This window comes from Wolbachia endosymbiont (group A) of Acrocera orbiculus (genome assembly GCF_947250015.1).
Lineage (GTDB): Bacteria > Pseudomonadota > Alphaproteobacteria > Rickettsiales > Anaplasmataceae > Wolbachia > Wolbachia pipientis.
The window spans coordinates 692058-749728 of record NZ_OX366272.1; the positions used below are offsets into that span (position 1 = coordinate 692058).

The following is a 57671-nucleotide window of genomic DNA, read 5'->3' on the forward strand; positions in this document are numbered from 1 at the left end:
AATTTAAATTCTGCCGTATATTCTCTTGCCATTTCTAATCCTCCAAAATTTTATTTTACCCGAAAAAACTCCTTTCTTTCTCTCCACTTTTTCTGGGTAAGGTCAAAAAGCCTATTGTCTAATTATGTACCTAAATTTTATTACGGCACTTTCACTACTACTTTAACGAGTGAGCTACCTTTCTATAAAAGACCTATCGACTGTTGCAATTATAGGCGTAAACAAGAATGATAAAAGAGTACGAGATTGAGTAACTATGTACACTTCTGCTGGCATACCAGGGTATAGGTATACGTTTTTAAACTGAGCAAGCTCTGGTTTTGGTATCACTACACGTACTGAATAATAACGCCCTAGCCTTGGATCATCAAGGGCATCGGGAGAAATATTGCTTACTATACCATTAATTAAACTTAAACGACGTGCACTGTAAGCACTTAAACGAACTTTAACCTTTAGCCCTTCTAGCCCATCAATAGAGACTATATTGCTATCTTTCTTTTGTGCTGACAGTATCTCTTCTATGTTTCTGGTCTGAATTTTAGCATCTATTATTAGGTCATCATCCGATGGCACTACGCTCATGATCGGAACTCCAGATTGTATAACACCACCTTCAGTATGGTATCTTATATCTGTCACTATCCCATCTTGAGGCGATTTTATTATTGTACGTGCTAATGAATCTTCAGCAACCATCAGCCTCTCTTTCAAGTCTGCAATAGACGTACTAACTTCCTTAAGTTCAGCGTTTGCTCTTTCTTGAGAATCATTTTTTACGTTTATAATTTCTAATTCATTCTCTCCAATTTTTTGCTGCACTTGAGATATTGCAGAACGGTAATGTCCAACTCTGCCTTCAATTTCAGCAAACTGTTTTTCTAAAGCTAAAATGTGTAGTTTGCTTATATGGCCACTATCAAGTAATTGTCTTTTTGTTTCCAACTCCTCAGTTATCAAGTCATATTGCTTATGAGCTGCATTTAGTTGAAAGTTTAGCCCCGCTAATTCATCATTTAACTGCTTTATACGTTGTTGCAGTATGTCTGTTTTTCCCAATATGCTCTTTCTCTGAGAGTTGAACAACTTTACTTGATTCTTTATCGCTTTATTTACAAGTTCATCGTGAGATAATTTTTTAACCTCATCAGGAAACTCGAGCGTGTCCAAATCTACTCTGATTGCAAGAAGCCTTGCTTCTGTTGCTAAAAATGATAAGAGCTTCTCTTTGATGATACTTAAATTCGCCTTCTCGTTAACATCACTCAACAAAACTAGAGGCTCATCTTTTTTAACTGCTTGACCCTCTTTTACTAAAATTTTGCTTATTATTCCTCCGCCCAAGTGTTGAACTATTTTTCTATTTGAAGATACAATAACTTCTCCACTTGCATGCACCGCACCGTCAATTGGAGCTATAGCCGACCAAATACCACCTATCCCAAAAAAGATGAGTATTACTACCAGACCAAAAAATAGTGGTCCCCATGTTACTTTCAGGACTTCATTTACGTTATTACTTTCACGTTTTAAAATAAAATTTATCACTGCATCAATCAATGCAAACGTCTTATCCAAAAATTTTGGGTACTTCTTCTTTTTATTTTTTGCTCCTTGCATATTTATATTATCACTATGGCCAATCAAGCCTGTCAAAGAAAATCCAGCGCTAAGCTTTTTTAACTTACTTATCATAATACTACTGTGAATTTGTGTTAACTCAAGATAACACACAAAAACAAAGAATCTATAATTTAAGCATTCCATTTAGACTGTAGAGCACCAGAATAAACTATTTAGTAACAATTCCTGCATCAACTATGTTTTTAAAATTTTTTGACGTTTAACTTTATTATAACTTTTTCTTTATTTTGTGAATATCTGAGTTACTTATATTATGTAAGAAATCTATTGCCAACCAGTCAATATTCTGTTAGGAATTAAGATAATATAAAGTTATTATGTTCGGATTGGAAAGCAGAAAGTTCCTAATCACTGGCGCATCAGGCGGAATAGGGCAAGCAATTGTAAAAATTATGCACGAAGCCGGAGCAACTTTATGTATTTCTGGCACAAAAAAAGAAGTGCTCGAAGGAGTTGCTAAACAATATGAAAAAAACATGCATGTACTCCCTTGTGATTTATCAAATGCTGAGGAAGTAAATCAACTAATAAATAGAGCAAGTGAGTTGATGGAAGGCTTTGACGGGCTTGTATGCAACGCGGGCATTACGCAAGACAGTTTATTATTGAGAATGACAGATGAAGCATGGCAAAAAGTAATTGATATTAACTTGAGCTCTACATTTAAGCTGAGTAGAGAAGCATGCAGGAAACTAATTAAGAATAATTGGGGAAGAATTATAAATATTTCCTCAATAATAGGGCTAACAGGAAACGCCGGGCAAGCAAATTATGCAGCGTCTAAAGCTGGAATAATAGCTATGAGCAAATCTATAGCAAAAGAAGTTGCAAGTCGTAATATAACAGTAAATTGTATTGCTCCTGGGTTTATAGATACTAAAATGACTGAAGTTTTAAATGAAGTACAAAAGGGAAAAATATTAGATAATATTCCAATGAAAAGAATGGGAACAGGGGAAGAAATAGCAGCAGGGGTCTTGTTTTTAGCAAGTGATGAAGCAAAATATATAACAGGGCATGTGCTTAACATTAATGGTGGGTTATTTATGTAGCAACACTTATGTATGGACAAATTATAACTTTTACTTTAAAATAAAAATAGGTGTAGGTTTAGGTTTGCGTTAGTTTATTATTTAGAGGCAAAAAATGAGCTCTATAATAGGATTTTTTGGTGTTTTTTGTGTAGTATTGCTTTCCTCTTTCTCAGGTTATGCAGCTGACCCTGATATGGATGACACAACTAAAGTAATATGCAATATTATTGGCTATGTTTGGGGAATAGGTGGTCCACTTATGACGGTAGTAATAATTGGTGCAGCTTTGCTTGCAATATTTGGCAGGATGCCTTGGCCTGCTCTTTTTGCTCTAGGCGTGTTTTGTGCTGTATTTTTTGGCGCTAAAACTATCATAACGAAAATTATGCCCAACGTAAGCGATGAAGCAAAAACTATGTTGGAAAAGTGTGGACAAAAATAACCCAAAAAGTGCAGAAATGCTTTTTTGTTACCCATTAAATTGCTTCATATCTTCAATTTGCAACAAGTAAGGGCTATTCTTTGGTAGAGTTTTAACAGCTAACTCAGCGTACTTCATAAATTGCTTTGAATTACCTTCAATACAAGCCTTTTTTGTCAAAGCAAAATAATGCATTGCCGTATCAGCGTCACATTTATATGCAATGCTTAAATATTTCCAGACAAAAGCGTTATTTGGTTCTACATTCAAAATCTGCTCCAGGTAAAAAATCGCCTTTTTTGCATCACCGTGTAATAATAAAGTATGAGATAATGCAAGTTTCACTAAATATAGCATTTCTCATAATAGTCCAAACAGGTCATAGGAAGGCAGAATCAACAGCACGAAGAAAGGATTCGAATAGAGGAATGTTTTTCCTGGCTCTGTTTTTTATAGCAAACCAATGATGCTCAATTTTGTTGAAATCTGGAGAATAAGGCGGCAGATACAAAATTTCTGCACCAACCCCTTTAGCAAGCTCGATAATCTTATCAGACTTATGAAAAGTAGCATTGTCAAGAATGACAGTCTGTCCAGGTTCCAAGATCGGTGTCAAAAATTGCTCAAACCATCCATTAAAAACATCCATATTACAGTGGCCTTCAAAGGTTAACGGAACAACTATCTTTCTTCCACTTAAGGCTGCAACCATACTGATTCGTTGAGTTTTCTTTCCAGATTTTAAGGCATAAAACCGCCGTCCTTTCTGGCAATATCCGTAGGGGTAGTCTTCGGTGTTATCAATGCCAGACTCATCTATATACACTAAGTTTTTAGGTTCTTTTGTCGCTATAATTTTCAAAAATTCAGCACGTTTTTCTTCGTTTCTTTCCTTGTATCCATATGTCTTTTTTTGCGCGTAAATCCAATTTTTTTAAGGGCTCGATAGATCGTTTGGATACTAACGTTGTTCCAAAGTTTAGCCATTTCCGATAGAGTCTTTCCTCCGTGTTCTCTGGCAAATTTGGCAAAGGTATCCCAGTCGGTAATTTTGTGATTGTAACCCCCATTTCCAAGTTTTTTTGATTGAAAGTCTCCTGTTTCTTTTCTTCTTTGCTGCCACTCCCATAAAGTAGTTCGTCCAATCTTAAATCTTGCTGCCACTGTTTCTCTGCTTTCTCCTTCGTCTAGCGCTTCCATTGCTTTTTTTCTTAAATCATAACTATATGCTGCTGGCATTCAACCTCCTTATCATCATCTATCCTTATCCTATCACATCCGGACTTTTATCGAAAGAGCTATACTAGTGGAACTACAACAGCAGATATAACACCAACAGTAATTCCTGCTGTTATAGCTTTAGGTCTATGAATAAATGATGGATCTGCACCATAATTTAGTAGAAGTTTTGCTACTTTTGGATGTTGATAATTTAGTCTTGGATATTCACCATGAGTGTAATAAACAGCATAATATAAAGGAGTCCTTCCGTCTTTATCTTGTACATCAACACCTGCCCCTCCTTTTAATAGAGCCTCTGCTATTTGTGTATACCCGTTCTCAGCAGTATAATGCAAAGGAGTTTTTCCATCTTTGCCTTGTAGATTAACATCTGCTCCTTTTTCTAGCAAAACTTCTACTACTTGTGTGTGCCCATGTCTGGCAGCATAATGCAAAGGAGTTCTTCCTTTTTTATCTTGCGCATTAACATCTGTCCTTCCTTCTTTTAGTAGGATTTCCACCATTTGTACATATCCACACTCAGCAGTATGATGCAAAGGAGTAAATCCACATCCATTTTGTACATTAGTAGCTCCTGCCCTTAACAGAAGCCTTACCATTTCTATCTTATTCCCAAGGTGAACAGCATAATCTAAGGGAGTGAATCCCTTTCGGTCCTGCATGCTAACGTCTGCTTTTTCTGCAAGTAAGATTTCCGCTACTTGTGTATGTCCGTGCTGAGCAGCACAATGCAAAGGAAAGCCGTCATTAATATCAAAACCATTTGCCACCAAATGCTCTGCTAATTTTGCACAATTAAATTTAGCTGCGAATTGTAGTAAATCACCACATGGAAATTTCTTTAGATCAAAATTATTTTTTTCCCACCGTTTAAGAAATTTTTCTATAGTTCCTAAATTTCTTTCATTGGACTTAGCCTCTATTTCAGCTTTTATTTTATCGGTTATATTATCCTTGTTCAGGTTTTGGCTACAATTGACTGCTATTAGTATTTGACCTAACCCCTGCATTTTTTTCTCCAAGATATAAAATTTTATTATGGCATATGAAGTGGATTATGTCAATAAAAACCTAAGAAACTGGTTCTTCTTTTTTTCTATAGCTTTAGGTTTACCTACAATTTGAAAAACAACAAATTCGTCATTCCGCTACTCGTTAGCGCCTCGGCGGTATGATGTAGGGAAACCTTTCTTGGGTTAGCTATAAAGTTAAAATTCGACCAGGGCAGCCGCAATAAGGTAGCAAACGCCATCATGTCTTTAGGAGAGTTTGCTAATGAAGGCTCTTAAGTTGACGCCATTGCCTGAACGGATACGCCAATTTTTATGTTCATTTGTAACCGTTTATTATTTTACACCCCAGTCTTTTTCAAATATTGCTAGCCCTTGGTCAGTAAGTGGGTGATTAATTAATTGTCTAAGTACTTTTGCTGGCACAGTAATTGAATCAGCACCAAGCCTTGCAGCTTCTATTACATGCGCTGGGCTTCTCACTGATGCAACAAGAACTTTAGTATCAAAACCGTAATTAGAATATATAGTACATATATCTTCTATTAGCGATAAGCCATCATAGCTTATATCATCAAGGCGACCAACAAAGGGGGAAATAAAACAAGCACCGACCTTAGCGGCAAGCAGTGCTTGTCCAGGAGAAAAACATAATGTGATGTTAACAGGTATTTTATGCTCTGTCCATAACTTTTTACAAGAAATTAATCCTTCATGTATAAGAGGTAATTTGATCACAACATTATCAGCAATTTTTGCTAAATTCAGACCTTCTGTGATCATCTCTTCATGGCTATCTGCAACAACTTCAACACTAACAGGCCCTTTTATAATAGAGCATATTTCACGCACTAAATCCTCGTATTTATCTTTACGCCCGGACTTTGCTATTAAAGAAGGATTAGTTGTTATGCCGTCAATGAACTCCTTTAGTTCTTTAATTTCATTTAAATCAACGCTATCAAGAAAAATTTCCATATTAATCTCCTATAAAAAAAATACCCTTGCAAAATCTTGTCATCCTACCGCTTGACTTACAACCGTATGAACTTCCTGCGTTGTAAACATCAAACGGCCGATAACACAACTGTACAAATATTGAGACATAAGAGTAATTTGTACCAAGAAAAAAGATGTCATCCCAGTGCCCAGACCCCTTAGACAATGTACCATCTTTTGATTTTGTCCATTCTGGGCGGGGTTTTCAAGTTCTTTGATCTTAAATACTACATCTACTTTATCAAGATCAATGTTGACTTCTTTTACTAATGTCCTAATAAGACTACGTTTGGCTTGCCAATCTAGGTCCGATTTAACACTAGAATAAAAGCCCTTTATGCTATTTGTAATAAGATTCATTTTCTGCCGTATTCCCTTTTACCTTTTTCTTCTCTCCTTTAATCTCTTTTAAACGTTCCTTCATTTTTTTTATTGCCTGCTTAAAGTCTTCCTTACTTAGTTAGTGCATACTTTGTTGCCGTAAAAACTTCTGGTACCCAAACAATTGTAATAAGTATACACAATCTTTGTCAACTATTTTCGGCACTGGTATATAAATCCAATTCTCTTCATCTGTACTATAAATAGAGTGACCTTACCCAGAAAAAGTGGAGAGAAAGAAAAGAGTTTTTTTGGGTAAAATAAAATTTTGGAGGATTAGAAATGGTAAGAGAATATACGGCAGAATTCAAATTGGAAGCTGTTAAACTGGCAAATGAACAAAGAAAGGCAGGTCAAACAATTACAAAAACAGCAAAGGATTTAGGAATAAAGGGTGGTTTATTAGGAAAATGGATAAAGAAACACAACGAAAAAAGTCGGCAGCAGATGCATTTCCAGGTAGAGGTAACATGGCTCCTTACGACAAAGAGAGGTTTGATTTACAAAGCAAGAGTAACAAGGGAAAGAGACATTTAAAAAAAAGCCCTGGCCAGTCAAAAAGAGTAAAATATTTTTTTATATAGTAACTGCTATAAAGTACAGGAATTATGTAGGATTTTCTGCTAGTGGCTACTATAAGTGGACCACAAGAAAAATAAGCAGTAGAGAATCAGCAAATAAAGAGCTACTCGAAGCTATTCAAAAAATATATCAAGTTTCTAAATGTAGATATGGAGCTCCTAAAATTCATGCTGAATTGAAGGCTTTGGGTAAAAGTTGCAATTTGAAAACGGTGCAAAGTATTATGCAGAAAAATGGTATTCAGGCTATACTGAGAAGAAAATTTAAAATTAAGAAACAACAAACGGACAGTAGCTCCCAATATATTAGACCAAAACTTTATTGTCGATCAACCAAATAAAGTATGGGATTACTTATATAAAAACCAAAGAAGGATGGCTATATTTGGCAACAATAATCGCTCTATATTCACGCATGGTAGTTAATGAGCAGTTCAATAAATAAACAATTGGTTATGAACTCTTTATTAATGGCCATTAATAGGCGTAAACCTGTTAAAAATCTACTGCTGCACAGTGACCAAGGTTCACAATATACTGCGCAAGGGTATCAATATCTCTTAGCTGTAAAGAATATAGATGAGTAATAAAGGCTGTTGTTACGACAATTCTGTTGTGGAAAGCTTCTTCAGTTCTCTAAAAAGGGAGTTACCAATAGACACCTCTCGGCACTCTAAACAGCATATCAAAACTGCTATATTTGAATATATAGAAATTTTTTATAACAAACAACGTCACTATTAACTATTGCATTCCTGAGCATTTTGATTCATCATTCTCTTTGTGAAAAACATTCCAAACTTTCTCTCCACTTTTTCTGGGTAAGGTCAGATACTATAAACTATAAAAAAATTTCTCCGATAGTTCATATAGCAAGTAAATTCACAAAATGAAGACTATTATTTTTATTACAGGTGTATCTACGGTTGGAAAATCAAGTTTGGCTCATATATTAGGTTCAAAGCTTTTTATGCCTAGAAACTTTGCAATTCCACTAACTATAGCTAACCCAAGAAAGGTTTCCCTACGTCATACCGCCGCGGTATCTCAGCATAGATTCCGCTAACGAGTAGCGGAATGACGAATTTGTTGTTTTTCAAATTGTAGGTAAACCTAAGCCACTTTAGCTATACTTGTAGAGAAAAAAGAATAGATGATGATCCTAAATATTTAATAAATTTGACTACTGAGGAATTTCAAAAATCTCAATTTTTTATTAATTGTGATATGGTACATTCTATCTTCATATAGCTTTCCTCTTCATACCTCAACTAATGAAATCAGAAGCATCAACTCCCTTTTGCAAGCAAGCAGCAATAACAGTGTTCATCATTAGAAATGCAATGGTCATTGGGCCAACGCCCCCGGGTACTGGGGTCATAGCTTTGGCTTTCCCTTTTATTCCCTCAAAGTCAACATCACCTACAAGCTTTCCTACGTTAACGCTATTTATGCCAACATCGATCACTATTGCACCTTTCTTTATCCAGTCTGCTTGAACAAAATTTGGCTTTCCGACTGCTGCAACTACTATATCCGCTTTAGAGCAATATTCAGCTAAATCCTTGCTTTGTGAATGCAAGATGGTGACAGTGCAGTTTTCTTGCAATAGCAGGTAAAACATTGGCTTGCCCACGATATTTGACCTACCAATTACCACTGCGTTTTTACCGGAAAGGTTCTCTTCAATTGACTTAATTAAATGCAAAGAACCTTTAGGAGTGCAAGGTATAAGGCAGTTTTTTTCACCTTTAACTAATTTGCCAACGTTTTCATCATGAAAGCCATCTACATCTTTTTCAACACTTACTGTGTTAATTACTCTGCTTGCACTAATATGATTTGGTAAAGGCAATTGCACTAAAATGCCATGCACAGATGGATCTTCATTTAATTCATTGATTTTTTCAATTAATTCATCTTCTGAAATATTATCAGGCAAAACAATGGTCTCAGAACTTATGCCTATTGATTCTGCTTTTTTCTGTTTGTTGCAAACATAAACCTGACTTGCTGGATTGCTGCCCACGAGAATTACTTTCAGGCAAGGAAAAATGTTATACTCTCTCTTTAAAATATCAATTTTTTGTGATAGCCTCTCACATAGGTCGTTTGCTATTTTTTTACCATCAATAATAATTGTCACTTCCTTGCCACTCCTTAAAGTCGGGTAATTTGATATCAAATAAATCCAATACTTTGCCAACAGAATGATTAATAATATCATCCAACGATTTCGGTTTAATATAAAAAGCAGGCACTGGTGGAGCAATAATTGCTCCCATCTCCGTTAATTTTAACATATTTTGTAAATGCCCAAGATGCAGTGGTGACTCTCGCACCATAAGAACTAACTTTCTTCTTTCTTTTAGCGTTACATCTGCAGTCCTTGTCAATAGATTGGAAGTAACACCTGATGCGATTTCAGACATTGTCTTCATAGAGCATGGTGCTACAATCATCCCTGAGGTTTTAAATGAGCCGCTTGCTATTTTTTCTCCAATCTTTTCTTCAGAATAGTAAAAATCTGCAAGCGATGTAATATCTTCAAGTTTTTCTTTAATCTCGTGAGCTAAAGTTATTTTCCCAGCACGACTTATCACTAAATGAGTTTCATAATCGACGTCTTTCAACGCTTCTAAAATACGCACACCGTAAATAGAACCAGATGCTCCACTTATTCCAATTACAATTCTGCTATTCACTTAACTCTTCTTCGTAGCTCATTCCCAATGCACGTTTATAGGTATCAAGCAATATTTCTTGTTCCTCTCTGTCATCATCATCCATCTTCCTCAGCCTAATAATTTGTTTCATCACTTTTATATCCCAACCTTCATCTGCGGCTTTTGCATATACATCACGAATGTGATCTTGCACATCCCTCTTTTCTTGTTCAAGTTTTTCGATTCTCTCTATGTAACCCTTCAACTCTTCAGCCGTTATTTTTACTGTATCTTCCATGAAACTCCACTAATTAATTGCTGCCACTAATATTACCAGTTTTTACTTGCACTTCAACAACAGTAATAATATTTTTATCTTTTTTTAAAATCTTAAAGCGAAAACCATACATGGAAAACTCCTCGCCTTCGTCAGGAATGCGCTCTATTTCATTTACAATCATACCTGCTAGAGTTGTAGCTTCTTCATCAGGGAGATTCCAGTATAACTGCCTGTTAATGTCCCTAATAGTAGATTTTCCTTCTATGTGATACATATTATCAGATATTTTCTTTATAAAATTCTCCATAATCAAATCATGTTCATCCGAAATTTCTCCAACTATTTCTTCCAGTATATCCTCAAGAGTTACAATTCCCTGCAGTGCTCCATACTCATCAATAACAAATGCAAGGTGTTTCCTGTTCTTACGGAAGTTGTGAAGTTGCACGCTGAGCGGTGTACTTTCTGGTATGAACCAAGGCCTTGACATAACTTGGGTAATGTCAACTTCTTCCGCTTTATTATTCTTTTCACGCAAAGCATTTATTAGAGCTTTCACGTGAATTACACCTACAATGTTATCTGGTTCCTTCTGCCATAAAGGTACTCTACTGTGACTGCTGGTTAAAATCTCTCTTATTAACTCTTCTTTATTCCGATCTATATCAAGAGAAAATAGGTTTCTTCTATGGGTCATAATTTGTGATATCTCTGTCTCAGCCAAATCAAGTATGCTGCTTAGCATATCTAAATCCTGTTGCAACATAGTTCCTTCACTGCGGTGAAGAGTAATCATATTACGCATTGCATCCGCTGCAGATATCACTTCCTTATCTTTATGCAGCCCACATAATTTTAGGATGAGGTTAACAATAAATTGAATACCTAGTGTCAATGGAGAAAAAATCTTTACAAAAAACAATACAAAATAAGCAGAAAATGATGCAAATTTTTCAGGATTTTGAATAGCATAAGTTTTTGGTAGAACTTCGCAGAACAATAAAATACAAAATGTCATTATAATTGTTGATAGGAGAATGCCCTCATTTCCAAAAAGATTGATAAATATTGCTGTAAATAAAGCAGAGCAAGTAATATTAATAATTGTATTGCCGAGCAATACCGTTCCTATTGTCAATTCTTTCCTATTTAATAAGCGATCTATTACCCTGGCTTTTTTGTTACCGTCTAGCTTTAGCTTATTAACTCGAGAACGGCTAATTGAGGTTAAGCCTATTTCTGCTCCTGAGAACAAAAACGATAAAACTAACAAAACAAAAATTGCTGATGATACTAAGACCAATAACCAATCCATTAAAGTACGATGTTATTGTGATAAAAAATAAAATTAATTTTACATGTTATGAGAGGCATTTGCAAGCCTGAATTTATATTGCCGAATTTTATATACCTTTAATCTTAAAAAACAAATCATAAAGCATATTACACGCTGCGTTCACATGCTCATCCTCAATGATAAGTGGTGGGGTTACCCTTACTACTTTGTTGTTTAAAACCCTAGTTATTATTAAACCTTTATCAAGAGATCGACTAATAATTTTATCAGCTACAGGAGTTGCTAGTTCTATTCCCATTAGTAACCCTTCTCCACGAACTTCTAAAATCATCTCAGGAAATTCTTTAGCTAAAAGCAACAGCTTTTCTTTTAAATCTTTACTAATTTTTTTAACATGATCAAAAAAGCCTTCTTTTAGCATTATATCGAGCACTGCATTACCAACAGTCATGGCAAGTGGATTGCCACCATAGGTTGATCCATGAGTTCCTGGAGTGATTGCTTCTGCTATATAATCTTTCACTAAACATGCAGCTAAAGGAAAACCGTTACCCATAGCTTTTGCACAGGTTAGCATATCAGGTTCAATGCCGACATTTTGATAATGAAATAAAGAACCGATGCGTCCATATCCGCACTGCACTTCATCAAAGCACAAAATTATTCCTTGAGCTTTTGTTATTTCCCTTACTTTTTGAAGATATTCTACGTCTAGTGGATATACTCCACCTTCGCTTTGTATGGGCTCTAAAAATACAGCAGCTATTTCATTGTTGATTTTTTCTTCTAATGCTTTAATGTCATTTCTTGGCACTTTATCAAAACCAGAAAGGAGCGGAGCAAAACCTTCGCGTGATTTTTCATTGCCTCCAGCAGAAATTGCAGCAATACTGCGGCCATGAAAGCCTCCTTCAATTGTAATAATACGATTACGTTTTACTTGCCCTTTTGAATAAAAGTAACGACGAATAAACTTAATTGCAGCTTCTGTTGCTTCAAGCCCACTTGAGCAGAAAAAAACTTTATCTGCAAAAGTAAGGGTTGTTAAACGCTCGGCAAGCCTTTCTTGCTCGGGAATAGTGAAAATGTTAGAGCAGTGCCATAATGAGCTCGATTGCTCTTTCAGCTTATCTGTAATGTATGGATGACAATGCCCTAAAGAAGTTGTAGAAATACCTGCAGCAAAATCTAAATATTTTTTACCATCTTTATCAAAAAGATATGCCCCTTCTCCCCTGACTATAGGAGTGTCAAGTCTATTATACGCATTAACAACATGATCCATTTTATAAGTATTGTGGTATTATCTATACTATACCTGAAATGAATCCATTAACACAAAGCTTTTCCTTTAACCTCTTATGCTACTTCAACTAAAAATTTGGCTAATGCAAACCTTTTTTGTCATTCTATAGCTAAAGTGACTTGGTTTTACCAACACTTATTAGCCATTGTAAAAGTTTTTGTTTCTATTGAATGATAGTTGTAGCCTATGCAAGAAGTTTATTGACTTTGAGCGCACTTTAGCCTATACAATTTTAATATCTTAAACTACTGGACATGCCCGATCTAAAGACAATGATGTTAAATTTTGGACCTCAGCACCCAGCTGCACATGGAGTGTTGCGTCTTGTTTTAGAGATGGATGGTGAAGTGATCGAGAGGGCAGATCCCCATATTGGGCTTTTGCACCGCGGTACTGAAAAATTAATAGAACATAAAACGTATCTTCAAGCTTTGCCTTATTTTGATCGCCTTGATTACGTATCACCAATGTCACAAGAGCATGCATATTCACTTTGTGTGGAGAAATTGTTGCAATGTGAAGTGCCAATTAGGGCAAAGTATTTACGTGTCTTGTTTTGTGAACTGACGAGAATACTAAATCATTTACTGAACGTTTCTTCTCAAGCACTTGATGTTGGAGCAATGACCCCTCTTTTATGGCTCTTTGAAGAAAGAGAAAAAATACTGGAATTTTACGAAAGAGCTTCAGGTGCAAGGTTTCACGCAGCTTACATCAGGCCAGGTGGAATTGCAGCAGATGTTCCAGAAGATTTGATTGAGGATATTACAAAGTTTATAGAGCAATTTCCAAAATATATAGACGATGTTGATGAACTTTTAACAGAAAATAGGATATGGAAGCAACGCACTGTAGGAATTAGTGAAATATCAATTAAACAGGCACTTGATTGGGGCTTTAGTGGCCCAATGTTGCGCGCTGCTGGGCTTGCTTGGGATTTGCGAAAAAGCCAGCCATATGAGATATATGATCAACTAGATTTTGATATACCGATCGGCCAAAATGGCGACTGTTATGACCGTTATCTAGTTAGAATGGCAGAGATTAGGCAATCTATCAGTTTGGTGAAGCAGTGCATAGAGAAAATGCCTGAAGGGCAAATAAAAACTGAAGATAGAAAAATTTCTCCACCGTCAAGAGCAGAGATGAAAAAATCTATGGAAGCTCTGATTCACCATTTTAAGCTCTATTCAGAAGGATATCACGTACCAGAAGGTGAGGCTTACGCAGTTGTTGAGGCACCAAAAGGTGAGTTTGGAGTGTATATAGTTTCAGATGGTACCAATAGACCTTATAGGTGCCGAATAAGAGCACCTGGCTTTGCGCATTTACAAGCCTTAGACTTTATGGCAAAAGGACACATGCTTGCTGACGTTGCAGCAATTATTGGCTCACTCGATATAGTTTTTGGTGAGATTGATAGGTAATCATTGGTACCCGTTCAGGCAATGGCGTCATGCAAGTAGCTGACACATAACTGTACGAACATTTGTTTGCAAAGGCAGTATGTTAAGTGTTATAGCCGATTTTGCCTCAAACACAAAGGCAGTGCCTTGACTACTTGGATCCAGAAAAATTGATTGTGTACTATACAACATTTTTGATCAAAAGCGTAACCGTTCACTGTTAGACTGCATTCTGTGATTTTTAGCAAAACATGATCTTTCATTTGAGCTTCCTTCAATTTAAAATAAATACAGAAAATTGCTGCCTATAGCTAAACTGACTTAGATTTACCAACAATCGTCATCCCGCTACTTGTTAGCGGCTAAGAGATACCGCGGCGGCATAGCTATCTTCAAAAATATGGTTGAATAATTGTGTGTATAATTATTAATATTTTTAAACACTTTGGCTATGGCTTTATCTAAGTTTCTCGACCCTAAGCTGGATTTAACCTTCAAAAAAATATGTAGGGTCAAGAACTGGCGCGCCTACTTTAGGGTTTGGTGGCTGATCCATTGTTTTCACAATAGGCCTCAATCCAAATTCCCATGTTAACGTTTCCAGCTCCCGCCTCGTCAAACGCAGCATCCGCACTACGCTTTCCTAGCAGATTCTTTACCAAAGTTTATAACATATTGTGCTGGTGATGCTTTCGGTTTGTAATACCTTATTCTGTAGTCTGAATATAGACCCAGCGTTTTGTATATCCATTCGCTACTCCACTTCTTCCAACCAAACCCTCTCTTCACTTTCAGCTAATAAGTGATTTTCTATTTCACCTTCCAAACTTGCCTCCAGCAGCTTTTTTATAAGTGGTGTAAATGCTCCATCCCTTCCTGTTAATGGTCTGCCTTCCCTTATTGATAACAGTATATTTGCTTCCAGTTCTTTGTAATCTACCAAACCGGTAGTTCTGTTTACTACTTTCTGACTCATTGTCAAACCTCCATTTTTTTATATCAATTTATTACTTTTTTTTCGGTTTGACACACTTTTTTGAACCATACGCGTCAAGTTAAGAGATTGTGAGCAAATTTAGAGAGGTTAAAGTGGATACTCTAGCCCTTCTACGTTTGTCTTTTAATGAAAATCGCGACCAAGTTATAGTGAGTTTTTTAAGAAATGCTTTTAAACTATTAATTTTGGTTAATACTAAAAATAACTCTCTAACCCGCCTTTTTAGCTCAATAAATGCCTTTGTTAAGCTAAGTTCTGTATTCTTTTTCACTTCTGTGCAACCAACTATGCCGTGAAATATAAGAATTGCGCACAATTTAGCATATAGTTCACATAATACTCTGCATGGCTTTCCTTTTAGCTTATCAAGCCTGATATGGCTTTTATACAATTTAAATAATAACTCAATTTGCCACCTTACTCTGTAAATCGTTAATACTTGCTCAGCACTAATTTTATTTTCTGGAACATTAGTTATACCAGTTCAATAATTTTTGATTTCTTTTAGAGGATCCTGCGATCTTGCTAATCTATTAGCTTTCCTTCTTCTGGCCATAGACTGTTCTTCAGTTAGTTTCTGACATATAATTCTTACTCTAATTTTTGCTTCTTTTCCTAACAATACCTCGTTTTCTAAAAATCTCTAAACATTCTAATAACTCCATTTTTTGATTTGTTTCTACATCATATACGTTGGTATCGACGACTTATGAAATAAGCTCCTATTTCATTGATTTGTTTAAAAGAACTTGGCACAAAATAACCGAGATCAGATATTAGCAAATCATTGCTTGATATATTACTTAAATGTTTCCTATATCCCTGGTCTGATCTTATTCCCTCCGTTAAATTAAGTTGGTCTATTATCTGATTCATGTAATCGAAAACTAATTGTAACTTTATTCCAGACTTAGTATTGCTTTCATAGCCACTGTAGCTAGTACCATAACCTTTATACATCTCTTCCATACTGTTAGGTAGAGTAATATAGCTACTGTCCAATAATTTAACACTATTAAATTGCTGTAAGATTTTGCAATCAACTTGCAAGATATTTTTAAAGAGAATCACAGATTCATTATACATCCTTTTCATAAATTCCACTGCTTCTTCAGTAAATCTAAAATCCAAACCTTGTTTTGTTATATCTATCGAGTCCTCGTTTAGTAATTGACACATTGTTTCTACGCTACAATTATCAACTCCTATATTACCCAAGACCATGGCTTTTACGAATGATGAACCTTTTAGCTTTCTCTTTCTTTTTATAAACCTTGTTGTAATTGAGATTTTCTCTGCTTTTTCATTAAAAAATTCTTTGAGCTTTTTTGATAAGCAAGTTATTTTATTCATTGGTTCTCTCACTAAAAGTATATCTGGGAGAACTTATACCTTATTATTCTATCTCTTTCATACCTTTATTTCCTTAACTTGACGCGTATGCTTTTTTGAACATTCCCTGTTAAGATGCCTAATCTACTTTCAGCTCCTCAGTATGTAAACTGCGTGGTAAAGACTCTAATTCCTTTGCAGCACTTAAACTTTTATTTTTTGCATGTATACCAAGCTTATTGAATTCTCGAGCAGCAGGAAACACCCTTGCTTCAAGAGAGCCAGCAGTTTTATTATAATGATCAACAGCACTTTTTAAGCTCCTGCGCAAATTATCAAAGTTTTCACCCATTGTGCAAATGCGCTCATATAAAATATGACCTAGTTCACTGATTTTCTTTGCGTTTTCAGCTATCATCTCTTGCTTCCATCCATACGCTATTGCTCTCAGCAACGCAATTAGAGTGATCGGTGTTGCAATGATCACTTTTTTTTCCACTCCAATCTCTATCAAAGCAGGCTCATATTCCAGTGCTGCGCTAAAAACTCCCTCCCCTGTTAAGAAAAGCACCACAAGTTCTGGCGTATTTTCAAATTGATTCCAATACTCTTTTTTACCCAAATCATTTATGTGTTTTTTTATTGCCAGGGAATGGTTCTTTAATTTCTCCTTTTGTATTTGCAAATCATTTTGTGATATAGCATCCATGTAAGAATCAAGCGGCACTTTAGCATCTATTATTATTTGCTTTCCAGATGGCATTTTGATTATTAAATCAGGACGCAATAAATTATTCTCGTTTTTATCAATCACTGACGGCTGAGTAAAAAAATCGCAATACTCAATCATTCCTGCCATTTCTACCACTCTTTTGAGTTGCATTTCACCCCATTTGCCCCTAATGTGAGGTTTCCTCAGGGCATTAGCAAGGTTGGAAGTTTGGTTCATCAGCGCTCCAATTTGCTCCTTTAAACCTTCATAGGCCCCTACCCTCTCCTTTTCTAGCTCACGTATTTCATTATCGAATTTTTCTAATTTTTCTTTTATTGGAGTTACAACTTCGTTGATCGTTGCTTGTCTTTTTTTGAAATCGCTTTCCGTTTCTTTTAATTTACTATCGATTACTTCCTTTGCTAAGTTCAGAAAATTATTGTTATTTGTTTGCAAAGCATCAAGAGAGAGCGCTTTAAAAGTGTTTGTTAATCTCTCCTCTGCTTTTGTTAGTAATTCTATTTCCTTTTTCTTTTCCTCACGTTCTTTTTGCAGAGTTACTTCAAGTTCTGCTCTTTTGACCCTTAAATCAACTATTTCTTCATTCTTCGTAAGCAAAGTTTGCTTTGTTTCTTGAAGTTCTTGCTCTAATTTACATAAATTACCCTCAAGGTTTGCTTTCTTTTCGCTCAGTTTTTTTACGATAATGTAGAAAAATAGTAATAGAGAGACAACCAGAGCTATAGAATTGAAAAGCATCAGAATAAAAAAGCTGTATTTACAATTCTATATGATTTTTGTGTGTATAAGAAAGAAAAAAGGAGCACCTAAAGAGGTGACCTTACCCAGAAAAAGCAGAGAGAAAGTTAAGACGTTTTTATCATGAGAATAAATTGTGCAGGAATGCAATAGTTATAGCTCTTTCGATAAAAGTCCGGATGTGATAGGATAAGGATAGATGATGATAAGGAGGTTGAATGCCAGCAGCATATAGTTATGATTTAAGAAAAAAAGCAATGGAAGCGCTAGACGAAGGAGAAAGCAGAGAAACAGTGGCAGCAAGATTTAAGATTGGACGAACTACTTTATGGGAGTGGCAGCAAAGAAGAAAAGAAACAGGAGACTTTCAATCAAAAAAACTTGGAAATGGGGGTTACAATCACAAAATTACCGACTGGGATACCTTTGCCAAATTTGCCAGAGAACACGGAGGAAAGACTCTATCGGAAATGGCTAAACTTTGGAACAACGTTAGTATCCAAACGATCTATCGAGCCCTTAAAAAAATTGGATTTACGCGCAAAAAAAGACATATGGATACAAGGAAAGAAACGAAGAAAAACGTGCTGAATTTTTGAAAATTATAGCGACAAAAGAACCTAAAAACTTAGTGTATATAGATGAGTCTGGCATTGATAACACCGAAGACTACCCCTACGGATATTGCCAGAAAGGACGGCGGTTTTATGCCTTAAAATCTGGAAAGAAAACTCAACGAATCAGTATGGTTGCAGCCTTAAGTGGAAGAAAGATAGTTGTTCCGTTAACCTTTGAAGGCCACTGTAATATGGATGTTTTTAATGGATGGTTTGAGCAATTTTTGACACCGATCTTGGAACCTGGACAGACTGTCATTCTTGACAATGCTACTTTTCATAAGTCTGATAAGATTATCGAGCTTGCTAAAGGGGTTGGTGCAGAAATTTTGTATCTGCCGCCTTATTCTCCAGATTTCAACAAAATTGAGCATCATTGGTTTGCTATAAAAAACAGAGCCAGGAAAAACATTCCTCTATTCGAATCCTTTCTTCGTGCTGTTGATTCTGCCTTCCTATGACCTGTTTGGACTATTATGAGAAATGCTATAATAGTAGAATGTCTACGTTATTTGTTATAAAAGATTTCTATGTATTCAAATATGGCAGTTCTGGTTTGTTGAGCGAGAAGTATCAATAAGCAGCTCCCTTTTAAGTGAACTTTTCTGCAACAGAGTTATCGTAACAACAGCCCTTATGGCTCATGCTGGAAATGATGTTTTTTGTATTCAATAGAAATTGGTAATTTTGAGAGGTATACTGTGACCCTTGATCGCTATGTAACAGCAGATTTTTATCGGGTTTGCGTTTATCAACGGCCATCAATAAAGAATCTATAACTAATTATCATGTTACTCATTAACCACCATGCGTGAATATAGGTCAATTATTGCCGCCAACAACCTTCTTTAGTTTTTATGTAGGTAATCCCAAACTTTATTTGGCTGATCAGTAGTAAAATTTTGATCCAATGTGTTCGGAGCCACAACTCGGTTGCTTATTTGCTGTTTTTTATTTTTGAACCTTCGTCTAAGCTTGGTTTTAATGCCATTTTCTTGCATAACACTTTGTACTGTTTTAATTTTTGCCTAAAGCTTTTAATTCAGCGTGAATTTTAGGAGCTCCATATCTGCATTTAGAAGCTTGATGTATTTTTTGAATATCTGCTAGAAGCCCTTCTTTTGCTAATTCTTTACTGCTTTTTTCCTTAGCAACCAATACCACCAGTACAAAACCCTACATAGTTCCTGTGTTTTATAGCAATTTCTATATAAAAGAATACTTTACTCTTTTTCTTTGCCCAGGGCTTTTTTTAAAATGTCTCTTTCTCTTGTTAGTTCTTTTTTTAGATCAAATCTTTCTTTGTCATAAGGAGCCTTTGCCTGGAAATGCGTATGCTCCAGACATTTTTCCATCATATTTTCTTACTTAACATACTGCCATCTATACCTAGATCTTTTGCTATTTTTGTACTTGCTTGACCTGTTTCTTTAACCAGCTTAACAGCTTCTAATTTGAATTCTGCTGTATATTCTCTTCTATTTGTCATATTTTGAAAAAACGTTTTATTTTACTCCAAAAACGTCTTAACTTTCTCTCTACTTTTTCTGGGTAAGGTCACTACTTGGATGACAGATAGTAGTGCGAAAGTCTCTTACAACTTACTTTTAATTAGTCTAACCCATGCGTGCCAATCCCTCTCACCAAGATTGCTTTCAAAAGATAGGAGATCCTTTACAGCTTTTGAGCAAATTTCTTCACTTGGAATTGATAACTCCTTATTCATTGCTAACGTTAAACATTGAGTTTTGCACGCTTGTTCTAAATGATACGTGTAAAACATTGCTTCTTGTATAGTCCGACCACACGTTATAGATCCATGATTACGCATTAACATGACAAAATTTTCTTTCAGATCAGCTATTAACCTCTTTCCTTCTGTATCGCTAAGTGCTAGGGAATTATAATTATGGTAAGAGATTTTATTGTAAAAGTGCAGTGCCCATTGACTTATAGGAAGCAGCCCATCTTTGAGAGAAGAAACCGCTACAATAGAAGGTGTATGCAAGTGAAAAATTGCTTAATATCTTTCCTTGCTTGATAAACAAAACCATGAATTATATAGCCAGTTCTATTATATTGATATTCTTTGCCTTCAATTACATCTCCATCAAATGATACTTTCATTAACGAACGTTCATCTACTTCATCAAAACGCATACCAAACGGATAAATATAAAACGACTTTTGATCTTCAGAACGCACTGAAAGGTGAGTATATGTATGATCATCGAACTTAAGGTAGGACAAAATCTGATAGGCATAGACTAGATCCCTTTTTACTCTGCTCTTTGTTAACAACACAATCCTCTGTTAGAATCTTCTGAAGGTTTATACGCGAAAAGAGACTTGTAGTAAACTAATAAGTCTATGCCACTCTGTCTTGCTTTCTGAATACCAAACACTTTTGTGTTGTAGCTTGCTTAAAAATAGTTATCGTTATTATAGAGTTTATATACAGAATTTATGTTTTTAAATTACATAATATCTTAACTACAAAAATAATTTTCTATATAATATTTCATATGTTTTAAAGCTTCATTTTTATGTTATTATAAATGTAAGTTTCAAGATTGAAAATAATATGGTAAATATTAACACAAAAAAACAGCCAGCAGGATTTTTCATATATCTCTCTGGTCTTTCGGGAAGTGGTAAACTTTCCACAGCAATAGAATTATCTAATATGATAAACGCATTAATTGTAAATAGTAAGTTCTATAACAATGTTCAAGCTTGCTCTATATACGATGGTGTCTTTGAACGTGATCAAATACCTAAAGAAGTTCAAGATAGAATATATGGCATTATGCAAATTATGCTTCAGGTAATAGAAAATTATCCGATTCACTCAAAAAATTACATATTTATTGATGAGTTGATGGAAAATAATGACCAGAACATGAGGATGTATGATTCAATAGTAAGGCTTAGTAAAAAAATGAACACAGAAATCCTTCCTGTGGTACTTAGGTGTGATCTACCGACATTACAAAAGCGTATTGCATTAAAAAGGCAAAGAAAAAATAGGAAGGTGATTAATCTAAATAGCATGATAGAGCAATGTAGGATTAACAATTTATTTACACCACTGAGTGCTATAGAGATAGAAAATTCAAATATGAGTATAAAAGAAGTAGCTCAAGAGATAGTAAACCAGATGCACAAGCTTAGCCAAATTGCGTGTATGCAAAAAAATAGTCTATAGCAATTTCATATACTGAGGCTCATTTAAATATAGAGCTTCAACTTCATTTAATTTTTGCTTGTTCTTTAGTCTATAATGAACTAATAGCCCTGCATGGCTAGCATTTAAATTGCAATCCATATGTGTACTGCTTGTAGCGTGACCAGGGTCACATGCTGCAGTTGGACCAGACAGCGGCAATAAATTGAAATCAAATAACTGTGTATAAAACCCTTGAGCATTTTTGATTATAGCTCTGATATTTTTTTTGCTATTTGCACAAAGCAAAGATATTGCGTAGGCTTGAACTTCCAGCGCACTAACCCCGTATAACGGCTTATTTGTAGCAAGATTTATACCTTGTGCAGCTGATATACCAACTCTAATTCCAGTGAAACTTCCTGGTCCAACTACTACCGCCAAATGATCTATTTTATCGTAGTTATAATTGTGCTTATTAAATAAAGTATTTAAAGTTTTAAAAAATGATTCTGCATGACTATTGCTGGCGGAATTGCGCTCTACAAAACAATTACCATCATAATCAACTATTGCTATTGAACTACCAATACCTACAGTATCAATCGCTAAAATAGACATTACTTAAGCTTATCATAGAGTTTTGCAAACATCATAGTAAAGGCACCATTACCCATAACATTTGCTGAAGTGATTATTGGATCAAACACTATATACAATGCTGTAATTAACGAAAGCATTTCTGGAGAGAATTTGAGATGTTTCTCAAGAATAGGTAGCATTACCATAATTCCTCCTGCCGGCACTGCCACGATAGCAAACTTAAATAACAAAAAATAGAGAAGAAAAGTTACATAATCTATTGTGAATAATGAATAACCGGAGGCAATTATCATTGATAATATTATAATAAAAAAGCAATCACCTACTAAATGAAAGCTAGCAGTTATTGGTACAACAGACGATGCTATGTCAGGTTGCTTTACATTTTTTTTGCTTCCTTCAAGAGTAAGTGGCATAGTTGCATTACTAGACATTGTGCTCATTGCAGTAATAAATGCCGGTATCATATTGCCTATACTAGCTATCCAGCTTGTGATCTTGAATGAATTTGCTGCTCCATATAAGAGGAAAACATAAAGGTAGGTTGCAGATGCTATAATAATGAAAATTATTGAGTAATCCTTAAATATTATAGATAAAACTTGATCATGCTGCATTTTTAAAGCAAGCCCAAGTACAAATATTGGAATAATCGGCGTCAAAAACGTCTTCAAAATAAAGAGAGTTAAATCTAACATTTTGTTCGAAAGCTCTTTGCTTTTCTTGGGTAGCAGTGTGGACACTACTATGCTGGACACAAATCCACAGGCAAGGGCATAAAAATTAGAAAGCAATGCAGGCAGCCTAAACGACCATAAGGGAACAATTGTTTCTTCATACGTTATATCTTGTATTGAATGAGTGTTTTGTATGATAAAATGCCCAACAGAATAAGCTATTAAACTTGAAGCCAGATTTGACAAGAAGATCATTATAATAAGTAACAATATGAACTTTATAGCTGACTGCTTAAGATTGTTAACACTGCTAAAGATTAACGCAAAAATAATAAAAGGCATTATAAATAGCAAAACCTCTTTTATACTCAGGCTCGTTGAGTACAAGAAGGTTTTTGCTTCCATTGGAACTAAATGACCAAAGAATGCAACTGAAGTGATGACCGTGAGTAAGATTAATAGTTGTAGCACGTTCTTATATACCAATGTCCTATGGACATATATATGGTAAGTTAGTTGTTAAGTAAAGCAAAACTGTCTAAACTGCACAGCAAATGGTGTAATGAAAGTAGCTGACACTGGAATGACAAAGAAGAGTGAAATTAGCACTCACTTATTATTCGTGTCGTTTTCAGTAAAAGCCTCCTCCCATGTGCCTTGAGTTGCTGCACGGCTATACTCTGTTACTCTATTTTCAAAGAAATTCGTATGTTCCACGCCATTTAGTATTTCATCAAGCCACGGAATAGGATTATCATTAACATCATATATGGACTCAAGACCTAATTGCATTAACCGTCTGTTTGCTACGTAGCGTATGTAATCGCGCACTTCTTCTGCAGATAGTCCTTCAACGTCTCCGAAATTAAAAGCAAGCTTTATAAACTCATCCTCAAGCTCAACAATAGTGCGGCATGCAGAATATAATTCCTCTTTAAACTCATCGTTCCAAATTTCATTATTCTCTTTAATAAATGTATTAAATAACATAATAATTGAATTGGTGTGCAAAGTTTCATCACGGGCTGACCAGGCAATTATTTGTCCCATGCCTTTCATTTTTCCAAAGCGTTGAAAGTTGAGCAAAATTGCAAATGATGCGAATAACTGCAACCCCTCGGTAAATGCACCAAACACCGCTAGAGTTTTAGCTACATGTTTTTTATCGTGTTTTTTGCTTTCCTCGAATTCTAACATGTATTCATACTTCTTTCTCATAGCATCATACTTTAAGAATGCTTGATACTCGCTTTCTGGCATGCCAATTGTGTCTAAAAGATAAGAATAAGCTGCAATGTGTATAGTTTCCATATTGGAAAAGCTTGCAAGCATCATGCATATTTCTGTTGGCTTAAATATATTTGAATAATGCCTCATGTAGCAGTTATTTACTTCAATGTCTGCCTGAGTAAAGAATCTAAAAATCTGAGTTAGTAGATTTTTCTCTACGTTTGAAAGTTTAGTTTTCCAATCCTTTACGTCATCAGCAAGCGGAACTTCCTCAGGTATCCAATGGATTCTTTGTTGCTGCAGCCACGCATCATACGCCCAAGGGTAATTAAAAGGTTTGTATATTGGATCTGCTTTTAACAATGACATAAGACACCTATTATTTTCTAAAGTAAATATTATATTAAGTGATATTGAGAATCAGTCAATTTAACTTTTTTGAAATTTGACGGCAGATAATTTATTAGTGTATTATAGCTTCAAGTAATTTATCAACAGAAATGCGAGTATTAATATCTTTTATTTTATTATTTACAGTGAGCTGCACTCACACTATTCACAATCACGGAGCTCCTGGCATTAGTGTTGAATTGTGGAGCAAGATAAAAGTAGGTGACGATAAAGAAAAAGTGGTTCACACTTTAGGATCACCAACATTAGTATCAAAGTTCGATGACAATGTTTGGTACTATGTCTCATATAAAATTAAACAAGCCAATTTTTTAGGAAAAAGGAAGTATAGTAGTAAGTCTCTGCAAATTTCATTCGACCAGGACGGTAAAGTTGAAGATACAAAAGAAACTGACATCTTAGAGAGATCTTTGGCTGTTTCTGATTGAAAGTTTGCTAACTATAGAGTTTTTCTCACTCTTCTTTGCATCCAAGAACGGTATAACGTCATCCCAGTGTCAAGCACTGGGATGACACCATTTGTTGTAAACTCACTTTTACTCTATGGTTATACTACCTTGCTGCTATCCTGAACGGATACAGTGGGCTTATTAAATTATAGAATTACTTTAGCTATAGAATAAAGTCTAGTGTTACTTCACGCCAAATGTGGTGGTGCTGAGTAGGCAAGCCGGTTAATGGGCTACATTTATATACTGCACGCATTGCGTTATCTGCTATCGACCTGAAAAGTGGATTATTTCGATAGGAATCACTGTCTGCTACATCCGCCATAATTATCTCGCCTTGACTGGATAACAATAAGTTAATTTTTATATTAAAATTTTCTTTGTAAGCTATGCTTTCAGGAATGCTCCAGCATTTTGTGAGCTTGTCTCTTATAGAGTTAATAATTTCTGTTACAACTAATTCATCCTTTTTGCTCTCAACGCTTTTTTCGTTTCCTATTTCATTTTTTGCCCCTCTAACACCCCTTCTTAGTTTTTTCTCTACACTTTTTTTTCTTTTTGGAATTGGAATGAATTCTTTACCCTCGTTAATAATGACTTCTTCTTGCATTTCGATAATTTGCCTCGGTTGTGCTACAACAGTGTGCTCAACCAATTCTTTTTTCCTTTGTGGTATAGGAACAACTGACGTATCATTCGTTTGGGCTTTTGTTGAAGGTAACGAAAAAAGCAGAAAACAACATAAAGACAAAAAAAGAATATAATTAGAATAGAAAAAACGCATATGTTAAGCAGCTTGTTTTACTGGTTTAAAGCTAATATTGCACATAAAGTCAATATATTTTAGTTGATGGACAACTTTGAAGTCAATAAGGAATCCCTTCAAAGTTGCAGGCAAGCGAAAGATTGTCTTCTCGACAGACAAAGAATTGTATAATGGATTAAAAGGGACCGTATGACAAAAATTATAGGAAAAGAATATACAGAACTTTTAGAGCAGTTGAAAGATCGTATTGCAACAAACCGTTATAAGGCAGCACTTGCAGTAAATAGTAAGCTTATTTTGCTTTACCACCATATTGGTACAGAGATCCTAAAACGCCAAAAAGAACATACCTGGGGAGCTAAGGTAATTGATCAATTAAGTAAGGATTTGAGAAGTACATTTCCAGAAATGAAAGGCTTTAGCACGAGAAATCTGAAGTATATGCGTAAGTTTGCCGAAGAATATCATGATGTTGAATTTGTGCAGGAGCCTCTTGCACAATTAACTTGGTATCACAATATCACTCTTTTGGAAAAAATAGAAAGTCATGAAATAAGATTATTTTATGTAAAAAAAGCTATTGAACATGGCTGGTCACGTAACATTATGGTGATGCAGATAGAACTTGGACTACATAAACGTCAAGGAAAAGCAATCACTAATTTTAAAGAAAAATTACCATCTCCACAATCCGATCTAGCACATTACACATTAAAAGATCCGTATATTTTTGATTTTTTAAGTATAGTAAGGATGCTCATGAAAGAGAAGTAGAAAAAGGACTCGTAGGGCATATGGAAAAATTTCTGTTAGAACTCGGTGAAGGATTTGCATTTGTTGGTAGACAATTTCATTTAGATGTTGGTAATAAAGACTTTTATATTGATTTATTATTCTATCATTTAAAGTTACGTTGCTTCGTAGTGATTGAACTAAAAGATAAGGATTTTAAGCCGGAATATGCTGGTAAAATGAATTTTTATCTTTCTGCAGTTGATGATTTACTGAAGCACTCGACAGATCAACCTTCTATAGGGTTAATCTTATGTAAATCTAAAGACGATGTACTTGCTAAATATACACTCAAAGACATAAATAAACCAATAGGATTAGCGGAATATCGAATAACTGAAAATCTACCAGAGAACATAAAAACAGCTTTACCGACGATAGAAGAATTAGAAGCTGAATTATCCAAAATTTCAGATAAGGAAAAGTAATGGTTACTAAAATCATTCAAACAATTATTTAGCAAACCAAAAGCTCAGCATGGAGGCTCAGGAAGAAGAGTGGCAGCCAATAACTTACTCTCTCATAGCCTTGAAACTTTGGAATAGTAACGGAGTAAGTGATTTTTATGGATTACAAGCTCTAGGTGTACTATCCTATAATATCATACGGTCAATACACTCTAAATGAGATGGAAAGATGAAGGCATCATTATAGCTGCTAAAAAATACGGCGATAAAAACTTAATTCTTTCTCTGTTTACAAAAAGTCATGGAAAGCGCAGGGGATTAACTAAGCTAACAAACAATAGCAATTATAAGTTTCAGATAAGTAATCTATTACATGCAGAATGGAGTGCTAAGTTACCTGAAAATCTAGGTTTTTTTAAGTGCGAATTAATCGAATCTCCATTCCATCATTTCTTTCAAGATAGGTTAAAAAGCATTACTATTGTTTCTTTCTCCTCTATTTTAGAAAAAGTGCTTCCAGAAAGTGAACCCTGTGCCATACTGTATGACAATTTTCGATATTTCATCGATGTAATTAAACACAACAATCAGTCTTGGCAAAGCCATTATCTTAACTTAGAGCTTCTGCTTCTTACGCAATTGGGATTCAAGTTAGACTTATCCAAATGCGCTGTAACAGGTGTTAAGGAAAATCTGCAATTTATTTCTCCAAAAACTGGTAGAGCAGTGTCAAAAAAAGTAGGAGATTATTATGCAGATAAACTCCTACCTTTTCCACAAATGTTGCATGATGTATACAATAATACCCTACAAAACAGCTACTCATTCCAAGAATTTCAGTTAGGACTGAAAGTCACAGGATATTTTTTAAATAAGTATCTATTTTTGCAGTTAAACGTGAAATTTCCAGAGCTGAGAAACCTCATGTTGTCGCTTTAATCTTAGTTATCATTTTTTTGAAATCATTTCAGAAATCTATAGCTAACCCAAGCAACACGTCATACCGCGATTCATTCGCGGTATCTCAGCATAGATTCCGCTCACGAGTAGTGGAATGACGGTTGTCGGTAAACTTAAGCCACTTTAGCTATAGCCAGTAACCACTCTATTTCTACCACTGTTTTTTGCTTTATATAAATATCTGTCAGCACGTACTATAAATTTTTTAATATCATCAAAGTCAGATCCTTGCATTTCTGCAATTCCAATGCTCACAGTTACATTATGGGTTGTATTTTTATCCGCAAGTACAAAAGGCTCTTTAGCAATAATTTTTCGTATTCTCTCCGCAATAGTATACGCATCTGATACATTGGTATCTGGCATTACAACAACAAACTCCTCACCACCAAACCTAGCTAGTAAATCTGTCACTCTGATATTTTCAGAAATTCTTTTCTGTATTTGCTTTAAAAGTTCATCTCCAGCACTATGCCCAAAACTGTCATTCACTATCTTAAAATAGTCTATATCAAGTATCATAAGAGACAACCTTCTATCCTTTTCCACAGAGTCCTTAACAATGTTTCTTAAGTGTGCATCAAAATATCTTCTATTATAACAGTTAGTTAATGGGTCCTTTATAGACATTTCCGCATTATTAAATAAATTCATTCTCAAGGCATCTTGATATCTTTTGCGTTTTACTTGCGAATTAACCCTTGCTATTAGCTCACCCTCATCCAAAGGTACTGTTAAATAATCATTAGCACCTACATCAAGTGCTTTTACTAAATTGTTTTTATCATAATCCTCAGAAAGAATCAGAATTGGTGTATAACGTGTTTCCACCTTACTACGAAACTCAGAACACAAACGCAAGCCGTCAGTTTTTGAAAATTGCATATCAGAAATGATCAGGTCGTAACCATTCTCAATACCAACCTTCAATGCTTCCATTGGATCACTCAGTATTTTAATTGACCTAAAGCGTTGCTTTAATATATTATATATCTGCTCTGCTTGATGAACATCCTCATCTATAACAAGTATGTTAGCATCAAAAATCTGATTGGAATAATCCATAATACTGTTTCCTGCGACTCCACCAATCTCAGCGTTAGTTTCTCCTCTCAAACGCAATTCATCAATAATCATCTTTAAGCGTGTGAGAGACTTAATTCGTGCAGATAAAGCAGTTTCGTTTATTGGTTTAGTCAGAAAATCATCCGCGCCAGCATTAATACCTTGCACTCTATCATGAGTATCATGCAGCGCAGTTACCATAATTATTGGAATATGGGTTGTCAAGGGATCACTCTTTAGCTCCTTACAAACTTGAAAGCCATTCATCTTTGGCATCATGATATCAAGTAATATAATATCGGGCTGCTGCTTTGCTACTAAATCTATAGCTTCTTCACCATCATGAGCTACGATAACCGTATAGTACTCTGCTTTTAGTCGAGCTTCTAAAAGCTTGACATTAGATAGTACATCATCTACTACCAGAATCTTTGCTGTCATTATCTTTAGATGTATTATCTATATCATAAGTAGGATAAAGCTTACCATTTTTACCAATTATGTAATTTACTTTCTCAGCATTACATTCTTTATATAAGTCTTCAACTCCTGCGTCTTTCAATAACCTCCTAGCTTTTGATTTTATAATCATAAGATACTTATACACATTCCTAATAAGATCAATAAATACAGGCACCTTATTTTTATCAAGAACAATTATGCTCACTAAAGCTACAACTAAAATTTCTGAAAGACCTATATTGAACATTTTCCTATGAAGCAAGTACTTTAATCCTTCTGATTATAAATATTAATTTGCTTAAATCAAGTTTAGAAGCAACCATCTCATCTAAAAAACTATTATAACGTTCTATGTAGTCCTTATCATTACAAGCCCAGGTTTGAACCTTATCTTCAGGGTTATCAGTAGCTTTTATGACTTTAACAGCTAGCTTGTGATGGTAATTGCTTAAATCGTCCAATAAATCATTAACTAAGCTGCGATCCCAATAAGAAGAGCGGCTTTTCATCTTGATGGCAATTGTTCTAATCAGATCGAATCTTAACAGCGACTTTAACTCAAAGTATATTTTACCAGCATCAAGAATGGACAAAGATGTCTGTTCAGCAACAGATATAATGTCCAGTGCATAAGCAAGAACGCATAGATCAGCAACTTTTTTTGCTAGATCTTTATTTATATTAAGTTCTACTAAAGAAGTTGATCCATGGCTATAGATCTTTAATAGGTGTTCATCTAAAACATCAGTTAAGTTCTGGCCTAAAGTTTCAATTGCATCTTTAAATTTTGTAACATCATCCAATTCTACAAAGCTAAGCTTGCCAAGATTTTTCACTAGCCAAAATGATACTCTGCCAATAAATTTCTGCACGTTCCTCACTATTTGTAAGTATGAGTTAACATCAATTTTTCCATCCAATTCATCAATTTTCTGCCACAGGCTGTTTAAATCATACAGGTGGTTAACAACAATATATATGTTAACCGCTTCTTGTATCTTAATTCCAGTGTTCTCAGCCAAATTATTGATGAATATACAGCCCATTCTATTCACTACATCATTTGCAATGCAAGTAGAGATAATTTCTCTACGAAGTTGGTGTTTTAATATGAAATCCTTAAACTTTGTTACCATCTTTTTAGGAAAATAACCTAGCAAGTAGTCATGAGATATAAGATCTTTTTCAGACAGATCGGAATGTATAATTTCATTTTTTATTGCTGTTCTAGCATAAGACATTAGAACAGAGAGCTGAGGAGAACTGAAACCTTCTGCACCAGTTAACATCCTTGCTATCTCTTCTTCAGTTGGAAGAAATTCTACGCTTCGGTTTAACAGCCCAGATTTTTCTAAACTGAGCAGTAACCTGTGGTGCTGCTCCAATCTCTCTTTAGCTTGCAAACACTCAAGAAGTAATGCTTTTGTTTCAATTTTGTTGTGGTTCTCAAGCACTTTGGATGCAACTTCATCCACCATACTTGCCAGTATTTCATTCCTTTTTTCTAAAGAAATACCCCCTGCTTTCATAGCTGAAACAAATGCAATCTTAATGTTAACTTCAAGGTCCGAACATATCACTCCGGCTGAATTATCAACAAAGTCTGCATTGATATATCCACCTTTTTCAGCATATTCTATTCTTCCAAACTGTGTACAACCAAGATTTCCACCCTCTATAAACATAGAAGCTCTAATATCTTTACCATTCACTCTTAACTCATCGTTTGCTTTGTCACCGACCATGCTATGATTTTCACTCTTTGCCTTAACAAACGTGCCAATTCCTCCATTCCATATGAAGTCCACTTTTGCTTTCAATAGATATCTAATCAAATCACTTGGAGGTAGCATATCTTCTGTTATATCAAAGCACTTTTTTATTTCTTGAGAAATGTTTACTTGTTTACTGCTACGCTCAAATACTCCTCCACCCTTAGAAATCAAATCTTTATTATAATCCATCCAAGTTGAAAATGGTAACTCAAAGAGACGTTTACGCTCTGTGAAACTCTTTTCTGCATCAGGGTTTGGGTCAACAAAAATATGCATATGGTTAAATGCGCCGATTAAATGTATATTTTTTGAAAGCAGCATACCGTTTCCAAATAGATCGCCAGCCATATCTCCAATTCCAATAACAGTTGTATCCTGGTAAATATCCTTATTCATTTTCCAAAAATGCCTCTGTGCTGCAATCCATGCACCTCTGGCTGTAATACCCATTTTTTTGTGATCATAACCTGCTGATCCACCAGATGCAAATGCATCGCCAAGCCAAAAATTGTATTCAGAGGCTATCTGGTTGGCATAATCAGAAAATGAAGCAGTGCCTTTATCTGCTGCAACTACCAAGTATGGATCGTCTTCATCATACCTAATCACATTCTCTGGTGGAATTATTTCACCATCAACCACGTTATCAGTAATATCAAGCATTCCTCTAATAAAACTCTTATAGCACTCAACACTTTTCTCTCTTAAAATATTCTTATCTTTATAAGCTTGCTTTATTACAAATCCACCCTTTGCACCAACAGGGACAATAACCGCATTTTTTGTCATCTGAGCTTTCATGAGCCCCAAAACTTCAGTGCGAAAATCTTCCGTCCTATCCGACCACCTTAAGCCACCACGGGCTAATTTCCCTCCTCTTAGATGTATTCCCTCAAAAAGGTTTGAATAAATATACAATTCGCGATACGGACGAGGATCAGGCAAACCATTTATTTTACTTGAGTCAAATTTTGTAGATAAATATGGTTTATCGTCTTGATAATAACTGGTCCTTAAAATAGCCATTATCAAGTTAAATATCGAGCGCAAAACGTAATCATGTGAAACATTGCTGATCTCTTTTAGAAGTTCCTCAATTTTTTCTCTGACAATGTCCGTAGTTTCTGCTCTATCAATGTCTATGTTAGGATCAAATCTTGCATGAAATAGTTGTATCAAATACTTTACTACTTTTGGATACTCTGAGACTACCTTTTGGATATATTCTGGGTTGTAGTTAAATGACGTCTGCTTTAGATAGGCACTTAGCGCTCTAATCAGAAGCACTTCCTTCCACTTGAGCCCAGCAATAATGATCAAACTATTAAAATAGTCATTTTTAATTTCCTTGCTAAACACTTTCGCAAGTGTTATTTCAAATTGCTCTTTTAGAGTAATGTTGTCTATTAATTCATCGACTCTTGACAACACAAAATGGTGTATCCATATTCCACCGTTAATTTCTATGTAATAGCCATTATGAGATAGAATTTTAGCTCCCAAATTCTTAGTGATCCTTAATATCTTCGATAATTCAAGGCCTCCATTGTTTGGAGTATAAACCTTTAATTGATAATTAAGATTATCACGAGTAAGTCTTAAATCGACCTCGCTAACTCCTTTCTTCCTCACTATCTCCAATTTTTTCATATCGTAATATGCGTCATGAGGTTCGAAACTCTCTTGATAGCTTATTGGAAATGCCTTGCAATAACGGATGAATATATCCTCAACAGTGCTAAAAGTATTGTATAAATTGTCTATAAAACGATCTTCCCACTTTTCTGTAATGTTTCTTAATTTGTTTTCGATACGCAAAACTTCATCATCAAGAACGCTAGCATTTTTGGTCTTTAGCACTACATGCAATTTCATCAAATCATATTCATTGATAATGTGATTGTTATAAATATCTGAACTTCCTGCACTTGTCTCATCCTTCAATATGTTACGTATCTTGAACATTAGCCTAGCGCTAGCATAACGCATCGGTATCAGCACTATGCAACTAATAAAATCCCCGACTCTTCTTAAAAATAATCTGACCCTTGGCCTAATCGCAAGAGACATGATCGAAATGCAAATTTTAAATAATTCGTCTTCATTTGATTGGAATAATTCATCACAAGAGAACACTTGCAAAATAGAAATCAAAGCTTTATTGTTGTGGCCCCCGGTTACAAATCCTGCATTTTTTTCTATAACTTTAACTTTATCTTTTATTATTGGAATAGTTCGAATATCTTGGACCTCCGCTACAGAAGTAAATAGCCCGAAAAAACGCCGTTCCTTTACTACATTACCCTGGTCATCAAATTCTTTTACTCCTATACAATTCATGTATGTACGCCGATGGACTATTGAGATTAGATCTGATCTCAATATGTATAGGGAATCAAGGTTTGCAGAAGGAATCAACGTACTTTGACCTACTCTCATCAGGCCAAGGTCCTTTTTGCCATCACAGACGAGTTTTTCATCTTTACCAGCAATATATTCTTGATAACCTAGAAATACAAAATTATTATTCTTTAACCAAACTAGAAAATCTTTTTGCTCTTGATTTCGGTCTGGTGTCATTCCAGTGCGTGACACTGGAATCCACGTGTCCTTTTCCTGGATCTCAGTATCAAGTACTGGGATGACAGAAAGACTTGCCTCATCAAGTTTCTTAAGCATTAAGTGCCAATCTTTCACAACACAATTAACTGCTTTCAGCGTTTTTTGTAGAGATTCTTTTAATGTATCAACAAAACTGTCACTTATACCTTTGATAATTACATATATAACTGACTCTTTTATTCCATTACTTTCTTCCAAAGGGTAAATCTCATCTATTAGGCCATCTTTTCTTTTAATGTTAATTATGCTGTTGCTGTAATAGCATATGGTTAAATCGTGCGACTTAATAGTTGTAATAACGGAGTCAACCAAAAATGGCATATCATCGTTTGTTATCTTAATCGTGGTAAAATCGCCTTCTATTCCTGGTATATCATCTATATTACTTACTACTAACTTACTTTCATCTTTCTCTTTTTGAGAAACAAAATTGTAAGCATCGTTTACAATATATAGCAAAAACTTATCATTGGCTTTTAGGTCGCTTTTATAAACAAAACTATAAAAATACTTAATAAATTTTTTAATTTTTTCTTTATCTTGCTGATTTTCTTGATCAGCTAACTTAAATAAAGACTCAGTGTCAACATTATGATCTATACACATTTTTTTTAACAAAAATACACAGTGAACTTAAACCTTTTTAACTAAGATTTCATTATCAAGAGCGTACACTATTAGTTCATCATTTTCTACTACTTCCCCCGATAAAACTAATTTAGCTAAATTATTTTGAATACACTCTTGTATCACCCTTTTTAGGGGCCTTGCTCCATATTCAGGGTCATAGCCAGTTTGTGCTATTAGTTCTTTAGCTTCCTGCGACAAACTTATACTCAGTTTACGCTTAGCAAGTGTTTTTTGTAAATAAGAAAATTGAACATCTATAATTTTATAGATGTCATTTCTGGTTAAACTGTGAAATATAATAATTTCATCCAGTCTGTTTAAAAATTCTGGACGAAATGTTGATTTAATTATCTGCATTACCTCATCTTTTACAGACTCAGCAATCCCCTTTAGCATTATCTCAGCACCAAGATTAGAAGTTAAAATCAGTATGGTATTGCGAAAATCAATCAATTTGCCATGACTATCAGTGAGTCTCCCCTCATCCAAGATTTGCAGCAATAGATTAAATATATCTGGATTTGCCTTTTCTATCTCATCAAATAAGATTACCTGATATGGTCTTCTCCTCACTGCTTCAGTTAATCTGCCACCTTGTTCATAGCCAACATACCCTGGAGGCGCGCCAATTAACTTTGAAACAGAATGTTTTTCCATATATTCTGACATATCAAAACGCAAAAGCGCTGATTGATCGTCAAACAGAAATTCAGCAAGGGCTTTTGCCAATTCTGTTTTTCCAACTCCGGTTGGACCCAAGAATAAGAATGAACCAAAAGGTCGATTAGTATCTTGCACACCAGAGCGAGAGCGCCTAACTGCATTACTTATCGCTTCTATTGCATCTTTCTGCCCTATTACTCTTCTTCCTATTTCATTCTCCATGTTGAGAAGTTTTTCCTTTTCGCTGTGCATCATGTTATCAACTGGAATTCCTGTCCACTTTGAAACAATGTTTGCAATATCATCTCCAGTCACTTCTTTCTTTAAGAAACTATCAGTAACCTTTTCCTGATTTTTTAATTCATTCTCAAGCTGAGGAATCACACCATACATCAGCTCTCCTGCTCTTCCCAAATTCCCACTACGCTGAACTAATTCCAACTCTTTTCTAGCGTTATCTAATTTTTCGGCTGTTTCTTGTATTCTAGCTATTTTATTCTTTTCCATCTGCCATTTGCTGTTCAAGTTAGCAAATTTACTGTTTAGATTTTCGATCTCTTCATTTATCTTTTTTAAACGCTGTTTAGAATTTTCATCACTTTCTTTTTTTAAAGCCTCTGCTTCAATCTTTAGCTGTATAACCTTTCTCTCAAGTTCATCAATAACTTCAGGCTTGCTATCCATTTCAATTCTCACCCTGCTTGCTGCTTCATCAATCAAATCAATTGCTTTATCAGGTAAAAACCTATCTGTTATATATCTATTGGACAACGTTGCAGCAGCAATTATTGCACCATCTGTAATTCTTATACCATGATGCACCTCATATCTTTCCTTCAAACCCCTGAGTATTGAAATGGTATCAGTTTCAGTTGGTTGAGAGATAAACACAGGCTGAAAACGCCTTGCAAGTGCAGGATCTTTTTCTATATGCTGACGATATTCATCTAAAGTTGTGGCTCCTATACAGCGAATTTCTCCACGCGCAAGAGCAGGCTTCAGCAGATTCGAGGCATCCATTGCACCACTTGTTGCTCCTGCTCCAACTAAAGTGTGCAATTCATCGATGAATAATATAATTTTTCCCTCCGCTCTCGAAATCTCATTAATCACTGCTTTTAACCTTTCCTCAAACTCTCCTCTAAACTTAGTGCCAGCAATTAGTGCTCCAAGATCCAAAGCTAAGACCTTTGCATCATGCAAACCAAGTGGCACATCGTTTGCAACAATTCTATTTGCAAGCCCCTCAACTATTGCAGTTTTTCCAACACCAGGTTCACCGATCAGCACTGGATTATTTTTTGTCCGCCTCAGTGATACCTGCATAGTTCTTCTGATCTCTTCATCACGACCAATTACAGGATCAAGCTTTCCTTGCATAGCAAGCTCTGTAACATCTTTTGTATATTTCTTTGCCGCGTTTAATTTTTCCTCACTGTTTGGCGAGTCCGCACTGCTGCCCTTTCTCATTTCTGCAATAACTGAGTTCAGTTTTTGTAGAGTCACACCATTCTCTGCCAGAATTTTGCCTACAGTATCATCTTTTTGTGCAGTGAGGCCCTGTAGTAAACGCTCAACAGCAACAAATGAATCTTTATTTCTTCTTGCAATACCAATTGAATCTTCAAAAACTTTTGCTATTTCTCTTGAAAGTTGAAGGCCACCACTTCCTGGACCTTCAATTACTGGCAACTTTTTTATTGCGCTATCCACAGCATCAGAAATACTTTGCACACTTCCACCACAAGCGTTTATCAAATCCTGAACTAAACCTGATTCATCTTCAAGCATCACTTTTAGTAAATGCTCAGGCATAAAAATCTGATGCCCAGCTCCCAACGCTTTCATTTGAGCACTTTGAATTAGACTTTTTGCTTTTTCGGTAAATTTATTTAAGTCCATAACACCAGTTAAATTCGTATTTGCTGATGTATATAACAACTGATTTCATAAATTTAAACCTAAAGTTGTTTATTGTTAGGTATGAAATTTAAAACTTTCTTAAAAAAGGAACTATAGCTCTTTCGATAAAAGTCCGGATGTGATAGGATAAGGATAGATGATGATAAGGAGGTTGAATGCCAGCAGCATATAGTTATGATTTAAGAAAAAAAGCAATGGAAGCGCTAGACGAAGGAGAAAGCAGAGAAACAGTGGCAGCAAGATTTAAGATTGGACGAACTACTTTATGGGAGTGGCAGCAAAGAAGAAAAGAAACAGGAGACTTTCAATCAAAAAAACTTGGAAATGGGGGTTACAATCACAAAATTACCGACTGGGATACCTTTGCCAAATTTGCCAGAGAACACGGAGGAAAGACTCTATCGGAAATGGCTAAACTTTGGAACAACGTTAGTATCCAAACGATCTATCGAGCCCTTAAAAAAATTGGATTTACGCGCAAAAAAAGACATATGGATACAAGGAAAGAAACGAAGAAAAACGTGCTGAATTTTTGAAAATTATAGCGACAAAAGAACCTAAAAACTTAGTGTATATAGATGAGTCTGGCATTGATAACACCGAAGACTACCCCTACGGATATTGCCAGAAAGGACAGCGGTTTTATGCCTTAAAATCTGGAAAGAAAACTCAACGAATCAGTATGGTTGCAGCCTTAAGTGGAAGAAAGATAGTTGTTCCGTTAACCTTTGAAGGCCACTGTAATATGGATGTTTTTAATGGATGGTTTGAGCAATTTTTGACACCGATCTTGGAACCTGGACAGACTGTCATTCTTGACAATGCTACTTTTCATAAGTCTGATAAGATTATCGAGCTTGCTAAAGGGGTTGGTGCAGAAATTTTGTATCTGCCGCCTTATTCTCCAGATTTCAACAAAATTGAGCATCATTGGTTTGCTATAAAAAACAGAGCCAGGAAAAACATTCCTCTATTCGAATCCTTTCTTCGTGCTGTTGATTCTGCCTTCCTATGACCTGTTTGGACTATTATGAGAAATGCTATATCATAGTAACCATACAAATATCTTGTATCTCAAGACCTTTGGTTTTTGTTGCTGAAAATGGTTGTATTATTTAAGTTATTAACAATATACAATACTAAGTTAATGTAATTTATTTGGAGATGACAGGAAAATTTATTGTAACTTTATATTCTAAATAGAATAAAGTTCTTTTGTTAGTATTGTCCTTTTTGTAAAAAATATTCCTAATTTCTTCATCATTTCTGTGGGTAAGGTCATCTGCTTCTCTACCTCAAGTGGTTAACAAAGTTTCTTGTCACGAGGGACCAAATGGAAATCTGCTCGTTTTCACGCGAATTAATGTTACAAATTCTATACATTTCGTTACAAAATGGCATTCGCTTTCTCCATTATCCTTTACCTGCATTTTCATCAGCGTTCCTTGCGGTTTGCTTGCCATATAGGCGGAAATACAGGCTTACCCTGTTCCTTCTGTCATACAACAGTGGGTTAGGTGACTTCTCTATACCGGTGATTTGCGTACATCCAGAAATGAAAAATGTCACATTACCTTTTGGTCGGAGCTTATCAGCATCTTTAGCTCTTTAATCGTTACGATACTTATGAAGCTTCACTTACGTTCACCATACCACTAAGCCTAGCTCTCCAACCACATGATGCTTGTAGTTTATGCTCCTTTCACGATTGAGCATCTTCTTTTTCAAGAGGAGGTTCATTGTCCGCATCGCTTGGCACCAACCGGTTACCCGATTCGCACTGATGCGTAGACTCAGATGGCAAAACATCTGGTTTAATAAGTTTTAGAACTCTTTTAGTTTCTTTCTGAAGGAATTCCTCTCCTTTTAAACAATATGACCGAAGACTTTCAGGTCGCACCATTTCAATAATTAGCTGGGTTCCAGCAGAATCAGTACAGAAAACATCAACAATACTTTGTTTTTTAGAGGCAATCTCAGCATCCATGATAGTGCTGAGAAATTCTATTTCTTCTATTTCATCTTTGCCAGCGAAGCCCAATATATCATTGAGAAAGTGAATGAGAATATCTTTATTTTTCTCAGTGCCAAATATTCTCTTGAACGCGAAATTGTTTTTTGGATCGAGAAATTTCGAAAAGGCCATAATTAAATACAATTAGGAGACGAATAATTATACACTATTTTTCGCAAATGTTCAACCTCTGATTACTCCTTATTCTTTGCCCTTCCTGCACGCTTACGTTCATTTGGATCAAGGAATTTCTTGCGTAAACGTATAGATTTTGGAGTTACTTCCACCAATTCATCATCATCTATATACGCTATCATATCCTCCAGTGTCATTATCTTTGGTGGAGTGAGCTTTATAGCTTCATCACTACCTGAAGCTCTTACGTTTGTTAATTGCTTACCCTTTAACACATTTATCTCCAAATCATTGTCACGGCTATGCTGGCCGACAACCATGCCACAATATACCTTATCCTGTGGCTTAATAAACATAATTCCCCTGTCTTGCAAATTGAAAATTGCATATGCCACAGCCTCACCCTTATCTGTAGAAATTAAAACTCCATTGCGCCTTCCAGAAATTGGACCTCTATGTGGAGCATAACTGTGAAATAAACGGTTAATTATGCCTGTGCCACGAGAATCAGTTAAAAACTCTCCTTGATAACCGATTAATCCTCTTGATGGCACTAAAAACGTTAATCTTGTCCTGCCATTACCAGAAGGTCTCATGTCAGTTACTTCACCTTTACGGAAGCTGAGTTTTTCCATGATGATTCCACTATATTCATCATCTACATCAATTACTACTTCCTCTATAGGTTCAAGTTTTTTGCCATCTTCTTCCTTAAATAGCACTCGAGGGCGTGATACCGAAAGCTCAAAACCTTCTCTCCTCATATTTTCAATTAACACCCCAAGCTGTAGCTCACCACGTCCACCTACTTCAAACGCTTCACTGCTTGGTGCTAAAGTCACAGTAATTGCAACATTTGTTTCTGCCTCCGCGTATAAGCGATCCTTTATAGCAGTTGAGGTAAGCTTTGTACCTTCTTGCCCAGCAAAAGGTGAATCATTAACACTCAGAGTAATCGCCATTGTCGGCGGATCAACTGGAGTTGAGCTTACTGCAGTTGTAACCTCTGGTGCTGCTATAGTGTCTGAAACTGAAGCTTCCTCAAGCCCTGCAATTGCAATTATGTCTCCTGCCACAGCTTGTTCTACTGGAATGCGTTTCAAGCCAGAAAATGAGAGCAACTTAGTTAATCTTCCTCGTTCAATTACTTTGCCATCGAGGTCAAGCACCTTAAGATCTGAATTGACTTTTGCAATGCCCTGATAAACCTTCCCTGTCAATATTCTGCCAAGAAACTTATCAGACTCAAGTAGAGTGACCAACATAGCAAAAGGTGCATTTTGATTATAAACAGAAGGTTTTATATAATCTATAACCGTTGAAAATAATGGGCTTAAATCTTTTCTTTCATCAGAAAGCTCCTTAGCACACCAGCCATTTCTACCTGAAGCATACAACACTGGAAAATCTAGCTGCTCGTTGGTTGCATCAAGGTTAAAAAATAACTCATATATTTCATTTAATACTTCATCAATTCTGCTGTCTGGTCGATCGACCTTATTGATTATCACAATTGGCTTCAAATTTGCTTTTAGTGCTTTTGAGAGCACAAATTTTGTTTGTGGCATGGGACCTTCTGCAGCATCAACCAGCAGCAACACGCCTTCTGCCATGCACAATACCCTTTCTACTTCTCCACCAAAGTCTGCGTGCCCTGGCGTATCAATAATATTGATTTTTTCATCACCCCACATTATTGATGTGCATTTTGCAAGTATTGTAATCCCGCGCTCACGTTCTTGGTCGCCACTATCCATCACTCGTTCTTGAACTTCTTGATTCTCGCGGAATGTGCCACTTTGTTTTAACATGTTATCAAGTAAAGTAGTTTTACCGTGGTCAACGTGTGCGATTATTGCTATATTTCGGATCGATTTAAATTTGTTCATTTTCTATCATTTCAAAATTAATTTAGTAATAAGTATACATAAAATACACTTGGAGTAAATAACTAAAGCTGTGTATAAATGCTGTGTTTCCAAGATATTATAGGATTACTTTGTTAAATATTCCCTACTCCCAGGTTTTGTTATGGGTAGTTGTTTTAATTCACTTGGAAGTTCTTCCTCGCTGTAGTTTTTGATGTTCAGTTCAATCAAAGATATGACAGGAAAAGGCAGTTTCGTTTCACTATTTCTCTTTATCAAAGAAGCTTCAGCAACAACTTTACCTCCTTCCCCTTCTGCACATTCCACTGCTTCAAGTGAAGATTTACCTGTGGTTATTACATCTTCAATGAGCAATATTTTCTCACCCTTTTTGATCTTAAATCCACGGCGTAATTCAAACTTACCATTAACGCGCTCGCAAAACATTGTCTTTATTCCAAGCTGCCTGCCAATCTCATAACCCACAATTATTCCACCAATTGCAGGAGATAATATTAAATCTATGGAGCTATTTAATTCTTTTTTTATTTTATCTGCTAATAATGCGCAAACTTTCATGGCTCTGCTTGGATTTTCAAAAATCTTCGCACACTGTATGTATGTGTCACTATGCAGCCCGGATGATAAAACAAAATGCCCATGCAAAATTGCTTCTGCTTCTTTAAATTCTTTTATTATTAGGTTATTTTCGTCTAATATCATTTTTTAAGTTTCACTATTACATTCTTTATTAATTATCTGAGTGATACAAACATCAGACCACACATTTATTGCAGTTTCAAACATATCGATGATTGTATAAATAGGCAAAATCAGTCCCATAATATGCAGAGGAACATTCATCGACATGAGATAACTGGTTGCCATAAAATAGCACCCCATCGGCACTCCAGCGTTACCAATTGCAGCCCCTGTAGCTAAAAAAATCCATATCAACATTTCGCTTAAGGAAAATACGTATCCGTTCATTTCTGCAACAAACATTACAGTGATTAGTATAAATGCAGCACATGCATTCATGTTAATTGTTGTGCATATTGGTAAAATAAAAGACGATAATTTCTTTGGCACCTTTAGCTTGTTCTGCACACATTCTATAGTTGTTGGCAATGTTGCACTGGATGATTTAGAAAAAAACGCAAGTGTGAGTGCTGGCATAACCCCTTTCAGCGTTTGAATTGGTGATATGCCTTTATACCACATAAATAGCGGTAAAATCAGAAATGCCTGCACAAAATTTGCAGACATTATGCAAACAAAATACCATAAAAGATTGTAGAACTCACTACCGCCTTTTAATTCATGCAAAAAACAAGTAATAAAAGACCAAACAGCAAGCGGAATAAATTTTAATAACCCTTGAGCAATTTTAAGTAGCGTATCAAAAAGTGCAGAGAATACTTGATATAATATATCCTGCTTTTCTTTTGAAAGTGAAACAATAGCTCCACCCATCAAAAAAGCGATTAATATGCTACCAATCATATTATTTTCAAGAAAAACTTGCACAAAATTAGAAGGAATGAGTGATTTTAAATATGAAAAATAACTGTGGTTATTGCTGTTAATACTCCCTATTGTATTACTTATGAAATTTTTTCTTGCTGGATCTATTAACAAATAAAACGATAATGCAACAAACGCAGCTATAATAGTTGTAAGCAGAGTATAAAATAGTGTTTTCTTAACTAAGACTTTGATTTCAATTGAGTCTTTGAGCCCGGAAATTGTGGAAACTATGGATAAAAAAACCAGAGGTAAGCTTATTAATTTGAGCAAGCTGATAAAGATATCACTAAATAGCTTTGCTATTTCAAATATGATTTCATTGTTTAGGTAGTAAGCAACTATTGCAAGCAGTATAGAAAAAAGTATTGCAAACTTGTGCATTGAAAATAAAACTTCAAAGTAACATTATACAATAATTTTGCTGTTTTGGAATCAGATTGATAGACAAAATAACTTTACAGATTAGGGAAAGATAAGAGGATGTGTTTATTCGGAGACAGTGTAAGATTTCTTAATTTAAATTTAGGTGCACTTAGCCCATTCTGGTGATAACAAATTGGAATAGATAAGATATGATAACTAACTCTTCTGCGAGTATATAGTTTTGCCGGACACAACAGTACGTACTACGTGTCCTTTTACTTTGCGACCATCGAAAGGAGAATTCTTTGATTTACTAGCAAAGTTGTCAGTTTTAATTTCCCATTCATGATTGAGGTCAACTAAAATTAAGTCTGCAGCAAGGTTTTTTTGTATACGACCACGTGGTATGTGTATTATATCTGCAGGCTTATATGTCAATTTTGCAAGCACATCAAGTAGACCCATTTGCCCACTGTGATAGAGTTCAAGTGAAAGGGGCAGCATTGTTTCAAGACCAACAATACCAAATGCAGCATTTTCAAGTGGTAGATCTTTAGAACTACGATCATGCGGAGCGTGATCAGTTGCAATGCAATCAATCACACCTGTCTTTAAACCTTCAACCATAGCTAAACGATCTTCTTCAGTGCGAAGCGGCGGATTCATTTTTGCAATTGCCCCATGTTGTTTTACTATATCTTCAGTCAAAGTGAAGTGATGAGGGGTTACTTCGCACGTAACATTTAATCCCAAATCTTTTGCACGTTTAATAGCATCAAGTGAATCTTTTGAAGAGACATGTAAAATATGGTAGTGCACATTCTCCATATCTTTCATGAGCAGTATATCGCGACTTACCATAACCGATTCTGATGCACTCAAGATTCCCTTTACTCCCAATTCTTCAGAAATTTTACCTTCGTTGATTGCACCACCTGCTGATAAATTTAAATCTTCTGCATGTTGAGCAATAGGGACATTCAGCATACTTGAATAAAGCAGCGCCTGTCTCATAATCATTGGGTTCATAACTGGCATGCCATCATCAGTGAACCCAACCGCACCTGCTTCCTTTAAAAGTGCCATTTCAGTCAACTTTTCTTCCGAAGTGGTGATTTTAGCGTAAAATTCAACGTTTACATGTGAAGTTTCAAGTGCTCTATATTTCAAATATTTAGCCAAAATAACGCTATCAATTGCTGGAACAGTGTTTGGCTGACAAACTACAGTTGTAACTCCCCCCGCAGCTGCAGATTTGCTGCCTGTATATATAGTTTCTTTATGTTCCTGGCCTGGTTCACGAAAATGTACGTGAATGTCAATAAGGCCTGGCATTAGAACAAGCCCTTTACAGTCTATTGTTTCATCAACTCCACTTGTTGAAAATAATGATTCACCAAAGTCAACAATTTTATCCCCTTCAGTCAATAATGAACCTTTTATATCAAGTTTAGTTTCCGGGTCGATAATACGAGCATTAGTATACGCAATTTTATAGCCTTCCTTTTGCCCTGTTTGCAACAAATCCCAAGTTTGAGTCATTATATTTGAGTATCGATTATAAAATAAATTTAAAGTTTTTTTAATAAAACACAACCAAATTAAAACACAGACTAAGAGCTGTCTTGAATTAAAGTGCTTTCATTACCCTAAAGATTTGGTTCTTATAACCTAGTTAGCTCAGTTTTAACGTTAATGTGTGAAACTCTGAGTTCTGTTGAAGGATTTTCCAGCTGAATATCTAGCTCATTCTGTATGTTCGATAAACAAATTAAAGCTGAATCAAAAATTTCATCACACTGCTTTGCTTCATGTATATCATCAATTATAGCTCTTTCGATAAAAGTCCGGATGTGATAGGATAAGGATAGATGATGATAAGGAGGTTGAATGCCAGCAGCATATAGTTATGATTTAAGAAAAAAAGCAATGGAAGCGCTAGACGAAGGAGAAAGCAGAGAAACAGTGGCAGCAAGATTTAAGATTGGACGAACTACTTTATGGGAGTGGCAGCAAAGAAGAAAAGAAACAGGAGACTTTCAATCAAAAAAACTTGGAAATGGGGGTTACAATCACAAAATTACCGACTGGGATACCTTTGCCAAATTTGCCAGAGAACACGGAGGAAAGACTCTATCGGAAATGGCTAAACTTTGGAACAACGTTAGTATCCAAACGATCTATCGAGCCCTTAAAAAAATTGGATTTACGCGCAAAAAAAGACATATGGATACAAGGAAAGAAACGAAGAAAAACGTGCTGAATTTTTGAAAATTATAGCGACAAAAGAACCTAAAAACTTAGTGTATATAGATGAGTCTGGCATTGATAACACCGAAGACTACCCCTACGGATATTGCCAGAAAGGACAGCGGTTTTATGCCTTAAAATCTGGAAAGAAAACTCAACGAATCAGTATGGTTGCAGCCTTAAGTGGAAGAAAGATAGTTGTTCCGTTAACCTTTGAAGGCCACTGTAATATGGATGTTTTTAATGGATGGTTTGAGCAATTTTTGACACCGATCTTGGAACCTGGACAGACTGTCATTCTTGACAATGCTACTTTTCATAAGTCTGATAAGATTATCGAGCTTGCTAAAGGGGTTGGTGCAGAAATTTTGTATCTGCCGCCTTATTCTCCAGATTTCAACAAAATTGAGCATCATTGGTTTGCTATAAAAAACAGAGCCAGGAAAAACATTCCTCTATTCGAATCCTTTCTTCGTGCTGTTGATTCTGCCTTCCTATGACCTGTTTGGACTATTATGAGAAATGCTATATTTCCTCGAATTCTTCCACATCATCCATTTCTTGCGGCGCACTTTTTAATATCGCTTTTATTTGGTTTAAGTTTTGACGAATTTTCTCCTGATATCCAACAATTCTCTCTTGATATATATCAATCATTTTTTGACATGCGTTGCCTCTAAATGGATGTTCTTTTTTCTCTTTTATGTAAGAATTTTGAAAGTCTTTACAGTTAAGGATTGCTTCTCTATGTTTTTTTATGTCATTAATTGCGCTGATTATCGACTTATCTCTTTTCTTTAAATTTTCTTCCCGTTCTTCTCTTTTAATTATACTTTTGGATTCATTTTTTATCTGGTTCATTTTGTCATACAGGTTTCTGCATCCTTTGTAAGATGCCATTGGTTGTAATATTCCTTCTTCTACACCTTTATTGTAAAAATTCTTCAACTCATCACTTGATAGTATTGTTATAGCATCTTCCCTTTTACCTTGTGATTTAGGATACTTTTTATTCAATAAACTAACATGATTTAACAAGAAATCTCTAACTAGCCCTTCTTTTTTTACTTCGGATAATCTTTCTAGTGTTTCTATATATTTCAGAGTTTCCGCAAAGAGCTGTCCACCAGAGGGAGCAAATCCTTGAAGTGATTTACTCTGTGCTTTACAAAAATCGGTTTGTAAAAAATCTTCAGCTTGTTTTTTTATTACTGAAAGTTCATTAAAGGCTTTTTCTGGATTGATTTTTCTCAAAATACTAATAGCTTTTCTAATCGCTTTTTCTCTCTTTTTATTATCTTGCTTTTCATTTAATATGAGATGTTCAGTTTTGGTAAAAGCATTACCTTGATCACTCTTTGCAATGTTACAAACGATGTTTTTTACAACTTCTTCGGTTGCTGCATAATCTATTTCTTTTGCAAAGCAGTCAACAAATGATTGCCAAACTTTTTTATTAACAAGTTTACTTGTCTTATTTTCAAAATCTTCTATATCTTTGAATCCTAAAATAGTATAGAGATTTTTTTCGATTATTGGTTCGGCATGTTGTTTTGCCACTTTACCTTTTATATTGAATGGAAATTTACTAATCTTAGTTGTACCCACAATGTTACCTCAATATTAACGCTATCTATAAAAGTATAAAGATTTAATATTTAATTTTTAATTAATACTAGCACAGCTAACTACGGGAGCATTATGCTAGCATCAATTAACACTTTAACTTCTAACTTGTCATCAGTAATATTGTTTATATAAAAACTATAATTTTTTATGCCTGAACTTGGGAATATATTGCTATTGCTAGCCTGCTTATTGTCTTTGACATATTTGTTTTTACCGCTTAGTTCTTGTCGGTTTATTACCACTGCCATATTTTTTTGTGTATCAGCGTCAATGGCTATTTTGATCTACTGCCACATTACAAATGATTTTTCACTTGAAAACGTATACTACCACTCACACACAACAAAACCTTTGATCTACAAGATTTGTGGTGTTTGGGGAAACAAAGAAGGGTCCATGTTGCTTTGGACCTTAGTGCTTGTCATGTATTTATTACTAATGGATATTTATATACCTTCTGTCATCCCAGTTTCCCCCTCTGTCATCCCAGTGTCCAGACACTGGGATCCAGACAATTTAATTGCAAATGAGTACATCAAATGGCAGTGTAATAAAAACTGGATTCCAGTGTCAAGCACTGGAATGACACCAGAACGAACTAATGGTAGTAAATTAAAAAAAATATCTCTTATCACTCATGGGCTGATTTGCTTTTGTTTTTTGCTGTTCACTTTAATTGAATCCAGCCCCTTCACTAAAATGCCAGGCATTGAAACAGATGGATTGGGTTTTAATCCGATATTGCAGGATATAGGCCTTGCTATTCATCCACCGATATTATATTTGGGGTACCTTGGATTTAGCGTTCCTTTTTCGCTCTCTATAGCTGGATTAATTTTAAATACTGAAGGAAATGTTTGGGCTAAAATTGTCAGGCCTTGGGTACTTATTTCTTGGTCGCTGCTCACTTTGGGCATCAGCTTGGGTAGCTGGTGGGCATATCGCGAACTTGGGTGGGGTGGATTTTGGTTTTGGGATCCAGTGGAAAACGTTTCTTTGATGCCGTGGCTAATTGCAGTAGCGCTGACACATTTGTTGCTCGTGGTACGGAATTTCAATGTTTTAAGGAACTTTGCTATTTTACTTACGCTTACAACTTTTATATTGAGTGTGACTGGAACATTTCTAGTCCGCTCAGGAATACTTACCTCAGTGCACACGTTTGCAGATGACCCAAGATATGGACTATATATATTAGCTCTACTTGGTGTAATTACAGTCAGTAGCTTAGTAATATTTGTAGTATTTACGAGAAAAAATCACACGCCTGCGATGTCATTCCAATGCTTGACACTGGAATCCAGAAAGAAACTTGCTACTCAAGTGACAGAGGGTAGAAGATTCTTTTCACGCTTTACGATGATACTGATGAACAATTTATTATTCATCACTGCCTTTTTCATCGTGTTCGTTGGCACTTTATACCCTACAGTGCTTGAGTATTTAACCGGTGAATTAATTTCAGTTGGAGCACCATATTACAATTCTTTATTTAACTCTATTGCACTAGCTATTCTAGTGCTCACCATGATAGGGCAATACTGCAGTTGGCAGGGAAATAGTCTATTGCCAATATTCCGTGAATACAGATTCTCATTCTGTAGTGCTGCAGCTATTTTGCCGTTTATCTTTCACATGGAGCTAATGATTGTGCTATCAATTACTATCTCCATAGCATTATTAATCTTTGTTTTAGAAGCATACAGTAAAAGAATTCGTTTATTTAAGGTAGCATTTGGTGAATCAATTTTATTAGCAAGAAGAGTTTCTAAGTCCTACTATGCAATGATGCTTGCTCATGCTGGAGTGGCAATTCTAGTGCTTGGTATAGCTTATTCAGTTGGTTGGCAGGAGAAAAAAGAAAATTACTTAAAAATAGGGGATAGCATAACAGTCAATAAATTTAAAGTTACTTTACGAAATATTGAGCTAATAAAAGAAAAAAATTTCCATGCAGTGAGGGGTACAATGGATATCAGGAATTTGCTGAATAATAAGATATTAGGTGAAGTAACTCCTGAATATAGATTTTACCTTGCGGAAGGTCAGAAAAATGTTGAAAGCAGTATCTACCACAATTTATTTTCTGATATTTATGTTGTAATTGGAGAAATTGATAAGAGTAAGAGCAAAATTGCAGCTAAAGTGCACTATAAACCTGGAATGTCTATAATCTGGTTTGGATCCTTTCTTATCGCTTTTGGTTCGCTCCTTGCTGCTTTGCCTTCTAGTAAACGGGCGAAGGTTGTCTAGCTGTCGTGGATTTATTAACAACGCTCCTAGGTCCAGAGTGCAATATATGAGAAATTACCGGGCTATAGATACTGATTTGCAAAGGTTAGAACCAAAGAAAGTTATATTTTTTTATTGACAGACCTATATATTACGATATTCACTAAGGGATTAGTGAGTAATGGTTATACAATATGAATGGTGGGGTATCAGGCAAGGAAAAAGTTATACGCACTGCTTTCGACTTTAATAAGGATCCTTGCAGTGAGTGGCGTAAAACTCTTAAAAGTAATGCACAAACTCCTCTACAGCACTCCGATGATTCTTGTACAAGCGATAACAGTAATAATCATAGTCAAGTGCTTTTCACTACGCACCGTTCTAATCAACAGTATAACCCTTCCAACTATGATTCGTCGAGCGAAATAAATGAACACGATATAGAAACTCAAAAGATTAAAGAAGGTGATGGCCATGATTCAGGTATTAGTTCCGATGATGAGGATGACCGGACAACTTATACAGCAGTACAATTAACTAATGATTCTCTTGATAGCCAAAGATATACAGGAATATATATTCCAACAACAACTGATGGTTGGGTAGGTGAAAATAATCATCAGACTGGTTTATCAGGTAATTTGCCAGACGGAAGTAATAATCCACAAATTTTTGAAAGTACTGATTCAGTAGAGCATAATTCTACCTGCAATGATCATGTAATTTGTGATTCAGGTCACAATTCTGACGATGAGGATCAGTTTAAACTGTTGTACGAAAAGGAGAAAATAGAAGCACAAAATAATCAAAAATATACAGAAAATGTATGTAATCCAACAAATGGTGGTTTGTTAGGTGAAAGTGATAATCAACAGATTTCTGAAGATACAGAAATAACTTCTGATTGTAATCCAGATGATTCAGATCCAAAAGGGAATGAGGGCTATGGTTCAGATGGTTCTTGTGAAAGTAAAGAAAATTTGACAAAGGGCGCTGGTGGTAGTAATCAGACTTTTGAAGGTGAACAGAAAAGCTCAGAATTTCCGAAAGTTGACAATTGGTTAGATAGTGATGGGAACTCAGAAGATAGTTCGGACTCAAAAAAGGGTTCGTACTATAGCTCAGGTAATTTTGATTCAATGGAGTTAACAGATGATTTGGATTCAGAAGATGATAATCCTTTTCTAAAAGACTCACTTTTTATGAAACTAAAAATGTCGTTAACTCAAAGTGAACAGGATCTGATTAATGAATGCTGTGAGAAGGTGAGAGGTATAACAAAACAAAATAAACAAGAATGTATAGAAAATATTCTAGAAAGTATTAAGCACACAGTAGCTGGATACTTAAAAAAAGGAGTAATGTTAAATTTACAATGTACTTGTTGTGAAAAAACTGTAACAAATACAGTATTTGAAGAAATAAAAGATCTTACTAGTGGTAGTCATATAAGTAACAGAAGTAACACTTTTGTATTCGATAACTCTCCCTATCAAAGTAAAGATCAAAACTATAACAAAGAAAGTGAAGATCAAAACTGTAACAAAGAAAATGAAGTGTCCGAAGAGGACATTACCAAAAGCATTGTTAGTAATTTATTGTTAAAAAGTGGAAAAGTAGAACGCCCTAATTTTTTTGATGGGAATGAGTTTGAGCAGATAGTTACTTATAAAGGATTTGATGATGGCCTTTCTGAGAAATGTAAGGAAATTGAAAGCAAGCTAAAAGATTTAGCATATGAAAGTATTGTAAACAAAAGCAAGCAGACTCAAAATGTATTAGGAGTAGACAAGGATAATAGATATTTTTGTATAGAATACTCGCAAGATAGTATTGTTGAAGTTGCAGAAATCCTAAACAATGAAAAAGCCAAAGACTTAAATTTAAGAGTTGGCATACTCAAAATTGGAGAAAGTATAGTAAGAGTTGAAAATGTAGAAGAAATAGGGGGAAAAAGAAATTACATGGATGTCTCAAAAGGTGGTATTGAAATGTCTTTTACTACTGAGGTAGGAGAGATAAGTATTTATCTAAGTCCTAGTGAGAAAGGCAGCAATAAAATAAAAGTGGAGATTGATGGGGAAAACAGAGCAAGGCTTAATGAGTTAAAAAATAGGGGAAAAAGTTTAGGGGAAAACTGTCTTTTAGGAGGAAAAAGTGTTGAGGAAGCTATAGAGCATGAAAGTTTTGAAAGATATGGCAGTGTACCTAACACTGCTATGAAGGAACCTAGCTTAGGTTGCGTTGCTAACATAGCAAGGGGGGATAAGCTTGCAGAGATAAAATGATGGGCCAAATTGGCAGTATTTCGCTTTTGTAATGTACTTCAAAATGGTAGTATGCAAGCTAGATAGAACTTAATTGACAGACAAGAATTAACTGATGGAAAAATTGACATAATCAAACAATCACAGAATAAACTAGTGAATTTTTTGAAAAGTATATAAAATTCAAGTTTAAGTAAATAGCATGGCACTTAGACTCATTCCAGACAACCTCGATATCAAGTTTAGTAAATATAGGGATTTGACTGCATTAATTAGCATTATTCTTATCATCTTTTCAATATTCACTGTTGTGCTGCGTGGAGTGAACTTAGGCATAGACTTTGCAGGCGGAATTTTGATAGAGATAAAATCTTCAGATGAGAATCACTCTATTCTCGATGCATTAAAAGAAAATGGTTTTACAGTGCAGAGTTCAAAAGCGGGTGATAATTTAGTCATGCGTTTTAAAGATGAAGGAGATGAAGATAAAATCAAAAAGATAAAAAGCATACTAGAAGAAAAGCTGGGGAGCTCAATAAGCTATCGTAAAATAGACTATGTTGGCCCACAAATAAGCTCAACACAAATATTTGAAGGAATGTTATCCATGTTGATCGCAATTGTTGGAATATTTTTTTACGTTTGGTTTAGATTTAATTGGCAATGTGGATTCAGTGGAATAACAGCACTGATTCATGACGTGATTTTAACTGTTGGTTTTATTAGCCTAACTGGCATTGAGTTTAATATTTCATCAGTTGCAGCTCTTCTCACTGTCATTGGTTATTCAATCAATAACTCAGTAATTATATACGATCGGATTCGAGAGTATTGCAAGAGTGGTAAAAGTGGGCGGATGAGTGAGATAGTAGATGCAAGTATCAACGCTACATTATTTCGCACTATATTAACCTCGGGTACAACCCTTCTTGCTGCTCTTCCTTTGGCATTAATCTGCACAGATGCAGTGAAAGACTTCAGCTTGATCATTTTTTTTGGTATTTTGATTGGCGCTTGTTCTGCAATATTTATTTCTGCTCCTATATTAACCTACAGAGCTTTGATAAGTAGATTGTAGAAGTGTTTAGTCGCGGTATAATATCAACTTATTATCTCTTATAGTGAAATGAAAATACCTTAAAAAGCTCATTCCAAGTAGTGAATGAGACATAGAATGAGTGTTAACGCTTGCCTGTACATCATTAATCAAAAAATTTCCTATTTTAACTTGAGGTATTTGAACCACTCCAGCTTTTATTTGACCTTTCGCAGTTTCATATATTTTAAAATCCTGAACATTTTGTAAGTTAATACCAACATGTAATGCGTCTTTTTGTGATAGAACAATATCGGTTGCTCCAGTATCAAGCAAAAACGTTATATTGCGATCATTGACTTGAGCCTGAATATAAAAGTGTCCATCATATGACTTCGTAAATTCAATACTTCCACTATTCTGACCGCTATTTTGAATTCTTCCTTTATATGGTAAAAAAGTACTGAGAAATCTGTCGCTTAGTTTGTCCCTTTGTGAATCAATAAGCATTGCAGTAGTGGCTATTATTAGCAACCAAATAACTAGATTTTTCACCGCGTTCATATTGTTAAAATTTGAAGCTATTAAAATAAATTTTAAAGATCAGCGTTAAAAGTTATTATTAAAAATAAGTAAATTTCATTGTTTTAGTACAATATTTAGTATACACTTTAAGAAGATATGTTAGATTTAATTTCATGTCAGAAGCAAAAAGTTTAATTTTAGCAGCTATCCTTTCCATGTTGATCATGGTATCTTGGCGTATTATTTATGATAATTTTTTTAGTGCAAACCAAAATCAGCCATTGATTGAAAATATTGAACATATCGAATCTTTTAACGACCTTGCTCCTATAATACACCAAAATCGTTCTGAAATTATTAATTCTACTCGAGAACAGAGGGTTAGTTTAACCAATAACATGATTAAAGGATCAATTTCTCTGAAAGGTGCAAGGTTTGATGACTTAATTTTAACTAATTACCACTTAGAACCGAGTTCTTCTTCTCCACAAGTGGTGTTACTGTCACCTGCAGAATCAAAAGATGTATATTTCGCAGAATTTGGGTGGCTCGATCCGAATAAAAAGATTAAAGTTCCAGATTCTAAGACAGTCTGGCAAGCAGATAAACTCAATCAAAAAGAGGTAATTTTATTTTGGGACAATGAGAATGGCATTGTGTTTAAAATGAAAATTAGCCTTGACGATAACTACATGTTTAAAATTGAGCAGATTGTTGAAAATAACACAAAAGATAATGTAGTTTTGGTTCCTTATGGTAAAATTAACCGTAAACGTGACAATATCAACGAATCTTATTGGATATCCCATGAAGGAGTTCTGGGTGCATTTGATAATAAACTAGAGGAGTGGACATATAAGGATGTCTCTAAGAAACATTTAATAAAAGCAAGTGCAAGTGAAAAAAATTGGTTTGGTTTTGCTGATAAATACTGGCTTACAGCCATCATACCTGAGAAATTCGATAAAATAAATGTAAGCATTAAACACACGAACGTTAATAATACTGATAAATTCCAAGTAGATTTTGTCAAACCTTACAAGAGCATACTTCCTGGTGCAAGCACTTCTAATGTGAATTATTTTTTTGCTGGAGCAAAAAAGTTGAATTTACTGGATTCTTACAAGGATACTCTCAATATACCTTTATTTGATAAAGCTGTAGATTTTGGTGTTCTTTATTTTATAACCAAGCCAGTGTTTTTACTGCTTGAATACTTTAACTTCGTTTTAAAGAATTTTGGCTTAGCAATATTATTGCTGACTTTAGTAATCAAACTTTTGATGCTTCCCTTATCTAATAGATCATATGTTTCAATGTTCAAGGTGAAAAGCTTGCAGCCTGAGCTAACTCGTGTAAAAGAGTTGTATAAAAATGACAGCTTAAAGCAGCATAAAGAGACAATTGCATTGTTTAAGAGAAACAACGTAAACCCAATGTCGAACATTTTTCCCATGCTAATACAAATACCGGTATTTTTTGCTCTATATAAAGTATTATTTGTTACTATAGAGATGAGGCATGCTCCTTTTTTTTTATGGATTAAGGATCTTTCAGCTCCTGACCCAACGAACATCTTTACATTATTTGGGTTGTTTAATTATAACTTTCCTATTTCTATAGGCATTTTACCTATAATTTTCGGTGCCACCATGATAATTCAGCAGAAGCTAAGTGAGAAAGATCAAACCAGTAAAGATGATATTCAAGTAAATGTTATGAAGTTTTTACCTTACATTTCTGTCTTTATTTTTTCTTCTTTTCCTGCCGGCCTGGTAATATATTGGATATTTAGTAATATTATAACTCTAATTCAACAGTCATTAATAAAGTTGTTTTTAACAAAAAAAGTGGTAGTAAATGTCGAGAATACTAATAGTTAATTCGATTTATTATACTGAAATAGCGAACCTTTTGCTTGAAGGTGCAATTGATAAATTAAAAGGCAGTAATGCCAGTTACGATGTAGTTGAGGTTCCTGGTACATTTGAGATACCAGCTACAATTCTTTTTGCAGTCAAGAGTGGGCATACTAATTATGATGGTTATTTAGCTCTTGGGTGCGTAATTCGCGGTGAAACCGATCATTATCAATATGTTTGTAAAGGAGTAATTGAAGGCTTAAATGAGGTTGTTATGCATTATGCAATACCCCTTGGTATGGGTGTAATTACCGCTGACAGCAAAGATAAAGCACTAGTTAGAGCTGATAAAAACAAAAAGAACGTTGGTGGCCATGCAGCCTCAACTGTTTTGCATATGATAGATTTACACAATAAATTAAAATAATGGAGGAAAAACCAGTAGATAAAAAGTGGCGCATAAAAAGAAGCACGGCAAGATTTCTTGCTGTACAAATTGCTTATTCAAATATTTTCGTAGGTTACAACAAAAGCACTTTTAAACTGGAAAATTGTGAGCTTAAGGACTACATAAATAAGTTGAAAGATATATTTGAATGTGAAGAATTTGAACATCAGTTCTTAGAAAACTTGTTATATAAGGTTATAAAAAGCAGTGAAGAATATGATAAAATAATAGAGTCTTACTTACACCCAAGCTGGTCCCTTTCACGGTTAAATCTCATAAGCTTATCTATTTTGCGTGTTGCAATATGTGAGTTGATTAATTGCGATACGCCAGTTCCAGTTGTCATTAATGAATATACTAACATTGCATCTGATTTACTTGATAAACCAAGCGAAATTGGCTTTATTAATGGGTTATTGGATAAGGCAAAAGATGCAGTTAAATTAAATAAAAATCCTTAGCAAATTATAGCCAGCAAACACAGGGTGTCATCCGAGTAGCTGCTGTATGAACGTTGTCTACCAGGAGGGTGTCATCCCAGTGCCCAGACACTGGGATCCAGCTTTTGATCGAAAATGTTGTATAGTGCACAGTCAATTTTTCTGGATCCCAGTGGGCTTTGTTGCATCGCTAGCTATGATGGATTAAAGATAAAAAAGGTGGAGAATATCAGTAGCTTATTATTCTGGTATTTACAACAAGAACGGTCAGTGAATACCTAAATTTGAGTAAAAGAAATTTCACTACCACTCACTAATCCGGCTAAAATTCAAGAATTTCAATGCTTTAGCTATTTTCAATAGAATTAAATTTATTAATATAAATAACAAATTACTATTCTTAAATTTGATCAGATTGATTGCAAAAAAACAAGATTTTCAATAAGTTGCTTATAATCCTAATTATAGTTAGCCTTTCATAAGTAGCGATGCAACAAAGCCATCCCAGTGTTAAGCACTGGGATGACAAGAAAGGGAGCACTGGGATGACACCATCATAAAGTGAACCAGTGTCAGCTACTTGCATGACACCATTTGTTGTACACTCACTTTTTCTTGGTTTTTTAGTTTATCTTGCCTACCTACTTTGCCACTCTGCTGAACGGATACATTCCCATAATGAATTTGAGTAACCGACACTAAAAAAACAAAGAGGCAGACTTAATTTACCTCTTTTATTTCACTTGGCTATACTGTCTGTTGTTGAGAAGCAACTTGTTCAACAGAAATAAGTTGGCCTAAATAAGTGTTAACCTCTTTAGCACCATCTTTGTCTAAACCTAATGTTTTACTCCACTTTGTTTCATTTACTGCCTCGAACTTACCTTCATCGTTTTTCTCTTTTAGTGAATCTATCTTGAAGAGTAAAGTATTGCCTAGCGTCTTGGTAAGCTGATCAATATCAACAATAATACGGTAGTTCTTGCCTTCTAAGCTGAAGTCTATATAATGTTTATCCTTTTCTACCTTACCTTCTTCATCTTTAACTTGGTTATTTCTTACAATTTCCCTAAATGCGTCTTCTGTTACTAGCAACCCATCCTTAATAACCTTCAGAGCTTTCAACTCAGATATTTCGTTATTTTTGCTGATAGCATATATTGCTAAATAAGTCAGCGCAGCAGCAACAAATGCTAAAACGCCCATTCCAAGTGGTGTAGCTGCAAAAGCTGCTAGCTTGCAAGTTGAAGGCCTCCAAAGCGGTGTTGAAAGTATTGCTAATCCACCTATAACGTATATAGCAGTAAATGCAACAAATACAGTGTTTGCTTTGTGGAGCTGGCCACAATGATTTTTGAAAATTAGCATAAACGACTTCATTTAATAAAATATTAATATGCTTAAATTGTGTATAAAAAAATTGTCATAGTCAAGCTTTTCCGTAAGTTACCTGCCACTTGAGCCAAAGCCCCCTGCATTGCGACCGGTTTCTTCTGCGCAGAATTCTTCTCTGTCATCCCAAATTACCTGAGATACAGGAGAGATAAGGATTTGTGCGATTCTATCTCCTCTTTTTATTTCGTATGGCTGATTACTTAGATTAATTAGACAAATTTTAACTTCACCTCGATAATCAGAGTCTATAGTGCCCGGAGAATTTAAGACAGTGATTCCATGTTTTGCAGCAAGACCAGAACGTGGGCGGATTTGCCCCTCAAAACCGTTTGGTATTGCAATCACAATTCCAGTTGGAACAAGTAATCTTTCAAGTGGATTTAAAACAGCAG

The 57671-nt window shown here is 35.2% G+C and carries 44 protein-coding genes and 9 pseudogenes (2 of these 53 cut by a window edge); 17 read left to right on the top strand and 36 right to left on the bottom strand.

Annotation, left to right across the window (positions count from 1 at the left end):
* Both OOL03_RS07160 and OOL03_RS03505 read right to left on the bottom strand, forming a co-directional pair.
* Positions 1-32, bottom strand: a pseudogene (locus OOL03_RS07160) (IS3 family transposase); it reaches 1062 nt to the left of the window's first position.
* Between the two features lie 142 nt (positions 33-174).
* Entirely contained in the window at positions 175-1695 is a 1521-nt protein-coding gene (locus OOL03_RS03505; RefSeq protein ID WP_264707016.1) for an HlyD family type I secretion periplasmic adaptor subunit, read from the bottom strand.
* Positions 1696-1961: 266 nt separating this feature from the next.
* Between OOL03_RS03505 and fabG the strand changes: the two genes are divergently transcribed.
* Complete coding sequence (gene fabG / locus OOL03_RS03510) at positions 1962-2696, top strand: 3-oxoacyl-[acyl-carrier-protein] reductase (RefSeq protein WP_264707017.1); 735 nt, start codon at positions 1962-1964, stop codon at positions 2694-2696.
* Positions 2697-2790: 94 nt separating this feature from the next.
* Positions 2791-3120, top strand: a complete 330-nt coding sequence (locus tag OOL03_RS03515) for a TrbC/VirB2 family protein (RefSeq protein ID WP_264707018.1) — start codon at positions 2791-2793, stop codon at positions 3118-3120.
* Between the two features lie 27 nt (positions 3121-3147).
* Here OOL03_RS03515 and OOL03_RS03520 read toward each other — a convergent pair.
* The 5 genes and pseudogenes from OOL03_RS03520 to OOL03_RS03540 all read right to left on the bottom strand — a co-directional run.
* A pseudogene (locus OOL03_RS03520) lies at positions 3148-3450 on the bottom strand (M48 family metalloprotease); the annotation flags it as partial.
* Positions 3451-3478: 28 nt separating this feature from the next.
* Positions 3479-4338 (bottom strand): IS630 family transposase gene (locus tag OOL03_RS03525; RefSeq protein ID WP_264707019.1). Its coding sequence is split into 2 segments (ribosomal slippage): positions 3479-4014 and positions 4014-4338, totalling 861 coding nucleotides; the frame shifts between segments, so codons are not numbered across the junction.
* A gap of 59 nt (positions 4339-4397) precedes the next feature.
* Positions 4398-5351, bottom strand: coding sequence for an ankyrin repeat domain-containing protein (locus OOL03_RS03530; RefSeq protein ID WP_264707020.1), 954 nt, complete (start codon positions 5349-5351; stop codon positions 4398-4400).
* 336 nt (positions 5352-5687) lie between these two features.
* On the bottom strand, positions 5688-6329 hold the full coding sequence (gene fsa, locus OOL03_RS03535) for a fructose-6-phosphate aldolase (protein ID WP_155968460.1): 642 nt from the start codon (positions 6327-6329) through the stop codon (positions 5688-5690).
* A 39-nt stretch (positions 6330-6368) separates the two neighbouring features.
* The gene (locus tag OOL03_RS03540; RefSeq protein ID WP_065095098.1) at positions 6369-6710 is read right to left on the bottom strand and encodes a hypothetical protein; all 342 of its coding nucleotides are present in this window, start codon (positions 6708-6710) and stop codon (positions 6369-6371) included.
* A gap of 303 nt (positions 6711-7013) precedes the next feature.
* On the opposite strand from OOL03_RS03540, the pseudogene OOL03_RS07165 reads away from it, so the two are divergent.
* A pseudogene (locus tag OOL03_RS07165) lies at positions 7014-8099 on the top strand (IS3 family transposase).
* 480 nt (positions 8100-8579) lie between these two features.
* Here the strand turns inward: OOL03_RS07165 and folD are convergent.
* From folD to OOL03_RS03575, 5 genes are all read right to left on the bottom strand, one after another.
* The gene (gene folD, locus OOL03_RS03555) at positions 8580-9458 is read right to left on the bottom strand and encodes a bifunctional methylenetetrahydrofolate dehydrogenase/methenyltetrahydrofolate cyclohydrolase FolD (RefSeq protein WP_264707023.1); all 879 of its coding nucleotides are present in this window, start codon (positions 9456-9458) and stop codon (positions 8580-8582) included.
* A complete protein-coding gene (locus tag OOL03_RS03560) occupies positions 9442-10017 on the bottom strand; it encodes a UbiX family flavin prenyltransferase (RefSeq protein ID WP_038249916.1) in 576 nt (191 codons plus the stop codon). The genes folD and OOL03_RS03560 overlap by 17 nt, the downstream gene beginning before the upstream one ends.
* On the bottom strand, positions 10010-10276 hold the full coding sequence (locus OOL03_RS03565; protein WP_010082293.1) for a DUF2312 domain-containing protein: 267 nt from the start codon (positions 10274-10276) through the stop codon (positions 10010-10012). The genes OOL03_RS03560 and OOL03_RS03565 overlap by 8 nt, the downstream gene beginning before the upstream one ends.
* A gap of 13 nt (positions 10277-10289) precedes the next feature.
* Complete coding sequence (locus OOL03_RS03570; RefSeq protein ID WP_264707024.1) at positions 10290-11573, bottom strand: HlyC/CorC family transporter; 1284 nt, start codon at positions 11571-11573, stop codon at positions 10290-10292.
* Positions 11574-11661: 88 nt separating this feature from the next.
* Entirely contained in the window at positions 11662-12840 is a 1179-nt protein-coding gene (locus tag OOL03_RS03575; protein ID WP_264707025.1) for an aspartate aminotransferase family protein, read from the bottom strand.
* Between the two features lie 275 nt (positions 12841-13115).
* Between OOL03_RS03575 and OOL03_RS03580 the strand changes: the two genes are divergently transcribed.
* Complete coding sequence (locus OOL03_RS03580; RefSeq protein ID WP_264707026.1) at positions 13116-14288, top strand: NADH-quinone oxidoreductase subunit D; 1173 nt, start codon at positions 13116-13118, stop codon at positions 14286-14288.
* 760 nt (positions 14289-15048) lie between these two features.
* On the opposite strand, the pseudogene OOL03_RS03585 reads toward OOL03_RS03580, so the two are convergent.
* From OOL03_RS03585 to OOL03_RS03595, 3 genes and pseudogenes are all read right to left on the bottom strand, one after another.
* Positions 15049-15243 (bottom strand): annotated as a pseudogene (locus OOL03_RS03585) (IS256 family transposase); the annotation flags it as partial.
* 79 nt (positions 15244-15322) lie between these two features.
* Positions 15323-16617 (bottom strand): annotated as a pseudogene (locus OOL03_RS03590) (IS4 family transposase).
* A 118-nt stretch (positions 16618-16735) separates the two neighbouring features.
* On the bottom strand, positions 16736-18067 hold the full coding sequence (locus tag OOL03_RS03595) for a DNA recombination protein RmuC (RefSeq protein WP_264707027.1): 1332 nt from the start codon (positions 18065-18067) through the stop codon (positions 16736-16738).
* 218 nt (positions 18068-18285) lie between these two features.
* Here OOL03_RS03595 and OOL03_RS03600 point away from each other — a divergent pair.
* Positions 18286-19145 (top strand): IS630 family transposase gene (locus tag OOL03_RS03600; protein ID WP_264707019.1). Its coding sequence is split into 2 segments (ribosomal slippage): positions 18286-18610 and positions 18610-19145, totalling 861 coding nucleotides; the frame shifts between segments, so codons are not numbered across the junction.
* A 47-nt stretch (positions 19146-19192) separates the two neighbouring features.
* Here the strand turns inward: OOL03_RS03600 and OOL03_RS07170 are convergent.
* Positions 19193-20173: pseudogene (locus OOL03_RS07170) on the bottom strand (IS3 family transposase).
* Positions 20174-20278: 105 nt separating this feature from the next.
* A pseudogene (locus OOL03_RS03620) lies at positions 20279-20988 on the bottom strand (class II aldolase/adducin family protein).
* A gap of 280 nt (positions 20989-21268) precedes the next feature.
* Here OOL03_RS03620 and OOL03_RS03625 point away from each other — a divergent pair.
* Complete coding sequence (locus OOL03_RS03625) at positions 21269-21892, top strand: AAA family ATPase (RefSeq protein ID WP_264707028.1); 624 nt, start codon at positions 21269-21271, stop codon at positions 21890-21892.
* Here the strand turns inward: OOL03_RS03625 and tsaB are convergent.
* The 3 genes from tsaB to OOL03_RS03640 form a co-directional block, all read right to left on the bottom strand.
* The gene (tsaB, locus tag OOL03_RS03630) at positions 21887-22471 is read right to left on the bottom strand and encodes a tRNA (adenosine(37)-N6)-threonylcarbamoyltransferase complex dimerization subunit type 1 TsaB (protein ID WP_264705582.1); all 585 of its coding nucleotides are present in this window, start codon (positions 22469-22471) and stop codon (positions 21887-21889) included. The genes OOL03_RS03625 and tsaB overlap by 6 nt on opposite strands.
* A complete protein-coding gene (locus OOL03_RS03635; protein WP_264705583.1) occupies positions 22471-23601 on the bottom strand; it encodes a dicarboxylate/amino acid:cation symporter in 1131 nt (376 codons plus the stop codon). Before OOL03_RS03635 ends, tsaB begins: the two co-directional genes overlap by 1 nt.
* A 138-nt stretch (positions 23602-23739) precedes the next feature.
* Complete coding sequence (locus OOL03_RS03640) at positions 23740-24729, bottom strand: ribonucleotide-diphosphate reductase subunit beta (RefSeq protein WP_264707029.1); 990 nt, start codon at positions 24727-24729, stop codon at positions 23740-23742.
* A gap of 131 nt (positions 24730-24860) precedes the next feature.
* Here OOL03_RS03640 and OOL03_RS03645 point away from each other — a divergent pair, with 131 nt between their 5' ends.
* Positions 24861-25199 carry an outer membrane protein assembly factor BamE gene (locus OOL03_RS03645; RefSeq protein WP_006279908.1) on the top strand — a complete coding sequence of 113 codons (339 nt, stop codon included), beginning with the start codon at positions 24861-24863 and terminating at the stop codon, positions 25197-25199.
* A 184-nt stretch (positions 25200-25383) separates the two neighbouring features.
* Here OOL03_RS03645 and OOL03_RS03650 read toward each other — a convergent pair whose 3' ends face one another.
* The gene (locus OOL03_RS03650; protein WP_264707030.1) at positions 25384-26004 is read right to left on the bottom strand and encodes a hypothetical protein; all 621 of its coding nucleotides are present in this window, start codon (positions 26002-26004) and stop codon (positions 25384-25386) included.
* Positions 26005-26175: 171 nt separating this feature from the next.
* Between OOL03_RS03650 and OOL03_RS07005 the strand changes: the two are divergent.
* Positions 26176-27206, top strand: a pseudogene (locus OOL03_RS07005) (PDDEXK nuclease domain-containing protein).
* A gap of 195 nt (positions 27207-27401) precedes the next feature.
* The gene (recO, locus tag OOL03_RS03665) at positions 27402-28124 is read left to right on the top strand and encodes a DNA repair protein RecO (protein ID WP_264707033.1); all 723 of its coding nucleotides are present in this window, start codon (positions 27402-27404) and stop codon (positions 28122-28124) included.
* A 144-nt stretch (positions 28125-28268) separates the two neighbouring features.
* On the opposite strand, the gene OOL03_RS03670 is transcribed toward recO, so the two are convergent.
* From OOL03_RS03670 to clpB, 4 genes are read right to left on the bottom strand one after another with little or no spacing between them, the layout of a single operon-like run.
* Positions 28269-29651 (bottom strand): PleD family two-component system response regulator, encoded by a 1383-nt coding sequence (locus tag OOL03_RS03670; RefSeq protein ID WP_077188565.1) that lies wholly within the window; start codon positions 29649-29651, stop codon positions 28269-28271.
* A complete protein-coding gene (gene tatB / locus OOL03_RS03675; RefSeq protein ID WP_038250226.1) occupies positions 29623-29919 on the bottom strand; it encodes a Sec-independent protein translocase subunit TatB in 297 nt (98 codons plus the stop codon). The genes OOL03_RS03670 and tatB overlap by 29 nt, the downstream gene beginning before the upstream one ends.
* Before the next feature lie 4 nt (positions 29920-29923).
* Positions 29924-34675: an NAD-glutamate dehydrogenase gene (locus OOL03_RS03680; protein ID WP_264707672.1), complete on the bottom strand. Its 4752-nt coding sequence runs from the start codon at positions 34673-34675 to the stop codon at positions 29924-29926.
* Positions 34676-34702: 27 nt separating this feature from the next.
* A complete protein-coding gene (clpB, locus tag OOL03_RS03685) occupies positions 34703-37264 on the bottom strand; it encodes an ATP-dependent chaperone ClpB (protein ID WP_264707673.1) in 2562 nt (853 codons plus the stop codon).
* A 176-nt stretch (positions 37265-37440) separates the two neighbouring features.
* Between clpB and OOL03_RS03690 the strand changes: the two genes are divergently transcribed.
* Positions 37441-38300 (top strand): IS630 family transposase gene (locus OOL03_RS03690; RefSeq protein WP_264707034.1). Its coding sequence is split into 2 segments (ribosomal slippage): positions 37441-37765 and positions 37765-38300, totalling 861 coding nucleotides; the frame shifts between segments, so codons are not numbered across the junction.
* Positions 38301-39185: 885 nt separating this feature from the next.
* On the opposite strand, the pseudogene OOL03_RS06830 reads toward OOL03_RS03690, so the two are convergent.
* The 5 genes and pseudogenes from OOL03_RS06830 to OOL03_RS03715 all read right to left on the bottom strand — a co-directional run.
* Positions 39186-39431, bottom strand: a pseudogene (locus OOL03_RS06830) (PD-(D/E)XK nuclease family transposase); the annotation flags it as partial.
* Between the two features lie 62 nt (positions 39432-39493).
* Positions 39494-41323, bottom strand: a complete 1830-nt coding sequence (gene typA / locus OOL03_RS03700) for a translational GTPase TypA (RefSeq protein ID WP_264707035.1) — start codon at positions 41321-41323, stop codon at positions 39494-39496.
* Between the two features lie 105 nt (positions 41324-41428).
* The gene (gene pyrE / locus OOL03_RS03705) at positions 41429-42025 is read right to left on the bottom strand and encodes an orotate phosphoribosyltransferase (protein ID WP_006279657.1); all 597 of its coding nucleotides are present in this window, start codon (positions 42023-42025) and stop codon (positions 41429-41431) included.
* A 3-nt stretch (positions 42026-42028) separates the two neighbouring features.
* Positions 42029-43213: a dicarboxylate/amino acid:cation symporter gene (locus OOL03_RS03710; protein ID WP_010082165.1), complete on the bottom strand. Its 1185-nt coding sequence runs from the start codon at positions 43211-43213 to the stop codon at positions 42029-42031.
* A gap of 198 nt (positions 43214-43411) precedes the next feature.
* Positions 43412-44737: a dihydroorotase gene (locus tag OOL03_RS03715; protein ID WP_264707036.1), complete on the bottom strand. Its 1326-nt coding sequence runs from the start codon at positions 44735-44737 to the stop codon at positions 43412-43414.
* Between the two features lie 348 nt (positions 44738-45085).
* Between OOL03_RS03715 and OOL03_RS03720 the strand changes: the two genes are divergently transcribed.
* Positions 45086-45945, top strand: a protein-coding gene (locus OOL03_RS03720) for an IS630 family transposase (RefSeq protein ID WP_264707034.1) whose coding sequence is annotated in 2 segments (ribosomal slippage) — positions 45086-45410 and positions 45410-45945 — 861 coding nt in all. Because the reading frame shifts where the segments join, the coding sequence is not laid out codon by codon here.
* 25 nt (positions 45946-45970) lie between these two features.
* Here OOL03_RS03720 and OOL03_RS03725 read toward each other — a convergent pair.
* Entirely contained in the window at positions 45971-47053 is a 1083-nt protein-coding gene (locus tag OOL03_RS03725) for a hypothetical protein (protein WP_319803711.1), read from the bottom strand.
* 80 nt (positions 47054-47133) lie between these two features.
* Positions 47134-47322, bottom strand: a complete 189-nt coding sequence (locus OOL03_RS03730) for a hypothetical protein (RefSeq protein ID WP_022626229.1) — start codon at positions 47320-47322, stop codon at positions 47134-47136.
* On the opposite strand from OOL03_RS03730, the gene OOL03_RS03735 reads away from it, so the two are divergent.
* From OOL03_RS03735 to secF, 3 genes are all read left to right on the top strand, one after another.
* Positions 47279-49327, top strand: coding sequence for a heme lyase CcmF/NrfE family subunit (locus OOL03_RS03735; RefSeq protein WP_458694002.1), 2049 nt, complete (start codon positions 47279-47281; stop codon positions 49325-49327). The two genes, OOL03_RS03730 and OOL03_RS03735, sit on opposite strands and share 44 nt — an antisense overlap.
* A gap of 173 nt (positions 49328-49500) precedes the next feature.
* Positions 49501-51594: a hypothetical protein gene (locus OOL03_RS03740; RefSeq protein ID WP_264707039.1), complete on the top strand. Its 2094-nt coding sequence runs from the start codon at positions 49501-49503 to the stop codon at positions 51592-51594.
* Between the two features lie 181 nt (positions 51595-51775).
* A complete protein-coding gene (gene secF / locus OOL03_RS03745) occupies positions 51776-52651 on the top strand; it encodes a protein translocase subunit SecF (RefSeq protein WP_182366504.1) in 876 nt (291 codons plus the stop codon).
* A gap of 6 nt (positions 52652-52657) precedes the next feature.
* On the opposite strand, the gene OOL03_RS03750 is transcribed toward secF, so the two are convergent.
* The gene (locus OOL03_RS03750) at positions 52658-53173 is read right to left on the bottom strand and encodes a TIGR02281 family clan AA aspartic protease (RefSeq protein ID WP_006279648.1); all 516 of its coding nucleotides are present in this window, start codon (positions 53171-53173) and stop codon (positions 52658-52660) included.
* Between the two features lie 134 nt (positions 53174-53307).
* Here OOL03_RS03750 and yidC point away from each other — a divergent pair, with 134 nt between their 5' ends.
* The 3 genes from yidC to nusB are packed head-to-tail and all read left to right on the top strand — an operon-like array spanning position 53308 to position 55905.
* The gene (gene yidC, locus OOL03_RS03755; protein ID WP_264707040.1) at positions 53308-55017 is read left to right on the top strand and encodes a membrane protein insertase YidC; all 1710 of its coding nucleotides are present in this window, start codon (positions 53308-53310) and stop codon (positions 55015-55017) included.
* On the top strand, positions 54995-55423 hold the full coding sequence (locus OOL03_RS03760) for a 6,7-dimethyl-8-ribityllumazine synthase (RefSeq protein ID WP_264705595.1): 429 nt from the start codon (positions 54995-54997) through the stop codon (positions 55421-55423). Before yidC ends, OOL03_RS03760 begins: the two co-directional genes overlap by 23 nt.
* Entirely contained in the window at positions 55423-55905 is a 483-nt protein-coding gene (gene nusB, locus OOL03_RS03765; protein WP_264705596.1) for a transcription antitermination factor NusB, read from the top strand. The genes OOL03_RS03760 and nusB overlap by 1 nt, the downstream gene beginning before the upstream one ends.
* A gap of 379 nt (positions 55906-56284) precedes the next feature.
* Here nusB and OOL03_RS03770 read toward each other — a convergent pair whose 3' ends face one another.
* From OOL03_RS03770 to dut, 3 genes are all read right to left on the bottom strand, one after another.
* On the bottom strand, positions 56285-56470 hold the full coding sequence (locus OOL03_RS03770; RefSeq protein WP_264707041.1) for a hypothetical protein: 186 nt from the start codon (positions 56468-56470) through the stop codon (positions 56285-56287).
* A 161-nt stretch (positions 56471-56631) separates the two neighbouring features.
* A complete protein-coding gene (locus OOL03_RS03775) occupies positions 56632-57252 on the bottom strand; it encodes a hypothetical protein (RefSeq protein WP_264707042.1) in 621 nt (206 codons plus the stop codon).
* A gap of 78 nt (positions 57253-57330) precedes the next feature.
* Positions 57331-57671: the 3' portion of a dUTP diphosphatase gene (gene dut, locus OOL03_RS03780; protein ID WP_006279458.1), read on the bottom strand. It continues 121 nt past the right edge of the window; only the last 341 of its 462 coding nucleotides appear in the window; the start codon falls outside the window, past its right edge — the gene reads right to left on this strand; it ends in the stop codon at positions 57331-57333.

Excerpts from the sequence above, each read along its gene's own strand:
- OOL03_RS03505 (WP_264707016.1), bottom strand. The coding sequence starts at position 1,695 with ATGATAAGTAAGTTAAAAAAGCTTAGCGCTGGATTTTCTTTGACAGGC.
- fabG (WP_264707017.1), top strand. The coding sequence starts at position 1,962 with ATGTTCGGATTGGAAAGCAGAAAGTTCCTAATCACTGGCGCATCAGGC.
- OOL03_RS03515 (WP_264707018.1), top strand. The coding sequence starts at position 2,791 with ATGAGCTCTATAATAGGATTTTTTGGTGTTTTTTGTGTAGTATTGCTT.
- OOL03_RS03530 (WP_264707020.1), bottom strand. The coding sequence starts at position 5,351 with ATGCAGGGGTTAGGTCAAATACTAATAGCAGTCAATTGTAGCCAAAAC.
- fsa (WP_155968460.1), bottom strand. The coding sequence starts at position 6,329 with ATGGAAATTTTTCTTGATAGCGTTGATTTAAATGAAATTAAAGAACTA.
- OOL03_RS03540 (WP_065095098.1), bottom strand. The coding sequence starts at position 6,710 with ATGAATCTTATTACAAATAGCATAAAGGGCTTTTATTCTAGTGTTAAA.
- OOL03_RS03565 (WP_010082293.1), bottom strand. The coding sequence starts at position 10,276 with ATGGAAGATACAGTAAAAATAACGGCTGAAGAGTTGAAGGGTTACATA.
- OOL03_RS03570 (WP_264707024.1), bottom strand. The coding sequence starts at position 11,573 with ATGGATTGGTTATTGGTCTTAGTATCATCAGCAATTTTTGTTTTGTTA.
- OOL03_RS03575 (WP_264707025.1), bottom strand. The coding sequence starts at position 12,840 with ATGGATCATGTTGTTAATGCGTATAATAGACTTGACACTCCTATAGTC.
- OOL03_RS03580 (WP_264707026.1), top strand. The coding sequence starts at position 13,116 with ATGCCCGATCTAAAGACAATGATGTTAAATTTTGGACCTCAGCACCCA.
- OOL03_RS03595 (WP_264707027.1), bottom strand. The coding sequence starts at position 18,067 with ATGCTTTTCAATTCTATAGCTCTGGTTGTCTCTCTATTACTATTTTTC.
- OOL03_RS03625 (WP_264707028.1), top strand. The coding sequence starts at position 21,269 with ATGGTAAATATTAACACAAAAAAACAGCCAGCAGGATTTTTCATATAT.
- tsaB (WP_264705582.1), bottom strand. The coding sequence starts at position 22,471 with ATGTCTATTTTAGCGATTGATACTGTAGGTATTGGTAGTTCAATAGCA.
- OOL03_RS03640 (WP_264707029.1), bottom strand. The coding sequence starts at position 24,729 with ATGTCATTGTTAAAAGCAGATCCAATATACAAACCTTTTAATTACCCT.
- OOL03_RS03645 (WP_006279908.1), top strand. The coding sequence starts at position 24,861 with ATGCGAGTATTAATATCTTTTATTTTATTATTTACAGTGAGCTGCACT.
- OOL03_RS03650 (WP_264707030.1), bottom strand. The coding sequence starts at position 26,004 with ATGCGTTTTTTCTATTCTAATTATATTCTTTTTTTGTCTTTATGTTGT.
- recO (WP_264707033.1), top strand. The coding sequence starts at position 27,402 with ATGAGATGGAAAGATGAAGGCATCATTATAGCTGCTAAAAAATACGGC.
- OOL03_RS03670 (WP_077188565.1), bottom strand. The coding sequence starts at position 29,651 with ATGACAGCAAAGATTCTGGTAGTAGATGATGTACTATCTAATGTCAAG.
- tatB (WP_038250226.1), bottom strand. The coding sequence starts at position 29,919 with ATGTTCAATATAGGTCTTTCAGAAATTTTAGTTGTAGCTTTAGTGAGC.
- OOL03_RS03680 (WP_264707672.1), bottom strand. The coding sequence starts at position 34,675 with ATGTGTATAGATCATAATGTTGACACTGAGTCTTTATTTAAGTTAGCT.
- clpB (WP_264707673.1), bottom strand. The coding sequence starts at position 37,264 with ATGGACTTAAATAAATTTACCGAAAAAGCAAAAAGTCTAATTCAAAGT.
- typA (WP_264707035.1), bottom strand. The coding sequence starts at position 41,323 with ATGAACAAATTTAAATCGATCCGAAATATAGCAATAATCGCACACGTT.
- pyrE (WP_006279657.1), bottom strand. The coding sequence starts at position 42,025 with ATGATATTAGACGAAAATAACCTAATAATAAAAGAATTTAAAGAAGCA.
- OOL03_RS03710 (WP_010082165.1), bottom strand. The coding sequence starts at position 43,213 with ATGCACAAGTTTGCAATACTTTTTTCTATACTGCTTGCAATAGTTGCT.
- OOL03_RS03715 (WP_264707036.1), bottom strand. The coding sequence starts at position 44,737 with ATGACTCAAACTTGGGATTTGTTGCAAACAGGGCAAAAGGAAGGCTAT.
- OOL03_RS03730 (WP_022626229.1), bottom strand. The coding sequence starts at position 47,322 with ATGGCAGTGGTAATAAACCGACAAGAACTAAGCGGTAAAAACAAATAT.
- OOL03_RS03740 (WP_264707039.1), top strand. The coding sequence starts at position 49,501 with ATGAATGGTGGGGTATCAGGCAAGGAAAAAGTTATACGCACTGCTTTC.
- secF (WP_182366504.1), top strand. The coding sequence starts at position 51,776 with ATGGCACTTAGACTCATTCCAGACAACCTCGATATCAAGTTTAGTAAA.
- OOL03_RS03750 (WP_006279648.1), bottom strand. The coding sequence starts at position 53,173 with ATGAACGCGGTGAAAAATCTAGTTATTTGGTTGCTAATAATAGCCACT.
- yidC (WP_264707040.1), top strand. The coding sequence starts at position 53,308 with ATGTCAGAAGCAAAAAGTTTAATTTTAGCAGCTATCCTTTCCATGTTG.
- OOL03_RS03760 (WP_264705595.1), top strand. The coding sequence starts at position 54,995 with ATGTCGAGAATACTAATAGTTAATTCGATTTATTATACTGAAATAGCG.
- nusB (WP_264705596.1), top strand. The coding sequence starts at position 55,423 with ATGGAGGAAAAACCAGTAGATAAAAAGTGGCGCATAAAAAGAAGCACG.
- OOL03_RS03770 (WP_264707041.1), bottom strand. The coding sequence starts at position 56,470 with ATGCAAGTAGCTGACACTGGTTCACTTTATGATGGTGTCATCCCAGTG.
- OOL03_RS03775 (WP_264707042.1), bottom strand. The coding sequence starts at position 57,252 with ATGCTAATTTTCAAAAATCATTGTGGCCAGCTCCACAAAGCAAACACT.